Here is a 50,216-nt window from a genome sequence, read left to right as displayed (position 1 = left end):
ATGCACGAGGCGATCAGCCCCGAGGCGTTGATCGTCGACGACACCGGCTTTTTGAAGGACGGGGATGCTTCGGCGTGTGTGTCGCGGCAGTACACCGGCACCGCGGGCAAGGTCACCAACTGCCAGGTGGGCGTCTCGCTGCACCTGGCCCACGACCGTGCCTCCGCGGCCGTCAACTGGCGACGGTTCCTGCCGGCATCCTGGGATCCCGACGCGCCGGAGGCCGACCCGGTCAAGATTGCCCGCCGCGGCCGGTGCGGGATTCCCGCCCAGGTGGGGCATGTGGAGAAGTGGCAGCTGGCCCTGGACATGATCGACGAGACCCGGTCGTGGGGCATCGACGTCCCCCTGGTCGTCGCGGACGCCGGATACGGCGATGCCGCCGCCTTCCGGCTGGGCCTGGAGGAACGCAAGCTGCCCTATGCGGTGGGGATTTCTTCCCGACATACCGCCCAGCCCGCCGACGCCCAACCCGTGCAGCCCGCCTATGCGGGCACCGGCCGCCTGCCGAAAGCGCAGTACCCCGAGCCCGCGCAGACCATGAAAGACCTGGTCATCGCGGCCGGGAGGACGGCCGCGCGGCCGGTGTCGTGGCGGGAAGGCTCCCGGCCGGGCAAGAGCCGAAGCGGCTTCAAGCGCATGTATTCGCGGTTCGTCGCCCTCAGGGTCCGCCCGGCCGGCCGCGGCCTCCGCAAGGCAGGCGACGATCCTGAACTGCCCGAGCGGTGGCTGCTGGCGGAATGGCCCGCGACCGAGCCCGAGCCGGTCCAGTTCTGGCTCTCGAACCTGCCCTCCGGCATGCCACTGGCCACGCTGGTGCGGCTGGCCAAGCTCCGCTGGCGCATCGAGCACGACTACCGCGAGATGAAACAGGCCCTGGGACTGGCCCACTTCGAAGGCCGCACCTTCAACGGATGGCACCACCACGTCACCCTCGTCTCCGCCGCCCACGCCTTTTGCACCCTGCAACGACTGGCACCAGACCCAAAAGACACCGCGCAGGCCTGAGCCTCTACCAAGTGGTCCGCGAACTGCAGACCCTCCTCGCCACCTGGACCGGCGCCTGCCCCGCCTGCCACCGCGACATACCCACACCACTACGAAGATGACCAAGCCCTACTAGGGCAGGCCATCAGCCCGTCACCAGGCACTCGCATGCTCGACCTCGCCTGTGGCAAGGGCGAGATGCTGTGCACCTGGGCACGCGATCACGGTGTGACCGGCACCGGGGTGGACATCAGCACCGTCTTCCTCGACGCCGCCCGCGCGCGGGCCTCGGAACTGGACGTCGCCGACCAGGTCGACTTCGTGCACGCGGACGCATCAGGTTACGTCGCCGACGATCCGGTCGGCATCACCGCCTGTGTCGGCGCCACCTGGATCGGCCCCGGCGTGGCGGGCACCGTCGAACTCCTGCGGCGCAGTCTCCTTCCCGGCGGCATGATGCTGATCGGCGAACCGTACTGGCGCCACGAGCCCCAGAACCAGGCCACCGTCGAGGGCTGCCACATGGCTGGCAAGGACGACCTGCTCCCGCTGCCGGAACTGTTGGAACAGTTCGGCGCCCTGGGCTGTGACGTCGTCGAAATGGTCCTTGCCGACCAGGACAGTTGGGACCGGTATGCCGCGGCGCAGTGGCTCAACATCCGCCGCTGGCTGGATGCCAACCCCGACGACGAGCTAACCGATGAGATGCGTGCGGAACTCGTTGCGGCACCCGTCCAGCACGCTAGGTACCAGCGCGAATACCTCGGGTGGGGCGTCTTCGTACTGATGAATCGCTGACAAACCACTCCCAATGAGCCCCGGCGCGACCTGCCGGGGCTCACCTGCGCAATATCGCACCTCGACGCCCCGCGATGCCGACGGTCGAACGCGCGCCACGTCATCCACAAGTCTTGACAATTACTGAGCGCTTTCAGAGTGGCCACCGGTCGGGTGACGGGCTCGTCTTCCGCAACGCACGAGGCTCCTGTGCCGTTGAGAGAGGTGTTCGACGTCTCAACTCATCAGCGCAGAAGCCTCGTTGGTTCCCTGTCCTGCCGCACTCGACCTGCCTCGAGTGGGTAACCATGCTCTTCGTCACCCGTGAGGGTGACCGCCGCTGCAAGCTCCCGCCCCACCAGCGTGCTCTCGTCGGTCTGGTCTACCTTCGCCGGCACGACACCCTCGCGCAGATCGCCGCCGGTTTCGGCATATCCGTCGGCACCGCCAACGCCTACGTCAGCGCCGTCATCGGTCACCTGTCCCGACGAGCGCCCGGACTGCTACGTGTCCTACGGGAAACGGATCCCACGCACGTCCTGCTCGACGGCACTCTCGCCGAGTGCGACCGGGTCGGTGACAGCAGGGCCGACTTCTCCCAGAAGCACCGCCGCCACGGCGTGAACCTGCAGGTCATCGCCGACCCTGCGGGCAAGCTGCTGTGGATCTCGCCCGCACTGCCCGGACGCACCCACGACCACGCACGCGGCCCGCACCCGCCGCATCATCCGGATCTGCGAACGCCAAGGCGTTCCGGTCCTCGTCGGCCGTGCCTACATCGGGGCCGGCTCCTGGGTGACCACGCCGATCAGATGCCTTCCACACCAGGACCTCACCGCGACACAGCAGACGATCAACCGGGCCCTGTCAGCGGCACGAGGACCGGTTGAACGAAGCGTCTCGAGACTGAAGTCCTGGCGCATCTTCCGCCGGAGCCGCTGCAGCCCCAACCGCATGAGCGTCATCTCCGCTGCCGTCCTCACCCTGGAGCGTCAACGCTGGAAACGCTCACTGATCCGCCGGCACTCACGTGCCGAGGTGCGTAACGGCCAGCCTAGAGCGTCGGGTTCACGAATCCCCGGTTGCTCCTGCTGGAGCACGTCATGAGTCCCTGCGTCTGCCGCAGGGACCGTAGGCGCCTGATCCCGTTCGACTGCAAATTGGGCGCCGATCACTCAGGTGCCTCCTCCGGCAAGAGCTGCGGGAGCCGATTGAGCTGTGTGAGCGTCTATGCCCTTGACGAATCGAGGGGGACCAGTGGCGAGCCTCTGGTTGAAGGGATCGACGAACTCGCGGCGGGCCAGACGCCACACGATGGCCGGTATGGAGAGGCCAGCCACCTCTCCCCCGCACAGCCCCACGGCTTGTGAAACCGGCCATCGCTGCACGTCGCGCGGCGACGGCCGCCTTCAGGAGCCGCAGGGCCAGGAGTTGCCGTAGGCGTCGGCGCTGTGGGGGCCCCAGGTCGACGAAGCGCCCGTCGACGCGCATCTCGACGGGTCCGAGCAGGCGATGCTCCATCACGAAGCCATGTTCCTTGCTTCCTCACTCCAGCTTCCGACAGCGTTGTTCACATACTCCTTCGCCACCTCGCACTTGTCGACGAGCTCGGCGATCGTCTCGTCACACAAGACGCTGACCAGGCCTGACTCCTCGACGAGTGGTGTGATCTCCCCGGTGCGGGGTCGAACCGTGGGGAACGTGGAGCAGCCCGTCGGCCCGGTCTCGACCGCCGTACGGACGGCATCCACGGTGGAAACGCGGGCGACAGTGGGCCTCCCGTGCCAGCCTGTTGGTGACAGGCCGGACAACCGGAGCGTGGGATGCCTCCAGGCGTGCGGGTGGGCGCCCGAGGCGAGGAGACGTGGGAGAACAAGCTCGCCGCGCTCCAGTCTCTACCGGCGGGCCATATGGCTCCTTGCTCCGCATCAGGCCGCGGTGCAGGGCTAGCTCGAGCCGCCCGGGCGGGGTGTGCCGGAGTTCAGAGTCGTACCGCCACGGCCGCCCGGCGGGATGGCGGTGTTCAGCGCCGGGCTGTCACGGCTGCCGCGGCCGCGGCCAGGATGCGGTGCAGGACGGGGACCGGGATCGCCGGATTGGTGACCGCCGCGCATGCCGTGTCGCGGTCGTGCAGCAGTCCGGCAAGGACGCGGGCTGGCAGCCGCGGATTGCGCATCGCGGCCCCGCGGACGTGGGCTGCTGGGTCGCTCAGCAGCCGCACCGCGTCGGCCGGTGACAGCCGGGTGTCCTCGGCCGCGCGGCGGCGCACCTCGGCGTCTGGGTCGCGGGCGAGGCGTGCGACGTCGGCAGGTGTGGACTTCGGATCGTCCAGGGCCAGGCGGCGCATCCGCCCAGCGGGGTCGTCGGCGTAGCGCAGCAGGCGTGTACGGGGGAAGTTGGGGTGGCTGCGGGGGCGGTCGGGGTGGGTGAAGCTGCCGTCCCACCAGCGCCAGACTTGCAGCAGCATCTCGGCCGGCGCGTCATCGCACGATTCGGCGAGGAACAAGCGGACCGTACGGTCCTCGTCCCGAGCCAGGCGCTCCACGACGTCCGGTGGAAGATGCCGGGCACGGGCCACGCTTCGACGGATGAGCGGATGGGACGATACGGCGAGGCGGCGCATCGCGTCGGCGTCGCCGTGCAGGCCCTCGACCCAGGGCACAGTGCGCGACATCGACGTCGGGTCGAAGTCGTAGCGCACCACGGCACGCTGCTCTTCGGTGAGGTCGGGCCGCAGTGCCACCGCCGAGCGGATGTCGTCGTATGGGTCCTCCGCCAGGACGGCGACACTGTGGGCACTGAGCCGCGGGTTGGCGGCCAGCGCTCGGCGTACCTCCGCGTCCCCGCCCCGGACCAGCTCCGCCTCCAGCTCGGACGAGAGACGGCACTGTTCAAGCGCGCGCCGGGGCGCGGACAGCGCGGCAAAGACCTCGCGAGGCATGGGGACGCCGGTGTGGTGGGCGAGCAGCGCCGCCGTACGCACCGCGTCGTCGGTGTCGGCCAGCAGCCGCGCCCGCAGCGGCGCGGCGAGGTCTTCCCACCGGGCGCAGACACTCGCCCGCACCCGGGGATCGGCGTCGGCCGCGAGGCCGGGGAGGTGGTGTGCGAGCAGGCCCGGGAGTTCGGCGGCCTGAGCGCGGGACGGGCCGGCGAGGAGGTCGTCGTACAGGTCCCCGGGCAGCTCGACGCCCCAGGCGCAGGCCCGCTCGGCCCAGAGCACGCGCCGGCTCGGCGACGGTTCGGCGCGGACCAGGCGTACCCACTGATCAAACGTGAGCTTGGACCGGAAGGTGTCCGCGGGCCTCGAGCGCACCCGCGGATCGGGATGCGCCACGGCGGCGTCGAGCACGGCGGGCCGGTCGCAGCCGTGCAGGAAGCCCGCCTCCACATCCAGCAGCCGGATCAGCAAATCGTCCGGCGCGGCCGGATTGGACCCGATCCCCTCCGCCCAGTGCAAAGGCCATGCCGGCCGGCCAGGCACCGCCGCCCACACCTCGGCGCGCTCAACCTCCGTCTCGCGCCCCGCGGCCGCGGCGGCCTCCTCCAGCCGCTCCGGCAGTCGGTCGAGGGCCGTCACCCGAGGCCCGTCCCCGCCGGGCACCTCCGCCAGCAGCACCCGCCCGTCAAGGGAGAGCGCCACGAACCCGAGGTCACCTGTCAGCCCCGGCACACCGCCGCCGGCGGAGCGGACCCGGGTCCACCAGGAGTCGTTGCCGCCGATCCGATGTCCGAAGACGGCCACCAGAAACTCGCCGTCGGCACCTGCAAGGCGGCCCCACCACTCGGCGTCGAGCGCTTCCCGGACCGCGCCGTCCGGCGCCGCGATCCCCCGCGCAATCCGCCAGCCGGCCTCCGGCGGGAACAGACTGCCCGGGCGCACGTCCTCGACAACCGTGAGTCCGGCGCATGAGAGCAGTTCGTGGAGTCCCTCTCGGCGTTGCACGCGGTCATGATCCCCGCCGACTCGCTGTGGGACAAGGCCCTCACCCCAGGCGCAACCCGCCCTCACCCGCGTACACGTCATTGGCTGCGATGCCGTTCGGCCCCGCCCGGGCGGCTCGAGTTGGCCCCACTTAAGTCAGGAGGAGGATCGACGGTCATCCGGTACGTCGCTTACAGTCAGGCTGTTACGAATGATCAATCTCAGCTGCATCCCATCTCTAAGCGGCCGACGCCCATACCGACAAGGGGAACTCCGCTGGTGAGCACCGATCCGGAGCGCACGCTGCACCATGCCGCGGACGTCACGGCGGTCGACGCCTGGGCGATCATAGATTTTCTGATGCCGCGTCTGGAGTCACTGGAACGCGTCCACGATGACGGCACGGAGGAGCACCGAACGGCCGTAGCCCTCACTGAAGCTGTGTCCGCCCTCGTGCTGGCGATCGAGTCAGAAATCCGAGGCCCCCGCAAAGTGCGTCTCCGCACCCGCCCGGCCCGACCGCCCGCTCCGAGCCCTTCGCCGACCGAGGACGAGCGGATCGTTGAGAAGAAGCGACGGCTCACCATGATCGCGGAGTACTGGAACCAACTCTGCGGCATCGTGCGCCCCTGGCGTGAGAGCGAGGGTTACGACCGGGCCCGATGGAACCCAGTGACCTTCCTGGACATGGCTGCTGAGGCCGAGTACCACCGGCGCGTCACCGAAGCCGGCCTCCGGAACGCCGAATAGTCGCGAACTCCGTCACGGAACTGCGGAGCGAGCCCTGAAGACGGCCGGGGTTGCTCCACACCTCGCTTCGCCGTAGGTCGCGCTGACGGTGCGGGTGGAGGCGACGGGCTCGGTCCGTGCCGGCCCTCAATCGCAACAACAGGACCCGCCCATCCGCCACGGGTGAAGCGGACGAGCGGGGCCCTGAGGAGGCTAGGGGGTCACTCCACGGTCAGCGACCATGCTCCGCGCGAGAGGGTGAGCGTGCCGTCCGGGTCGATCCGAGCCCGCGCCCCGCACAGCGGCAAGCCGCCCTGGTGCACGGTGAGTGAGTCCAGGTAGCCGGTCGCCGTGGCACGAGCCCACGATCCGTCAGCGTGCAGCATCCAGACCGTTCGCCTCTCCCCGGCCTCCTCCCTGCCGGTAGTCAATCTCCGGGACGGACAGTGCCAGCATGGACGACACGTCCCATGCGTCCGGCGGATACAGCAGCGGATATCGTGGTGTGTGTGGAGCTCTGACCATCGGGACGCTCCCAATCGCCCACTTCCACCACCCCTCTGCACCGCAACTCCCCCGCGTACCAGCGGCGTTGTCCCCCTGATCAGGAGCAAGATCCCGACTGCATCATCGGGACGCTGCGAAAGCACGGTTGCGGCATTCTGCCCAGACTCCACAGGAGCCACGGCATGGCCGAACGCGCGGGCCACCGGCAGCAGCAACACCCGGCCACGGCCCCTTCATCCGCGTCGGCCGTCGCCTTACGATGCCGCGCCACGACACCGGCCTCCGTCAGCCGCACCAAGACCTTCCGCGCCCCGGCCGACGAGCAGGTCGACGGCGAACGAGATGATGCCGCCATGGCAGATGAATCAAGACGACCACTCAGCGAGCTCCGTGAAGGCGACACAGTCCAAGCCACCATCACGAGCCATCAGCCCTGGGGGCTCACGGCAGAGCTCAGCGGGTACGAACCTGTGGGCGCCTCACTGGACGTGATTCGCTGCGGCAGCGAACCCCGAGTGCAGCGCCCTGCCCAGGAGTTGCCTCATATTGGGGAGATTGTTGACCTCGTCATAGCCGGCGTGCGTACGTGGGAGCACAAGCCGTGGATATGGGTGGATCTCACTGCGAGCGGCCATAGCGAAGGCTGACCGTGACCCTGACCGACATTCCCTCGGGCGGGCCGAGCCATCCGGGTAGGCCCTCGGTGGCGGCCTGGCAGCTGGCCTGCACCCAGCTTGTCGCTGCTTTCTTCGGCTCTGCGGGTTCGTCGCGAACCTGCCACTGCCGATCAGGACCATCCATGTCGGTAGGTTCCGATACTCGGGCGTGCGGAATGGGGCAATGAGGTCCATGCCTCCAGCTCGACCGGGACACAGTGCCACAGGAAGCACAGGGGGCCGGAGCCTGCTGTCCCTGGGCTACTCGGTAGCGTCCTTCCGGTGAATCTCAATCTCTTCAACGATGTGCCCGACGGCCTGACTCTACGAGCTCGATCCTTCGTCTCAGTGCACGGAGTCAAAGTCGGCGTCAGGCACGTCGAGGACCACAGACAGTGGTGGCTTGAGCGAGACATCCCGGCGGCGGTCATCGACCGGATGGCGGCTTATGAGGAGCGCTGGGGCGGTCTGGTCCTACCACCCGCATCTCAGTACGACGGCGGCCCGAGGTACCTCGAAGCAGACTCCCCCGAAGGCTCTGAATCTGAAGGTTGGTGGTTCGAGGCTGGGATGCAGAGGAGCGCGGTCCCGTACGGGTTCTGGATCGGGCCTTCTGGCGAGTTCGGCATTCGCTCAGATCAGTGGGTGCCTCTCCATGCCACCGTCGAAGGCTGGGTGGAGTCGCTCGCACTGACCCACCACGCGTCCATGTGGGCAACGCAGATCATCAAGGTCACCGGCGACGATGTCGATGGCATCGTGCTGGACGGGTTCGAGCCGGTGCGCGAAGTGATGGGACTGGCCGACACCTGGTGGCGAGGAGCCGACTCGCTGGTGGCGGTTTATACAGGTGAGGCCGAGGCCCTCTCCTTTCCGCGGGACCGCACCGCGTTGATCTATTCCGGCTTGGATGAGTGGGGCCTGCGAGGAGGCGTCGAGGACAGCACCAGCTGAGGACGTCAGGAGCAATCCAGAGTCTCGCCGGAGTCTGATCGGCAGGCCACCTCGGCTGCGTAGGTGGTTCTGACGGCTCCGGCTGCCCATCGGTCGGCAGCGGCGGGGCTGTCGGCATCAAGCCATCACCCCCAGGAGTGCACGCCGAGGCGCAACATCGACGACCACCAACCGAGACACACGAGCGGACCCTCGAACGGACAGCGCCCGTCGACTTCTCCTCGGAAGCGAGACACCAAGGAAGGTGGACACGGCCTTCACCGCGATAACCCAGCGGTCCCCGACACTGTGCGCGACGAGCACAGCGGCGAAGACGGCAGCGGTGACGGCTGTGTCGAGCTGGCCCACGATGAGAGTACTCCCGTCCCTCGTGGATGGGGGTGACCCCGCGGGGCGGACCGCTCTTGCTTGGGCCTGCGGACCGGCCCGCTTCGCGGGGGCGGGGCTGCTACTGGTCGTCGCGGTCACCCTGCGGGGCCTCGCTGCGGGGCATGGAGCCGCCAAAGACGGCCCTTCGCGGCCTGCACCCGTCGAGGGCCCGGCCTCGTGATCGCCGCGAGGTGGTCCTGCGCCGTACTGCGCGAGACGTCCATGGCACGGCGGCGGCAGGAACGCACCCGTCAGTTGGTTTGGTCCGTCGCGATCGGAAGGCCAGCAAGGCCGCCACTGACGGCACGTCAGACCGACCTGAAGAAGTCCATCAGCTCGACCGAGCGCAGTGCAAGCGGGCCGTCCGTCTCCTTCCTGACGGCGCGGACCTGTGGGTGTATGCCTGGTACACCATCCGCGTCTTACGAGCCAGCGTCCACCTCCACCCGGTGCCGTGATACGCCACTTGGACCGCTGGATGCCCTGATCCGCTTCAGATCTGAGGGACGGAACTCGGCCAAGTGGGCGCCTCGCCTGGCGGGTGCCGCCGGTCACCCTGAGTCTGAGTTCAGTAGCCCGCGGCCGCAGAGACAGCCATGTCCTGTATTGCAGCCGTCGCCCACATCCCCCATGCGAGGAGAGCCATCATGCCCAGAGATGCTACGCCCAAGGTGGCGCAACCCGTCACGGACGACAGCATCAAGGTGCGCCAGCTCAGTCATTACCAGTTCACTTGGGTTGCCGGTGAGCCCGCTGCCCGGGGCACGCTCACCCTGCAGCTTGTGCTGGACGAAGGTGCCTGGGAGGAGGTGCTGACCGTAGACGTCGACGACGCCGACGTGCTGCAGGACCTCCTGCGCAGCACACCGACCGTGCACTATGACATCAGCCGCCGGACCCTGATGTTCGGTGTTACCGCCGTCGGCACATGAACAGCAAGCCGCGTAGCAGGTGCGCCTCGCTGACGAAGGGGGAGCGCGTGTCCCGGCAGCCATCCGGCAACCCTTCCGACACCCCCAGCGACGCCGCCGCGCACACGTAGAGGGCGCAGGGCGCAAAGCGGCGGGGGGATTGGCACCGTCTCGTCGTCCTGGTCCAGCACCGCGTGGGGCTGGGAACCGCCGGCTTTCATGACCGTCCCGTCGTGACAGGTGGCCCCTGGTCTTCCCCTCGGAAACCGGGGGCCGTCGACTTCCTGAGGTGCGGTGGCGACGGTCCAGATGAATGGCATTGCCTCCCGTACAGCCACAGGACGAAGTCCTCGCCGCCAAGGTCAGCCGAGGCGCTGGTCACCACCTACGTGGTCGCGGTCAGCCCCGGCTGCCTACGGCTGGCGGTCACTTCCATTGCCCCCAGCGAGGTCTACGACATCAGGTGGGCCGCGGAGCGGGCTCGCTCCCACATGCCGGGCAGTTGTTCACTCGGGCGCTGCTGTTCGCCGTGCAGGGCGTTGAGCACGACCAGGCACCCCGTCAGGGCCGGTACCGCCCATTGCGCGTTGGCCAGCTGCCGCCGCGCCTTGTCGAGGTCGATCGGATGCTTGGCCGCCTTCTCGGCGTCGTCGGGATCGGTGGAGGAGGCCAGCTCGACCTTCTTGCCCAGGAGGCGGGCGTAGGCGGTTGCCGCCAGAGCCGCTGCGGTGAGGACGGTCTTGGCCGCGGTGGAGGCGCCCATGCCCTGCTGGGTGGCGACACGGTGCGCGTTCATGGCGAGCAGCCCGCCACCGCCGAACAGGTGCGCCCCGATCGCGGCGGCGTTGACTGGCGTCCACTTCGCCCAGCCCGACGAGGAGATCCGGTCTCGGCTCAGCTCCGTGCCTCCTTCGTCCTGGGCCGCGCCGTTGAGGCCGACCGCTCCCATCAGCGAGCCCCCGAACCAGGCAGCTAGACCGAGATCGTGCAGGCTGCGGATGGCGGTGTTGCGTTCAGACATGGCGAAGCTCCCTCAAGGTCGGGCGGAAGGGCTTGGCCTGCATGGACGGGCGAAGCCCACTCCACCTTCGCCGGAGTGCGTTTGCCCTACCATCAGGGCAGGCCAGATGGGTGACAGCGAGGCAGAAGCTGTTTCCAAATCCGCCCTGCCTCTTGGCTGGAAGTCGCGCGCGACTTCCACGGCCTCGGACCCTTCCCGGCCGTACTCCGCGAGCAGAGGGCCCACCACCGCTCTCTTTCGTGCCGCCGCCGGCAGTGCGGCCGGGTGGTTGTGATGTCAGTTCTCGGCGGGTACGACGCGGGTGACTGTGCCTTTGAGGTCGGCGTCGAGGTACCCGGAGGCGTAGTCGTCAGAGAGGTAAACGCCCAGGCCCAGTGGGGTGTGGAAGGTTTCGTCAGCAGCGCGCACGGTGACATAACGCAGGGTTGTACGCGCCACGTTGAGGTTCTTCTCGGCACGCTTCAGCAGAGCGGGAACGACGTCCCAGTCGAAGTCGTGGAAGTGGCTTTGCCCGGGGCCAGGTCTCCTTCACCCACCCGGCCACCGCCGCCTCGTCCCGCTCGATGGCCCGCCGGGCAGGCTGCTGCCACGACCAGCCATGCCTCCGCAACAACTCCCACACGCCGCGGACCGACAACGACACTCCAGCTCATCTGCGATCAGCAGCCAGACCCGCGCAAGCGTCCACCGCTCATCCGCCCAGCCCTGAGCCATCGCGCCGGCCAGCAACAACGGCTTGAGAACGGCGAATTGGGTATCGCCGATCTTCGGTCGCTTGGCCGGGCCCGACGGGTGCAGGGCCTGTCGGCTTCCCTCACGCCAGGCCCGGCGCCACCGTTCCACCGACCGGACGCTGACCCGCAGTTCCTTCGCGATCACCGTGTTCTTCTCACCCTGCGCCAAAGCCATCGGCGGCCAGCATGCGCACGTGGTCCCGCGCGGCCTGGCCCTGCGGCGTGAGACCACCACCCTGCGCATATCTCATGGATCCGGCGTGCCGGAGGGATCTACGCAAGTCAGCCCCGACAACCGAACGGAAACGTCAGTGGGACCTCTAACAGTCGTCTCAGGTTCGCTCGGTAGGAAGTAGGCATCCAGATAAGCGATGCAACCCGTATGTAGGAGGCTAGTGATGGCAGTCAACGCAGCGCCGTCCGGGGAAGCGCCGGCCGGTCGGTTGGCAGGCCGGTGGGTGCCATGGTTGGTGATTGGCTTGTGGCTGGTGCTGGCGGCGGGCATGGTGCCGCTGAGCGGCAAGTTGAGTTCGGTCACCACCGACAGCGCCGTAGACACCCTGCCGGCCAGTGCCGAGTCCACCAAGGTGGCGGTGCTGGACGACAGTCTCCCCGGCGGTGACAACAACACGTTCGTCTTCGTGTACCACCGCGCCGACGGCATGTCCGACGCCGACCGCGCGACGGTCGAGCGCCACTACAACACCCTTGCCAAGCGGTACCCGCCGAAGGCGACGGCGGCGGCCGGCGAGGACGACGAGGGCTCACCGACAAGACCCTCCACCGACCGCAAGGCGATGATGTTCACCCTCGAGGTGAGCACGGCCTACGGCGCACCGGAGGACATCGTCGGCCCGCTACGTGACGCCGCGAAGGACCGCCCCTCCGGCCTGGAACTCGACGTGACCGGCCCGGGCGCGATCGACGGCGACATGGATGCCGTCTTCGACGGCATCGACGTGCAGGTCCTCCTCACCACCATCATCGTCGTCACGCTCCTGCTCATCCTCACCTACCGCAGCCCGGTGTTGTGGATCATCCCGCTGGTGGCCGTTGGCGCGGCCGCACTGACCTCGATGGGAACCGTCTACCTGCTCGTCAAGGGCTTCGGCATCGTGGTCAACGACCAGAACTCGGCACTGCTGACGATCCTGGTATTCGGCGTCGGCACGGACTACGCGCTGTTGCTCATCGCTCGATATCGGGAGGCACTGCACCACCATGAGAACGTCCGGGTCGCGATGGTCCACGCACTACGCGGCGCGGCGCCGGCCATCGTCGCGTCCGCGGCCACCGTGGTCGCCGGCCTGCTCTGTCTGCTCGTCGCGGACCTGAACAGCACCAGCGGGTTGGGCCCGATCGGTGCGGCCGGCATCCTGTGCGCGCTGGTGGCCATGCTGACGCTGTTCCCGGCGGTGCTCGTGGTGCTCGGCAGGCGGATCTTCTGGCCGGCCATCCCGCGGTTCAGCACGGCCGTGGAGGAGAAGCTGGGGCTGTGGGGACGGCTCGGCACCGCCATCAGCCGCCGCCGGTGGGTGGCGACGCTCGGCTCGCTCGGAGTCCTCGGCGTGCTCGCCCTCGGGCTGGCGGGCAACACCGGCGCCCTGCGGGAGCAGGACCAGTTCCTGTCCGCGCCGGAGTCGGTCACCGGCTTCACCGTTCTCCGCCAGCACTTTCCCGAGCTCGGCGGCCAGCCGATGACGATCTTCACGCGGCCGGCGCACCAGGAGCGGGTGCTCGACATCGTCAAGGACACTCGCGGCGTGGCCCTGGCCATCCCGGAGCAGACCAGCGGGGGCTGGGCCAACATCTCCGTGTTCCCGAAGGACGCGCCGGACACCGTCGCAGAGTACGACACGATCAAGCGGGTGCGCACCGCCGTGCACGCGGTGAGCGGGGCGGAGGCGATCGTCGGCGGGCCGAGTGCAGAGAACCTCGACACCGAGGTGACCACCAAGCGCGACGAGAAGCTGGTGATCCCGCTGGTGCTCGCCGTCGTCCTGATCGTCCTCGGGCTGCTGCTGCGCGCGATCCTGGCCCCGCTGGTCCTGATGGCCACCGTGATCGTCTCATTCGCCGCAGCCTTCGGCGGCAGCGTGTTCGTCTTCGACACGATCCTCGGGTTCAAGGGCATCGACTATTCGGTGCCGCTGCTGGCGTTCCTGTTCCTGGTGGCGCTCGGCGTCGACTACAACATCTTCCTGGCCAGCCGGGCCCGGGAGGAGACCGTGCGTCTCGGCACCAGAGAGGGCATGCTCAAAGCCCTCTCGGCCACCGGTGGCGTCATCACCTCGGCAGGCCTGGTCCTGGCGGCCACGTTCGCGGTCCTCGCCACACTTCCGCTGGTGATGCTGATCGAGGTCGGCTTCCTGGTCGCTTTCGGCGTGCTGCTCGACGCCCTGCTGGTGCGGTCGGTCCTGGTGCCCGCCCTCACCTTGCTGATCGGCCGACGGATCTGGTGGCCGAGCCGGCTGTCCCGTCCAGCGGCGGAGCTGCCGGACGGCCAGCAGCCGCTCGCCGACGAGGAGCCCGCGCTGCAACGGTGAGCGCGGCGGACGGACGAGATCCGGGACGGGGAGCCCGGCCCGTCCCGGACTTTCTTTCATGGGCCCGGCGGTCGCCGCCCTTGAACGTGCGCCGTCCGGCCGGGACTGGGGTCGGCGCACCGCGGTGTCCTGCCCCGACGGTGAGCCGCGCGGGGCCATGCCCGAGGGCCGCCGTCCCTTGTCCTGCGCCGCGCCGCCGGGGCGGGTCAGCGCACCGAGGTGTCCTGACCGGCGGTGAGCCGCGCGATCGGGGCGGGCGGGGCCGCGGCCGGGAGGCCGACCCGAAGCAGCGCGCCACCGCGTGCGGAGCGGGCGACGGTGGCCCGGCCGCCGTGGGCGTCGACGACCCGCTGCACGATCGACAGCCCCAGACCGGATCCCGGCAACGCCCGGGCGCTGTCGGCACGGTAGAACCGGTCGAACACCCGCGGTACGTCGGCGTCGTCGATGCCCGGCCCTGCGTCGTCGACCTCGAGCACCGCCGACGCGCCCTCGGCACGGAGCCGGACCTGGACCGGCTGGTCCGCGGGGGACCATTTGCCGGCGTTGTCGATGAGGTTGAGCACCGCCCGCTCGAGCGCAGCGGGACGCCCGCTCACCCACACTGAGGTCACGTCGAGCGCGACCTCGATGTCGGGCAGGCGGGAACCCGCCCGGGTCGCGGCGGCCACCACCACGTCGGCGAGGTCGAGCACCTCGGTGCTCTCGTCGCTGACGTCACCGCGCGCAAGGTCGGTCAGCTCGGCGGCAAGGGTACTCAACTCGGCCACCTGGGCGCCGAGATCGTTGAGCAGCCGGGTCCGGCTCTCCGCCGGCAGTGCGCTGTCCAGGGTGCCGCGCCGATCGAGCCGGATCAGCAGCTCGACGTTGAGGCGCAGACTGGTGAGCGGGGTCTTGAGCTCGTGGGCGGCGTCCTCGGCGAGCAGCCGCTGGGCCCGCCGGGAGTCCCGGAGCGCGGCGAGCATGTCGTTGATCGACTGGATCAGCCGCCGGATCTCCCCACCTCCCTCATCCGGGATGTCGGCGTCGAGATCCCGGGTGTGCGCGACACGTACCGCGGCGGCGGTCAGCCGGTCGATCGGTGCCAGCCCGGTCCGCGCCACGGTCCGCCCGACAAGGGCGCCGCCGACCACGCAGAGCAGCCCGATCAGCAGCATGCCGAACCCGAACCGGTTGATCGGGCTGTCGTCGACGGCGCGGGCCACCTGGACCGCGCCGTCACCCGCCCGCAGCGTGTAGATGATGTAGCCGTCGTCGTCGCTGTCGTTCGACTCCATCAGGTCGGCCGACGCGCCCTGCGCCACGCGCCCGGCGTGCTCGCTGACCGGGGGCAGCGCGGGTTGGTCGGCCGGCGTCCGGATCGAGCCGTCGGGCAGGATGACCCGCACCAGCCGACCGGATCCGGGATACGGCGGTAGCTGGACCTGCGCCAGACCGGCGCGCTCCGCGTTCGTCGCCAGGACGCGGGAGTCGGCGCGCAGCTGATTCTCGGCTGTGTCCCGCAGCTCCCAGTCCAGTAGCTCGCTGGCCACCTGGAAGGCCACGAACACGCTGACCGCGATGGCCGTCGCCGCGATCACCGTCAGCCTGGTCCGCAGGGACCGCCGGCGCCACCATCGGGTCAGCTGCCGGAGCGGTTCCCGGCCGGCGGGCCTGCTCACGGAGGAGTCTCCCGCAACGTGTATCCCAGGCCGCGCAGCGTGTAGATCAATCGCGGCTCACCCTCGGCCTCCATCTTGCGGCGCAGGTAGCTCACGTATACCTGGAGGTTGTTGGCGGTGGAGCTCATGCCGAAGCCCCAGATCGCCTCGAACAACGCGTCGCGGGTCAAGACCCGGGTGGCATTGCACACGAGGACTTGCAGGAGGGAGAACTCAGTCCGCGTCAGGCGCAGCGGCCGCCCGCCCCGCCACGCCTCGAACCTGTCGGGATCGAGCCGGACGTCGGCGAACGACAGGATCTGCGACTCCTCCTCGGTCGGCGTGCGCCGGCGCAGCAGGGCCCGCACCCGGGCCAGCAACTCCTCGGTGGCGAACGGCTTGGGCAGGTAGTCGTCGGCGCCCGCGTCCAGCCCCGCGACCCGGTCGGAGACCTGGTCACGGGCGGTCAGCATCAGCACCGGCATATCCCGGCCCGCGGCCCGCAACCGCCGGCAGGTCTCCAACCCGCCGAGGCGGGGCATCATCACGTCGAGGAGCAGCAGATCCGGCGCGCCGCCACCGACCCCGTCGAGCACGGCGAAACCGTCGGCGACGGTGCTGGTGTCGTAACCCTCGACCTGGAGCACCCGCTCCAGCGACTCACGGATGGCCGCCTCGTCATCCGCGATCATGATCCGCACGCCGGCCCGCCCCCCTCCAGTCGATACTTTTGCCGCTCATTGTCCCCGATCAACCTGAGACCAGGATTAGAGCGTCTCCGCTGTGGTGCCCGCGGGCCGTGCTCCTACGGATGCTTAACATCGTGTCCTACGCGGTGAGGCGGACGAGGTGCATGTAGCAGCAGAGGGCGGCGGCAAGTCCGAAAAAGGCCAGGTAGTTGTGGGGCTGGCGCTCGTAGCGGGGACTGAGTCTGCGGTAACCGGACAGCCATGACATCGTGCTCTCGATCACCCACCTCCGACGCCCTAATCGCTCGCTGGATTCGATGCCGTTCCGGGCGACGAAAACTCCGATACGTTCCATCGGAGCCATCTGCGCAGGTCGACGCGGTCGTAGGCTTTGTCTGCGTGTAGGCGCTGGGGCTTGAAGTACCGGCCACGGCGAGGGTCGTGTCTCCTTGCGTTGTTCCTGGGGCTGATTCCGGTCACTCGTAGGATCGCAAGGCCCAGGGATGCTGGTTGTGACTGCGTGTCTCAGGCCACCCTGCACGTCGACGAGGATCGTCTGCCGACTCCGTGACCAGTCCACCTGGCTAACGAAGGAGCAAGCCCTCGGCAGTGCTTCTTCAATGATCTCAACCAGCCAGTCGAAGGCAGTCGGGCCACGTCCAGCACGAGCTTCCGCCAGCCTGGCGGCCATGCGGCCATTGTTCGTCGGATGACAGCGGGCGAGCCACACCTCGAGCTCACGGGCAGCCTCGTGGTGTCCAAGGTTCCGGCGGGAGATCTCGTGGTCGCGCCACTCGATCACGAAGTCGCCGTCGTCCGGAGTCCCGAAGCCGCCGCAGCCGATGCTCTCGCCAGCGACCTCCCAGAAGTCCTCCAGCGTCCAGCTCGCGTCGATCCGGCTTCGCAGCCGAGGCAACCTTCGCGCTGCGCTTCACGGACGTCGTCAGGCTGTACTGCGCGTCGCCGACGGGGGACCTTGAACTTGTCCTCGCCGAACAGCGGATCGTCGTTCGAGCCGACCTCGGTGTTGTTGCGGTGAAGCGTTGTCTTGACGGAGCTGAAGTGCGACGAACCGTCGTCGCCCTGCCCGTCGGCGAACAGCGGCAGTGTCCCGTACAGCGTGTTGCCATCACGGAAGAGGCCGGAGCCTGCCTGCAGGCATGGGCCGAAGACGGCCGTGTTGCAGGTCTTGGCGTAGGTCTTGCCCGCCCTGAACTTCTGTGGCCCGTCAAGGCTGTAGATCGCCTACAGACCTACGTCCACGCCCTGCTGCTCGAACTCCTCCCGCACCGGCAGGCAGCGTGCCCAAAGCGGTGACCGCGCCCTGCTTGTCCTTCGCCGAGGCACCCAAACGAGCCTTCACCGTGGCGAAGTCGGCCTGCCGGTAACGGCGTTCGTAGCCGGTGGCGATCCGCTCGACGACGACGCCGGCGAGGGTGTCGTACTGCTCCTTGCCGCCCTTGGTCCAGTGACCGTCCCACCTCTGGTACAGCGAACCATCGGTGATTCTCGGGCCGAGGTGCTTGGTGCGGAAGTTGTCGTAGTTGGCCAGCCACCAACCGATGGCGTGTGGCCGTGTCCGGGGACGGGCCCTGACCCCGTCAGGCCGGAGTACGCCCGTCCCCGGACGTCATCTCGCAGGGAGACGACGAGGGTCGGTCAGACGCCCGCGACGCTCTGGATCCAGGAGCGGTACGCCGTCACGTTCGTGTAGGCGGTGGTGGTCTGGCGGTCGCTGGTGGAGGCGACACCGACCTGCGCACCGTTGGCCATCATGGGTCCGCCCGAGTCACCGCCGGCCGTGATGCCGTCGCCACGGCGGGCGCAGATGGCCGAGCCGTTGTACGCGTCGCGGCAGGCGCCGGTCACCACGACGTTGGCGACCTTCAGGTACTGCGACTGGCAGTTGGCTTCCGCACCGCACTGGGACGTCGCTCCCCAGCCGTACACCTGGACGGTCTGGTTCACCGACACCGAACCCGACTGGCCCAGGCGTGCGTAGGTGGCCGCGACGGAGCGGTCGAGCTTGACCAGCGACAGGTCGGAGGACGCGTGGTTGTGAACGCTCACACCGTTGGCCACCGTGCCGCCGGAGGTCTGGTCGAGGCTGCCGATGCGGAACGACAGGCCGCCGCCGGAGACGCAGTGCTTGGCCGTGAGAATCCAGGTCGGAGCGATGATCGAGGCGCTGCAGGTCTGCCGCCCGTTGGAGAACAGGCGGGCGGCCCAGGGGGCGTTGTTCGCGTAGCCTCCGCCGATGATCGGCTGAACCGCGGTGGTGGGCTCGGCCGCGGGCTGGCCGGCAGGCGCCGACGTCTGTGCCGCGGCGGGGCTGAGGCCGAGAACGGAGAGGGTCGCGACCGCAAGGGCGGGGGCCCATCTGGTGATTCGCATGTTCGTCTCCATTGTGTGGGGTTGGAGCGTCCTTGCGAGGACGGTGCCGCGCAGATGTGCGGCAGTGGCAGTACCGCGTCGCATGGGTATGGCGCGTGCATGCCATGTGGCTGGGGTGAATGTGGCAGAGGAGCCGTCAGTCACGCAAGAGATTGAAAAGAGAATCTTGCTCACAGGGACCGGTCATCCGCCGACCGCGTGGGGGGGGGTGGACGTCGGCGGGACATGGCGCGGAGCGCGCCGCCGGGACGAGCCATCCGTGCGTGAAACAGCACACAAGGTGCCTCCGCACATGGGAGGCGATGGCCGAAAAGCGACCCCTTGTGGGTCGTTGAGTCCGCTGGTAGGGACGCCTCCTCCGACTGTGAAAAGGCTTCGGGGCCGATGCCGGGGAGCCGCACTCAGGGAGTGGCAACGCGTACGGCCGCGAGGGTGGGTGGAGGCGTACCTCCGGCCGCCCGCCATCGCGGCCGCCGGCCTTCGTCGACTTCGCCGAGTCCACCGCCGCCGCGGGTGGTCGGCGGACCTGACTGCCTCCCCGCGAACCCGCACACGACGAGCGAGACCGGAGCCGACGGGTGCCGCCCCCGCGACAGCCGCCGAACGGGCAATGCCGAGGCGACAGGCGTCAACGATCCCAAGCTCCGCGGCCCGCTGCTCATGTCTGAACCACGGTGAGGTGAACCCCTCCAAGAACTTCGTCAACTGCCCGGCCGGTTCGATGCTGGAGTCGTACCTCGACTTCCCGACTTCTGCCTGCGCGGCCTGAACAGCACCTGGCGGCTGAGCGCCGACCACAGCGGCCAGACCATGTGTCCTCGGCCTGCCCGCGGGCAAGCTCGGCGGCCGTACGCCGCTGTGACTCCTCGATGCGGGCCTTCTCCTCGGACAAGCTCCTGCACGCGCGCAATCGCAGGACCTCGGCGAAAGCGTCGGCGTTGCCCCGGCACAACACGGCGTCAGGCACGTCCACCTGGGCGAGTTTGGATGGTTCAGCGGCGTGGCCGGTGAGTTGCATGGTCGAGCTGGCTGCACGCAGCCAGTGGTTGGCCACGTCCGCGATGGCCGGTCCGAAGCGGAAGGACTGTGTGAGTTCCATCCGCTGGCCGGGGAAAGCGCTCATGATGTCTTTGCCATGGCGCCACTCAGCAGGCAAGGCTCTCCCCGACCCGGCTGACGCGCACCCACGGCCGCCCCACCGTCCAGTCACACCGGCAGCGCGGCGCTGGAACCCTGCGCACTACGTCTACGTCCAACACTGTTCCAGGCTGTGCTGTCCAACGGGGCCCTCACATAGGCGCGTTGCGTTCCGCACTTCGCCGATAGACGTCATGTACCGCCTGGGTGATGAACCCCACGACGAAAGAGACCGGGCCGCCATAAAGCAGAGGAGGACCCACATCGGAAATCCAGTCCCCGATGGCGAGACAAGCGACAACGTCGAGGTAGCAGAACAGAAACAGTGCCCCTGCGCCGAGCTTCGTCATCGCCCATCCCCCTGGTGGTCACCGCTCTTTCGGGTATGGCATGCCCGGTCCGCCACGGTCCGACACTGCGGAGGGCGGCCCGCACCACCTTGCCCAGCACCGTGCCGATCTAGACGGCTGAAGAGGCGGCCGAGCTGCAGAAGGAGATCTACGCGCAGAAGCTCGCGGACCTCAAGACCGTCACGCCCCTGGCCACGCTCCTGGAGCTTTCAGTCCCATATCGACGAATACCACCCGATCGCCACCGATCAGGCCGACCGATCGTTCCGGTCCTCGCAACGGGCCATGGGACTGGGCCTCCTGGTGATGGTGCGCTCCTTCGCCGCCGGCCTGTACTTCGGCAACGGCCAGACAAAGGTGTTCGTCGCCGCCATCGCGGGCGTCGCCGCGGCGCTCTCAGCCTTCTCAACCGCACCTACCTGCAGATGTACGGGCAGACGCTGAGCCAGCTCAACCAGTGCTTCGAGCAACCGGTCCTGACCGGCTACTACCTGACCACGGAGCGCCTGGTGGCACACCTGTCGCGGAGCCCAGCGAAACGCCCGCCGTCCACCCGTCCCCGTCGAGGGGCTGGACGGTGGCCTCGGACGGCGCCTGCGGCACCCCGCCGACGCCCGGCGCTGGGACTGCCGCAGCCCCGCGTCCCTCTTTCCGCCGTTCACGCTCCCGATCGCGTCGAGCATTGCCAATCACCTACTCCGCGGACCGGATCGCGGCCCTTCACCGCGAAGGACACCGGACCGCCTGCCCTCCCGAGGATTCGCCCGCATCCCTATGGTCACCAGAGCCGACCGAAACCTCCTGCGTCCGGACCAGACGTTCAGCGCTCTGCGTTCGACCGCGTTCGCTTGCGACACCCGAACAACCAGAACTGCTTGGCAGCCGCAGGAACCTCCGGTAGGGCGGTTCGTTCACAGCTTCGAAGGAGGCGCGCCCTCACTGGCACAGAGTCGCCATGTCGCACCTACCTCGCCAACGGCAACGCCTGCGGCGACCGGACCGTCTCGCGTTTCCTGGCCACCGGCACCCGGCCTTCCTCCGGCCTCTACTGCGGGTGAGGAATGCGGCGGCCCGCCGCCCCGTACCGGCGCGCCACCGCGCGGAATGCCTCCTTCGGCTCCCAGTGCCAGCCGGAGGCAGGGTCGTCCGGACGGTCCTTGACGACCTTGGTGAGGGCGTACGACGCCATGTCGAGGTCGAACCGGGGCGCGTCCGGGCGGTGCGGGGCGTCCGCGCTGATGAACTCGAAGGTCATCGCCGCGTACAGACCCATCGACTCGAAGACGTCCAGCAACTCGCCCACGTAGTCCGCCTGGACGCGCTCGCTACGGACCGGGTTCCCCTTGATCTCCGGCGGGTCCCTGTCGTAGTCGACGATGTCCCAGCCCATGCCGCCGGTTGCGGGTGCACCGACGTAGGCGCAGGTGCCGAACTCGGTGATGGCGAGCGGCTTGCCCCACTGCAGGTACTGCTTCAGCTCGCGGACATGGTCGGACCGCTTGTCGAAGTGCGAGTAGTAGTCGATGCCGACGATGTCGAAGAGGTTCCAGTCCGGGTTGTCGATGGACTGGGCCGCGGCATAGGCGAGGTCGCCGCGGAAGACGGAGCGGCCGACCTTCGCGGCCCTGGCCGTGAACTCCGCGAGACGCCGCTGTGCGCGCGGCCAGTCGACCGTACCGTTCTGGAGGTTCGCAATGCGCTCCAGCACCGTCTCGCCCGGCAGGATGCCCGGGACGAACAGCCAGAACTCGCAGCCGACGCTGAAGTCGACGCTCGCACCGTGGCGTCGCAGCCGCTCGGCGAACCGCCCGGTCTCGGCGATGTGCTCAAGGATGTCCCGCTGCGGGACATCGCCCAGGGTCGGCTGCAGCCAGACGTGCAGCCCCCGCTCGGCCGCTTCGGCGGCGGTTTGCGTGAGGCGTTCGACGCCGTCCCCCGTCACGTCCACGGTGTCGGCGTGCAACTGGTCCTTGATGGCCCGGATGTCTTGGCGCATCCGGCGCACGCTCCACGCAGTCCCCGGCGTCTCCCCCGCCCCGACCGTGTAGACGACGCCCCGTCGGCGCAGTCCGCGGCTGTGCCGGCCTTCCGCCGCCCGGGCCTGCCCGGCTGGCCCCAACGCCCCCGCGACCCCCACCGCTGCCGCCCCGGCCAGGAAACGTGCCCGGCTGATCCTCTTCGTCTGCTTGATCCCCTGGGTCTCATCCATGCCGCACACTGTGCCGAGCGGGGCCCTCGGTCCGCAGTCGTCCGTCGGTCTACGGCGAGCAGACCAAGGTATGAGGTGCCGGGCCGAAGGAAGGGCTCAGGCCTCGCCGAACCGGCGCACGTAACGCCGCTGCCGGGGCGTCTGGCACGGGGTGACTCCGCAGGCGACGGTCAGCGGCCGTCGCTCGGGACGCCTGTCCGTGGCCGGGCTGATCGCCATGCGGCCCGGCTCCCGAACCCGGCTGTGCCACCGCCTGCGCACCCACCGAGCGGGCAAGAGCACGCACCGCAGCATGGGCGAGCGGGACTTCATCGCGCTGATCGACGGCGTCCACCAGCTCATCAAGGCGCCGATCGTGCTGGTACGGGACCGCCTGAATACCCACGTCTCCGACGCCATGGCAGGGAGTTGCGCGCCCGTCTCCAGCCCTTCCAGTACTGCTACGAGCAGGCCGTGCGCGAGGGCGACACGGTCCGGCTCATCGGGATCTGTCCGGGCAAGCACGGCCGTTGGGGACGGATCTGTGTCCTGGACGACGGACACGAGACCTCGACGGTGGAACCACACTGGGGCCACAACAGCGAGGGGCAGCCGATGGCATGGGTAGGCAGGGCGGCCGACGACTGGTGAGTGCGCCAGGTCGCGCCGCCGTCCCCGGGCTGAAGTCGGCGGCGGGGTAAAGCTGGTGGGCAGGACCCCGGGCGCGCTGTGCCGCCCGCGGGTCTTTCGCTTGATGCCCGTTTCTGAACCCATCACGAGATCAGGAAAGATCCATGCCTCCCGGCGCTGCTGGTCGGTCATCCCTACTGGAGAGGACCCCTGACGTCGCAAGCTGTCAACAACCGCTGTAGAGGACTACGCTGTTGGGCGAGGCCCCAGTCCCCGGCAGCGATGTCGTTACTCCGCCCCGGGAGGCTCACCGTGATCGCCCTGCTTCTCTTCCTGCCCGCAGGATGGCCGTAGCGGTGCTGGTGTTCGCCGCCACCCGTTCCAGGTGTGATCGTGGCAGCGGCTGGGATTACCACAACGATGGGGCACGCCGTGACCGGCAGGACTTGCTGGGAGCGCCTCTGCAAGCGTCCACTCCAGGCGCGCTGGATGCGCGTGGATGCGCGAGAACCGATACAGGACCGCATCTGACCCATGGAGCAGCGCTGACACCCAGAGGTTCCGGGACAGCTTCGGCACGACCGGACGCACTCAGCACGTCGAGAGGTACCGCCATGTCACATACCAGCTCACGCACCGTGCTCCCGGCGGGCTACTGGGACCTGAAGGCCGAAGCCACCTGGAGCAACACACCTCCCAGGCGGGAGGTTGCCGCACTGCGCGCCGAGAACGATCAGCTACGGCGCGCGCTGGCCAGCCGTGCGGTCATCGACCAGGCCCGCGGGATCGTGATGGCCCTGACTCCCTGCCACCGTGGGCCGGCCAGGAACCTCCTGCTGGACGTCTCCCGCCGGTGCAACGTCACACTCCAGGTGACGGCCGCAGCAGTGGTCGCCGCCTGGGAAGGCAAGCCCCTCCCGCGAGGGATGCAGCAGGCGATGCTGCGCGCGCTCCAGCACCTTCACGCCGACAACCCGTCATTCGCCCCAGGAAGGTCAAACAAATCGGCGGCCGGAACGCGAAAGCGGTGAGGTACGCAGGCTGCAGACGGCTGTGCCCCGCCCGCGACCAGACCCGGGTCGGCTTCCCGCACGAGGTACCCGTCCTCGCCGCACCACTGCAACACCCATCCCACCCTGGCTGACGCCCACCCCGTGCCACCGCCGCACCCATTCACAATCCCTCCGCATAGACCGCCTGGTGGTCCCTGTTGCGAGGCACATGACCCCGTCACCATCCGTTTCGTTACCCGATGAACAAAACGGCACGGCATGTGATCAACCACCTGCACTGCATGGCAATCTGCGGACCAGCAGGATGACTTGGAGATGGAGGTAGACCGCTCGTGGCGGCGAACAGCAACCCCACCGTCAGGAGACGCCGTCTGGGAGCCGAGCTTCGCCGGCTCCGCCTGGCCAGTGGGCTGAAGAGCACGGAAGTGGCCGAGCGGCTCATGGTCTCCCAGCCCAAGATCAGCCACATGGAGAACGGCAATCGCGCCATCAGCCCCCGCGACGTTCCGACGTCCAGCACTACAGCATGCTGCTTGACCACCTCCAGGCCCAAGCCCTCAGCCCCGACAGCAGCCGCGACTTCATCACCGACGCCACGAAACGTACATCGACGCGGCAAGCCACCTCTGGCTGAGCTGCACCTTTGACCTCAACCTTGGTTCAGGTACAACACTCGGTGCATGAAGACCACAAACAACAGCAGCATTCTCTTCCGCAACACCATGCGCATCACCGACGGCCACCTCGATGGCTTCCGGCACGCCATCGCGCAGGCGGTGGCATTCGCTCAAGAGCACGGCCCCCAGCTCATGGTGGAGGTCTTCATCGACGAGGAGCGGATGCTGGCGCACAGCTTCCAGTTCTACCGTGACTCCGATGCCATCCGCGTTCACTGGCGGCTGTCGGATCCGTACATCCGCGAGGTGATGGAGCACTGCACCGTGCAGCACTTCGAGATATTCGGTGCACCGGACCACGACATCGTGGCGGCCCTCAAGACCCCCGACGGCGAATCCTTCCCCTTCACCATCTCGCCCCGCCTCGCTGGCTTCAACCGTCTACAGACGCCTGGCCGGAGCGGATCGCCCTCTTGAGAGGGCAGCTCCATGGCAGACGGTCAGGCGGCGCGGCCGACTCGGGATCAGCCGCGGCACCCGCCCACACGCCCGGAACACCACCGGAGGATGGATCCCGCCCAGGACGCGCGTATGCCCGCCTGCCCGGCCAGGCCCACCACAGGCGCAGCCAACCGGGTGATCACCAGGCATGAGCGGACAGGCGCAGGGCTCGCTGCGCCGAGACCTGCCGCGATCGGGGTGCGCGGGCTCATGGTCGGGCCTGTGGTCGGGCTCGGATCCACGTCACAAGATCATGGGCGTTGCCGGAAACGAGCGCCTCGCCAGGTATCAGTCCAGGATCCCCAGCTCGCTGTCCGGACGGCAGTGCGGACAAGGATCGACCCGATCCGCAAGCGCCCGCAGCGCCTCCGCGCGCGGCACACCTTTCGAGCAGGCGGACCGCTGGCGGCAGTCGGCGGCGCGGGCCGGACAGCGGCTGGTCGCGGATAGGGGGAGTTTGCGGTGAAGTGGAATCTGCGCTGGGCGGCCGCGAAGCGCGACATCTGGCGGCCAGTCGACCTGCAGGCGGCGTTCGCGAAAGTGGGGTTCACGCCGTCGCTGAGCAAGGTCGCCGCCCTGTGGGGCGGCACTCCGGTGACGGTGCGGCTGGAGGACCTGGACAAGATCTGCGCGGCGCTGGGGTGCACGGTGGCCGACCTGATGGAGGCCGAGCCGGTGGCTGCCGCCGGGGGCCAGGAGGAGCAGGAGCGGGCGGTCGGCGGCGAGGCGGGGCCGGTGCGGCCGGTGCCGCGCCGGGACGGCCCGCGCCGGCTGCGGCCGCCGAACTGACGGTGAGGGCTGCAGTGGTGGTGCGGCAGTGTGGGCTCTGCCTGGACTGGGGCGTGTCGCGTCTGTGGGACGGGCTGTGCTGGAGCTGTCGTGGCTGGCTGGAGAACCGGGGACGGCGCGGTGTCCGCGGTGCTGCCGGGTCGGGGCTGTGGACGGTGACGGACTGTGCCGTCCGTGCGTGATCGCGGTGCGAGAGGAGATCCGGGCCGGCATCGAGGCCGTCTTCCCGGGCCGACCCAGCTGCACGTCTACGTGCTGGGTCTGGGCCAGCAGGGCGCCCGGAACCTGCCGCGTCCCCGAGGCGCGGCAGCTGGTCGACGACCCGAGGATCTGTCCCGCGGTGATGCGCGGGCAACTGACGTTGTTTCCGGTCCGGCGGCGCCTGGAGCGGAGCGATGCCCGGCGGATCAGCGGCCGTACGTGGCCGGAGGAGGAGGTTCTGCAGGCGCTCGCCGGGCAGCGGGCGGCGAGCGCGGGGATGACCGGGACGTGGCCGCAGATGGTGCTGCGGCTGATCAGGTGTGCGCTGGCGATCCGGGATGCCGAGGGGGAGGCACTGGTCGCGCAGGAGATGCTCGATCAGGTGCGGTTGCCGTTGAAAACTGCTGCTGCTGAACTGCTCGCTCAGGCAGGGATGTTGAGGCCGCGCACGGCTCCGCCGCCTGCGGCTTGGCCGGTGCCGTCCTGCGCGGACTGTGCGTGCTGGGGCGTTACGGCAGCCCGGTGCCGCGGCTGTCGCGAATGGCGGGAAAACCGTGAGCGCTACCGGGTGGGCCGGTGTCCGAGATGCCGGCGGGACGATCTGCCGCTGCACACGGAGGAGGGCATGTGCCGCGCCTGCCTGGCCTACGTGCGCGAGGTCGGCGCCGAGTCGGCGGCGGTATCCTTCACGCAACTCGCCTTTGCCGGACCGCTCGCGCACCAGCTCAAGCGGCGGGCCGGGGAGCTGGGCTTCGTCGTGCACAACCGGTCTGGCCCGGCCTCTCGTTCACGTGCCCGGCCCCGCACGACGCCCTCCCCGGAGGGACAGACGGTGGCGATGCCGGTAGGCCCGGGGCAGCTTTCGCTGTTCTCGATGCCGCGGACCTGGCAGCGCAAGCAGCGCGCCCGCGTCCTCGCGTTGCCACCGTTGTCCCCGCTGCCAGTTCCGGCGCAGGACCTGCTGGATACCTTCACCGCCGCCTACCCGCGGTCCTGGCTCGCCGACAAACGCAACGTGCCGGGCGGTGGGGCCGTGGTCTTGCATGCTCTGCCGGCCCGGCTGGGGCCGCACGTGCCGATCCCCGAGCGGGACGTACGTTCCCTGGCCGGGACCGTTGCGGCCGGCACCGCCGCCACGCGCCGTGCGATCTCCTTCCTCCACGCGCACGCACTGCTGGAGGCAGACGAACTCTTTGAGACACCCGCGCAGCTGCTCACCGACGTCCAGCACCAAGCACCCGTGCATGTACCGGACTTGAGTCAGGAACGGCGCGACCGGTACGACGAGAAGGCCCTGCACACGCGGATCGCTCAGCTTCCCGCTCCGATGTCCGACCAGCTGAGCGCCTGGGTGCGGGTGCTTCGCGGCTGCGGCCGGTACCGGCACGCCCCGGCCGGCTTCCGGCGCATCCGTCGCTACTTGCGCATCGCCTGGCCGACCCTGACCGCGTGGACGGCGGCCGGGCTGGACCTGCGGCAGGTCACCGCCGATCACATTACGAGCGAACTCGCCCGCCATCAGGGCAACGTGGCCCGCGGGCTGCTCAGCGTGCTGCGCAGCATTTTCCGGGCCCTGAAGCAGGAGCGGCTGATCTTCCTCAACCCCACGGCCGGGCTGCAGTTGCCCGCTGGGGTACACCTGCCGCGGCCCTTGTCCAGCGATCGACTGGCCGGGGCCCTGGACCGGCTGGATGGTCCCGCCGCGCGCCTCGTCGTCGGTCTGGTCGCCATCCACGCCGTACGCGCCGTGGAGGTCGCCCGGCTCGCCCTGGCGACCCCGACTTCGCCCGCCGGACACTGGCGGTGCGCCGGGGTGAAAGCATCCACCTCGTCTACCTCGACGACCTGAGCACCGATCTGGCGGCCGACTGGCTGCGCGAGCGCCGCCGCCGCTGGCCCCAGGCCACCAACCCGCACCTGCTCATCACCTCCCAGACCTACCGGCACCCGGCCTCACCGCAGATCAGCTACTGCGCGATGCGGGCCGCGTTCGACCAGATTGGGCTGCTGCCACGGCAGGTACGGGCCGACCGCATCCTGGACGAGGCCCGACAGACCGCCGATCCGGTCCATCTCGTCCGCCTCTTCGGCATCCATCCCGGCATCGCCGTGAAGTACGTACACGCCGCGCACCCGGACAAGGCCCTGCCCCGGATCCGCTGACCGGGCGACACCGCCCAGCACCCACGCCGCGTGGTCGAAGACGTCCACCACGCCTTCGACCTGGTCCCTGCCGGATCCGATGCTCGCCGCAGCCACCTCCGATCCCGCCCTTCCTGCGGATCATGCGGCGGAGCCCAAGCGGGACGGGTACCGGGCACCTCTTGCGCAATGCCCTGTCCGGGGGAGCCGCCTGTGCGGCGGTCACTCAATCGGGTGGTGCGCAGAGCCCGCTGGCCCACGGGCTGGCCGATGCCGGTGTGTTGCGGCATGCGCGCGGGGTCATAGGACTCCTAGGGTCCCCGGCATGAGCATCCCCACAGCACTGATGGGCAGCATCCCCCGACCTCAGTACCTGATCGACGGCATGGCCGACCACGCCGCCGGCCGACTCAGCCTCGCCGACCTGACACAACTTCAAAATCGGGCCGTGAGCGAGACCATCAGCCGGCTGGAGGCCACGGGCAGCCCCGTCGTCACGGACGGCGATCAGTGCAAGCCCAGCGCGTACACCTATCCGCTGACCGGGCTGCGCAACCTGGCTCCGGACGGTGTCACCATCTCCTACGCCGACGGACACACCCGGCAGCTTCCCCGGCTGGTCTCCGGGCCGTTCCGGTACAGCACCTTCGCGCAGACCTACCTGCGCGCCGCAGTCACGGCCGCGCACCGCCCGGTCGAGCAGACAGTCGTGGCGCCCTCCTTCCTCAGCCTCCTCTACCCCGCCAGTGCCATCTCCGGCTACACCCGCGAAGCCTTCCTGAGCGACCTCGCCAACGAGAGCGAGAAGGAGATCCGCGGCTGCCTGGAGGCGGGCGCCGCCTCCGTCCAGCTCGACTACGGCCATGGGCGGCTGTCACTCAAGCTGTCCCCGAGCAAGGAACTGCTCCGCGACTTCATCGCGCTCGACAACGAGGTCCTCAGCCGGTTCAGTGCGACCGACCGAGCCCGGATCGGGGTGCACACCTATCCGGGGGCCGACCAGGACTCCGCCCACAGCCTGGACGTCGACTACTCGGAACTGCTGCCCGAGTTCTTCCGGCTGAAGGCAGGCAACTTCTACCTTCAGATGGCGAGCGAGTCCGAGCCGGAGCGGGCCCTCAAGGTGGCCCGCGACTGCTCATCCGATGACCAGCGGCTGTTCATCGGCGTGACCGATCCGATCGACCCCCGTGTGGAGACCGCGGAGGAGGTGGCGGAGCGGGTGTTGGAAGCGGCCTCGTACATCCCCGTTCAGCGGCTCGGCACCTGTGACGACGCCGGGTTCTCGCCGTACGCAGACGACACCTCCACCTCCCGCGAGATCGCCTTCGCCAAGATCGAAGCACGCGTCAGGGGAACCCGCATGGCCGCCGAGCAGCTCGGCCTGTGACGTCGTCGTCCACGTCCTCGTCCCAGCCGCACCCCTGGATGACCATGCCGGTGGTGAAGCCCATCCGGTCGGCGAAGGTGTCCTACTCTTCCGTCGTTGTCATTGCTGACGCCGTCGGGAACGGTCCCCAGGGAGGGGCGGAGACGCACCGCCCCGACGGGGAGGCCGACCTCCCGGCCGCGCGGGCCACCAGGCTGATTGGAGGCGATCGCTGAGCCCACCAGCCTGCTGGCCCCGGGCAACAACCGCCGCTGAACGCATACGAGGGTCGACCGTTGCGGCGAGACCGTCATTCGGGGGCGCGCGTCCCGCGTTCGAGCCGCTCACGGCGGGCCGGTGTGACCGGATCGGGGCCGCGCGCTCCCGCACATACCGTGCCGCCGTGTCGATCCCTCGCAGGTGGGACCGCGCATCCGGCCAATGTGTCCACAGCCGGTCGGCCCTTTCCTCAAGCGGGATGGGATGGATCAGCGCCAAACATCCATTTCCAGATCATTTTGTTTGATCAATCCCAGTATGGGGATATTTGGCGGTCCTAGTCTCGTGCCGAGTGCTTGAAAAAGCTCGGCACGAGCGAGGGGAACAAGGTCGACATGGCTCATTGGAAGAAGATCGCGGGCGGTCTGACGGGGATCTCGGCGGGATCGCGGTCCAACGTCTGGGGCGTCAACTCGGAAGGCAAGATCTACCGGTTCACCAACGACGACGCCACGCCGTGGCACAACATCCCCGGCGGTCTCACCGACATCAGCGCGGCAGCCGACGGCACCGTCTGGGGCGTCAACGCCAACGCCGAGATCTACCGCTACATCGGCGACCAGCCCTGAGCCGAGCCAGCCTCCGCCTCCGTGCCCCGTCACCGAACCGCGGTGACGGGGCACAGCGTCTTCGCCCCGAACCCGGCGTCTACCTGGTCGGCATGAAGTCTTACGGCCGCGCTCATTGCACCGTGGACAGACATCGGCGTCGTACGCCGCCGATCCCCCCTAGCTCTGACAATCGCCGCATCCCCTGCAGCACAGACGAATCCGCCCTAGTTTCGTCTCCAATCCGGTGAGGACGCGCAGGTTCAGCGGTTGAGCCCTCCAGGAATCCGCGAACTCGCGCGCTTCGGCGTTCGACGTCCTCGCCCTGACCTGCGTCCGCGCCCGTACTCGGAGCGCCGCCAGGTCCTCCTGGACGTGCTCGCCGACGTCGGGCCGCCGATCGAGCCGGTGTGGTCGACCACCGACCGCAGCGAGGCCCTGCTCTGGTACGCGGAGCTCGAAGGGACGGGCGTGGAGGGGATCGTGGCGAAGCCACTCAGGTCGGCGTATACGGTGGGCCGGATCTGGTCGAAGGTCCGGCACGCCGACCGTCGACGTCGCCGTGGCCGGCTTCACCGGCACGGCGCGGCATCCGAAGGCGCTCGCCGTACGGCTGCCCGACGGACGCGTCGCGCTGTCGCAGAGGCTGACCACGGCGCTCGCCTCCATCATCGGCCCGCGCCTGGTCCCCCAGGCCGGGCGGGCGTTCACGAAGGCCGGCGACTCCTACACGCCCGCCACCGGCGATGTGACGGTGGAGGTCATGGCGGGCACGAACCGACACGCGGTCGTCACCGTGGTCCGGCTGCGCTGAGGGCCTGTGTCTGAGCCGCTCATGCCAGTTGGTGGGCAGGCTGGTGCTTCGGGTTGGCAGGCTCGTTGAGCGGTGCCGCGGCTACTTGGGGTCCTGGCGGCTGTCTCCGGGTCAGACATTCGGCTGGGGGCGGAACCGCTTTCCTCCCGTGATCATCGGGCTCAGAATGATCTGCATGACGATGACACGGGTGATCACACAGCAGGCCATCGGCGGCTCCGACGTGCTGGAACTCGCCGAGATACCCCTGCCCTCGCCGGGCCCCGGCGAGGTCCTGATCCGGGTACGGGCCACTGGCATGAACCCCGCGGACTGGAAGGTCCGCATCGGCAAGGTGGACTTCTTCGGCCCGCCGCCGTTCGTGCTCGGCCACGAGTTCAGCGGCACGGTGGAGGCCGTCGGCGAGGCCGTCACCCGCTTCGCGGCGGGCGAGGAAGTCTACGGCTGGACCGTCCCGCCACACGGCAGTCACGCCGACCACGTGGTGGTCCCCGAGGATCGAATCGCGCCCAAGCCACGCACCCTCGACCACGTCGCCGCCGCCGCCCTGCCGATCTCCGGCTTCACCGCCTACCAGGCCCTGGTCACCCTCTCCGACGTACAGCCCGGCCAGCGAGTACTGATCCACGGCGCGGCCGGCGGGGTCGGCCACCTCGGCGTACAGATCGCCAAGGCCCGGGGCGCGTACGTCATCGGCACGGCCCGAGCCGCCAAGCACGACTACCTGCGCGGACTCGGCGCCGACGAGCTGATCGACTATACGGTGGAAGACTTCTCGGCCCTGCGCGGCATCGACGCGGTGCTGGACACCATCAGCAACGATTACGGCCCGCGCTCGCTGCCCACCCTGAAGCCAGGCGGCATTCTGGTCGACGTCGTCGGCGTCGGCGTGGACCGCACCGAGGTGACGGCACGCGCAGCCGAACTCGGCATACGGTTCGTGGAGTTCTTCCTGGATCCGACCCCCGCCGTGCTGACCAGCTTCGCCGAACTCGTCGACACCCACGGCGTACGCCCCACGATCTCCGAGACTTTCCCGCTCACCGAGTGCGCGAAGGCCCACGAGCTCAGCGAAACCGGCCGGGTACAGGGCAAGATCGTCCTCGTGCCCTAGCACCGCATCAAGCAGCGTTCGCCCTGGCGAAAGCCTCACGCCGCAGTGGAGTGCAGGAGATCACCGGGTTGTCCGCGCCGCAGATTTCCACGGCCTCGACTACCTGCGCAAGCATTTTGAGCAGGAAAGGCCAGGCGTGCGGGGCTCGCCGGGGCGCGGGTCGTACAGGACGCGGCCGCCGGGCCACCGGGACAGCTCGGTGGGCAGGGCGACGCCGTCGTCGACTTCCGCGGTGCGCCATCCATGGATGTCCAGCAGCAGGCCGTCCAGCGGCCCGCCAACCAGTTCCGCGCAGGTCCGGTGTGGGAGCGGGCCGGGGTTGGGGGCGTCGTGCTCCGCGCCGTAGACCCGGCCGTTCAGCAACTGCTCATCTGCGTTCATCCGACCAAGGCTTGCAGCCGTCACCGACAACTCGGACTTGCCCAGGACCGCCTCGGGTCGAGGCACATGACACCGTCACCGTCCGTTTCGTTACCCGATGAACAAAACGGCATGGCGCGTGATCAACAACGGGTGCTGCATGGCAATCTGCGGACCAGCAGGATCACTTGGAGCCGGAGGTACACCGCTCGTGGCGGCGAACAGCAACCCCACCGTCAGGAGACGCCGTCTGGGAGCCGAACTTCGCCGGCTCCGCCTGGCCAGTGGGCTGAAGAGCACAGAAGTAGCCGAGCGGCTCATGGTCTCCCAGCCCAAGATCAGCCACATGGAAAACGGCAACCGCGCCATCAGCCCCCGCGACGTACGCGACCTGTGCGCGATCTACGACATCACCGACCAGCACGTCATCGACTCACTGATCGAGATGGCCAAGGAATCCGGACAGCAGGGCTGGTGGCACGCCTACGGCGACATCCCCCACAGCGTCTACATCGCCCTGGAAACCGACGCCGCCTCCCTCCACCTCCACGCACCCTCAACGATCCCCGCCCTGCTGCAGACCCCCGCCTACGCCCACGCAGTCATCGGGGAAACGATCCCCCTGCTCACCGTCGAAGAGACCGACACCCGCCTGAAGGTGTGGATGCGCCGCCAGCACCGGATCTACGACCTGGCCCGACCGCTACGGCTGTGGGTCGTCCTGGACGAATCAGTTCTACGACGCGTCATCGGCAGCCCCGACGTCATGCGCGAACAGTTGGAACACCTCAACGCACTCGGCACCGAACCGCACATCACCGTGCAGGTACTCCCCTATACCGCGGGCGCTCACCCGGGCCTGTCAGGACAGTTCACCATCCTGCGGTTCGCCGACAGCTCCGCGCGGCCGGTGGTGCATCTGGAGCGGTTCACCAGCGACCTCTACCTGGAAAAACCATCCGACGTACAGCACTACAGCATGCTGCTTGACCACCTCCAAGCCCAAGCCCTCAGCCCCGACAGCAGCCGCGACTTCATCACCGACGCCACCAAGACGCACATCGACGCAGCAAGCCACCTCTGAAAGGCCGGCTTCTTCGTGCCGCGTTGGGGGGGCATGCCGGGGTCGGCGTGGCGCCCCACACCGTGTCAGGCGCCGACCCTCTTCGCGCAGGCGGTCAGCGCGTCGTGCAGGACCCCGTCGGGCGTACGCAGCATGCTCAGCAGTTCACGGATCACCTCCGCCTTGGACACGGGGCGGCGCGCGCGGCCCCGCCGTCGCGCGGCACCTTGCGGGACGGACTCGACGCCTCCCGGCTGCCAACGGGCCTGCGCGCCGACAGCCCCCTGCCCGGCGCCTTGGACGTCCGCCTCGACAGCCAGGCAACCCCAACTCCGACCAAGCACCGCGCTGCGAGGTGTTCGGCAGTTCTGCAGGGCGCTGGCGCTGGCCCAGCCCGTCGGCTTCACAAGGGAGCGGCCAGGCCCTCATGGGACCTGGCCGCTGTGCTGTGCAGGGGCGGCAGGATTTGAACCTGCGGCCTGCGGGTTTGGAGTCCGCTGCTCTGGCCGGGCTGAGCTACACCCCTCCGGTGGAGGGAGCCTGACACGGATGAAGATCGCCACGGTGTACCCCACGCCGCTGAACAGCGTGAATCCGATTCGCATCCCGATGCCGGCGTCACCGAGGGCGTCGGTTCCCCACAGAGCCAGAGAGAGTCCGGGACTGCACGCTCGACCATCAGTGCACTGCCTGGGGTCACGGAAGCTTCGCGGCCGGGGTGATGCGGCTGTAGATGCGAAACCGTGCGGTCGTGTCGCTGCAGGAAGGGATCAGATCGACGGCCACCGGGCCGGCGAAGGTGTAGCCCTGCTCGGCGGCATGACGGCGCACCTCGTTAGCCAGGACCGGTCCCACCGGCAATGGGCTGGCCAGGATCTGCCGGTGGATTGCCGGGAGCAGTTCCATGACGAAGTCGTTGGGCACGACAACACGCTGCCGACCGACGATCACGGTGTTGTCGTCGCACTGCCGAAGCAGGTCGGACACCGCCTCACCCCGCTCCGGCTTGGCGGGTAGCAGCAAACCCCACAAGCTCGTGGTCCATCGCTCCATGACACGTTCGCTGGCTCGGAGAAGTCTCATCGCCCGCACCTGCCCAGTCCCTGGCCGGCCAGGCTCACCCATTGGGGTCCGAATCTGCTCGTCACGCGTACGGGCGCACCGAGCAGCCCACGGAGATGCGCTGTGACTCCGTTCGGAGGTGTTGCGTATTGGCGAGACTTTCCGGGGGCACCCGCCATGGAAGGGCTGCACAGAAGCGGCCCCGCCCCCCACAGGAGGCTTGTGATCGTGCCGTCCCAGGAAGAACACCAGCCCCCCGAAGGGGTCCGTCCGCAGACCGCGCAGCGGGCGAGAGACATGACACGCGCCTTCTTCTCCGCCATCGCGGCACACGGCAGGGACGAGATGGACGCGGCGCTCCTCGTCGTATCGGAACTGGTCACCAACGCGATTCAACATGCCGGCGGCGTCACCGCGTTCCGCCTGTCCGCAAGTCAGGACACGGTGACCGTCTCGGTGCAAGACGCCAGTCGCGCCGCCCCGCAATCCCGGGCCAGCAACCCCGGCACGCCAGGCGGCTTCGGCTGGCCCCTGATCCAGGCGCTGGCTGCGGACGTGCGCATCCGCATCGGGCCGGGAGGCAAAGCAGTCTCCGCAGTCCTGCCACTGCCCCACTGACACGACCAGGCCATCCCGGATGCTCCACGTCTGCTGCCCTAGCGCTGGCCGGGTAGCCAGCAACGCCATGCCGACCGGTCGCGGCGGCCGCGAACGTTTCCAACCCGCTAACGTCCCATGGACAGTGCGAGGTACCTGACGCTAACGAAGTCCTCTGTCGCCGAGCTGACCAGTCCATACGTGTGCTGGAACGGATCGGGCGCTGACGACAAGGGCAAGGGTTGCCGGGAGCCCCTGCCTTCACAGCGGTCGTGACCTGCGGCTATTGTTTCGCCGCTGTCGTGCGGACGAACGTGAAGCCGTCCATTCGCCTTGGGGGAGGGGATCGATAGCCATCCATTCACTCTGGGGGCACATTGAACCTGCGTACGCGCCGCAGATCCGCGGCGCTCATCACTGCCGCCGCGTTCGCGGCGGGCCTCATCGCCGCGCTTCCCGGGTCGGTCGCCGCCGTTCCCGGCAACTGGCCTGCCAGTGAAGGGAAGTTGCTCTACACGGACGTCGGCGGTCAGATGGCGTTCGTCCGTCCCGACGGGTCATCGTGGTCCCAGTTCCACCCGACCGGAGACCAGGGCGCCTGGTCCGCCGACGGCAGCCAGGTCGCCTTCGTGAACCACTACGACGATCACATCCGCACGGCATGGGCCGATTCCGAGGACATCGGCGTCGACATCGCCATGCCGTCGGGCAGTGGCTGGCATCCTGCCGATCCGACCTTCTGGTACGGCGGCGGCGACATCGTCTTCACGGCCGGCGGCCGGTTGCGGCTGACCGCGGCCGACGGGACCCGCACACCGAAGGCCTTGTTCGGCACCGATGTCGACGGCTGCGACTCCGAGCCCAGCGGCGCGGTGAACGGCATGCTGGCCTTCGTACGCACGGGCACGAGCTGCGGGACCGCGGGCGCCCCGGCCGTCTGGGTCTACAACGGCCGCTCCGGGGCGTTCACCAAGCTGGCCAATGACGCGAAGGACCCGAGTATCTCCCCGGACGGCCGGTCGGTGGCCTTCACACGGTCGGTCGACGGGCACCGGCAGCTCTTCAAGGTCAACACCGACGGCACCGGGCTCACCCAGCTGACCACGGACGCCCTGGACCACAACCGGCCCGCCTGGTCGCCGCAGGGCAACCGGATCGCGTACGACGTTTTCGTCTCCGGGGACCCCGACGTCCCCAGCGGACCCCATGTGCGGATCCACGACCTCGGCACGGGCACGCAGACGCAGGTGCCCCAGGGCACCGGCACGGACGTGGCCTGGCAGCCGCTCAGGGACAACGCGATCTCCCGCGTGTACGGCTCCGACACCTACGACACCAACATCGCGTCGTCCAAGTGGGCCTGGAACACGGTCGGCGCCGGCGCAACCAGCCTGCCGAACGCGAACGCGGCCGTGCTCATCAGCAAGTCCGACGCAGCCTACGCCACCACCGCAACATCGCTGGCCGGCAAGAAGCGGGGGCCAGTGCTGATGACCTCCGGGACGGGCCTGGACTCCTCGGTGCAGACGGAGCTCAAGCGCATGCTGCCCAAGGGCAGGACGGTGTACCTGGTCGGCGGAACCAAGATCCTCAGCAGCGCGGTGGCGTCCAAGGTGACTTCGCTCGGGTACGTGGCCAAGCGGCTTTCCGACGTCTCGCGTTACTCGACCTCGGTGGCTGTGGCCAAGACCATCACCAGCACGCCTAAGTACGTCTTCCTCGCCACCGGCACCGACTACCACAACGCCCTCGCGGCGAGTTCCGCCGCCGGTTCCATGGGCTCCGCCGGTACCGCGACCGTCCTGCTGACCGACGGTTCCACCATGACCGCGTCGGTCTACGGGTACCTCAACAAGTACAGTCCCGGCACGACGAAGATCATCACTGTGGGGACCGACGCCGAGGCAGCGCTGACCAAGGCGTACAAGGCCGGGAAGATGCCGAACTGGCCCACCTCGTACAGCTACTACCGGGTCGCCGGCTCTTCGCCGCAGTCGAACGCCATGCGGCTCGCCGACCTGTGGTGGTCGCTGCCGTCGAACGCCGCCGTGGCCTCCGTGGGGAGCTGGCGGGGCGGTGTCTCCGCATCCTCGGCGATGACCACCTACGGCCCGCTGCTGTGGAGCGACGTCACCTCGCTGTCGTACGACACCAAGCGGTACCTGATGCGGATGTCGTCGAGCATGTACCACGTGGCCGTCTTCGGCGGCTCGGGATCGGTCGACGCCTCCGTCATCCCCAAGATCGGTGCGGCGATCGGCGTGGGCACCCACTACGTCCTCACGCCGTACTACAAGGGCGTGGCGCCGCAGGCCACGACCGCGCAGCCGCTGTCCGGCGGCACCGGGTCCGCGCCGAGCCCGGATCTCGCGCCACTGCGGGTGACGGCCTCGAGGTAGCCCTCGGGGACTGCAGGGCCCCGACCGGACAGCCGGATGCTGTTGGTAAATCCGCCCCGCTGGATCTCATCCAGCGGGGCGGAGTGCTGCGAAGGGTGAGACGCGGGTGCGGGCGAGGGACTTGCCGGTGAGCCAGGCATCGATGCGGGCGAGGTTGATGGCGGCGCCGGTGAAGTGGTGTTGCAGCCGGGTCTTCGCGAGGCCGCGGTAGCGGGATCTGCGCAGGCCGAATGCCTGCACACCTGCACAACCCCAACGGGGTCATACAGGCCGTCGTCACGCAGGCCCCTGGATTTACCAACAGCATCCGGACAGCCGGTCGGGGCCTTCATCGCGGCCGCTCGGATGATGCTGCGGGGACCGCGTCTGGATCCAGTGGCCCCTCGACCCTGCGCCTGTGCTTCGTGACGGAGACACCGGAACGGATCAGGGAGGGGCTGCGGCGGCTGGGCCGAGGGCTGCGGGACTAGGACCGAAGTCCCGGCGTAGTTGCGGCTGAGGTCCGCCGACGGGGGCGGGAACGGCTGCCTAGGGTGAAGTCATGTCCGACACAGTGGAGTTCGACCTCGACGCGTATCTCGGCCGCATCGGATGGAACGGGGAGCGCAGGGCCGACCTGGCCACGCTGCGGGGTGTGCATCTGGCGCACTCCTGGGCCGTTCCGTTCGAGAACCTGGACCCCGTCAGCGGGCGGGCGCCCTCGCTGGAGCTCGGCGACCTGATGGCCAAGCTGGTCCACGGCCGCCGCGGCGGTTACTGCTACGAGCACAACACCCTCTTCCGGCACGCCCTGGAGGCCCTCGGCTTCCGGGTGACCACGCTGGCGGCCCGGGTCGTCCTCGGCGCGGACCGGCCCGCGAGCCGGCCCCGCACCCACATGACACTGCTCGTCCACGTCCCCGGTGAGCCGCAGCCTTACCTCGCCGACGTGGGCTTCGGCGCCATCGGCGCGCTGCTGGAGCCGGTGCCGCTGCAAACCGACACCGAGTACCGCGGCGCGGGCCGCCGGCACCGGCTCGTGCACGTCCCGCACCACGGGCCGTTGGAGCTGTGGATGCTTCAGACGCACGACGGAAAGGGCTGGGAGCAGCAGTACGCCTTCACCCTGGACCCCTTCGAGGAGCCCGACTACGAGGTGTTCAACTGGCACGTCGGGACGAACCCGCGCTCCCCGTTCACCCAGAGCCGCTACGTCCAGCGCGTCACCGCCGACCGCCACCTCCTGCTCCACGGCAACCTCCTCACCGAGACCCTCGCCGACGGCACGGTCGGCGAACGCCAGGTCGCGGACGAGGACGTCGAGCGACTGCTGACGGAGGAGTTCGGGATCGCGGTCTAGCCGACGCGGGCGTGGGCGAGTTCTTCGTCGCTGGTGTTGTCGAGGCTGCCGGTGCGGCGGAGGGAGCCGTTGGGGGCCGCGCTGTTCTTCGCCGTGACGGCTGCCGGTGGGCTTGTCGAGACCTTGAGCACACCAGGAGGCCCTACCGACGGCATCCCGGCACCTCCACCGCAGAGACAACACAACACCTCGTCCCGCCGCCGAAACACCGACCCTATGCCTGACCAGCGCAAACGAACCCGCCACTCTCGGAAGGACAGCGCCTTCCAACCGGCCCGGACGGAAATCGTGTCAGAAGTCTGGTCTAGGTTTGGCCTGTGAACCACAGCAGCTCCAGGGCCGGGGCTCCCCGCGAGCCTGACTTGCCGCCCTATCAGGTAGTCCTAGCGGAGACTGATTGGGGTTCGCTCCAGACGGCTTTCGGGAACGGTGAGTGCCTTCCCAAAGTCCTGGCACGGCTGCTGGAGCCTGATCCCAAGCTGCAGATCACCGCTTTGTCGGAACTGAGTGACCTGGTCCGCCACCAGAACAGCATCTACGAAGCCACCGCCCCCGTCGCCATGTATGTCGCCGGCATCCTCACCCACCCGGCGGCCATGACCCTCCGGCCGTATCGCAACGTCCCCATCCGCGCGACATTGTTGAACTGGTTGGCGTCCACGGCCGACGACGCCTCCGACGAGATTGTCGACCGCACCGAGCAGTACTTCCCTGGCTTCCTCACCCACGACACCACGCTGGCGGCCTTCCGGGACCTGCGCCCGATGCTTTATCGAGCCGTCGCGCCCTTCCTGCAGGACAATCACGAGGACGTGCGCGAAGCCGCCGGCCTCGCCGCGCTCATCCTCGCCGAACACCCCGCGCTCGCCCAGCACCGCGATCACCTCGCCGTGCACGCACGCCGCATCCTAGACACCAGCAGTGACGCCCCTAACCGGCGCGTTGCCTGGCAGGCCCTCGAAGCATGGGGCCACGACGTCACCGACATTGAGCCTCTCCAGGAGGAGCCCTGGGACTGCGGGCCACATAGCGATGGCCGCGGCGATCTCGAACCTCCCTTCTGACTGATAGGCGCACGGAGCGCACGACTGCGCGCTGGCGAACGACTCGCCGGAGCATCACCGGCCGGGCCGCCGGCACTGGCGCGTCCGGCCAACCGCCCGCCACCGCGGCAGGGTTGAGTCCGTACGCGGCCTGCACGGCTGCGATCGCCTGCTCACCCGTGTCGCCTGCGGATGTACGGACAGATCCCGCGAGTGAGCGGCTGTCGGTGGGGTCGCCGGCGGGGTTGTCGGCCTGGCCGTGCGCTTAACCAGCACCCGGGGGCAGACGGGATAGCCGGCAGACGGTCGGGCGCCGCGGCCGACTCGGGATCAGCCGCGGCACCCGCCCACACGCCCGGAACACCACCGGAGGATGGATCGCGCCCAGGACGCGCGTATGCCCGCCTGCCCGGCCAGGCCCACCACAGGCGCGGCCAACCGGGTGATCACCAGGCATGAGCGGACAGGCGCAGGGCTCGCTGCGTCGCAACATGCTGACCTAATTCGTGGTCGGGTCTGTGGTCGAGGCAAACGGAGCCATGGTCGGGCTGTGGTCAGGTTGTGTCGTCGAAGTATCTGAACAGCCGCAGCACCGGACCTCTTCGACAAGGCAAGACCACGAAGCCCTTGTCCCCACACGCCGCGGTGGCCTGGGAGAGTTCCGCTGCTGCGGTGGCTTCACTCAACCGGGTGGCGGGCCTCGAAGGGCTGTCGCCGCCGTGGCGAGCGGACCGGATCCGCTGACCTGCCGTCGTCGGCCGTGTGGTCGGGGCACCCGGTGCCGTGGTCGGGCCTGTCGTCAGGGTGTATCGCCGGAGCAGGAGAAGCGGCAGCTGACGCCGGGCCCGTGTGTGCGGGTTCGCCGGTGCGCGGGTCGTACAGAGCGCGGCCGCCAGGCCGCCTGGCTGGCGGGTGACGTCGTCTGGCACCTTCATGAGCCACTGCCTCGGCTGGACCAACGCCAGCCGGATCTCACCAATGGGCGTCGGGGACGAGGACGACTTTGCCTGTTGTCGCCCTCGCCTCCAAAGCGGCGTGAGCCGCAGCGGCCTGCGACAGGGAGAAGGTCTGGAAGGCGGGTACCAGACTCCCGTCGGCGGCCGCCGCGAGCGCGCGGGCCTGATCGGCGGGCGCGTCTTGGTTCTCCAACAGCAGGGCCAGTGCGTCGGTGAAGTTCACGCCGCGCTCCTTCAGCTCCGCCTCATCGGGGCGGAACTCCTCCCGTGAGGCCGCGCCGATGGTGATGTAGCGCCCGCCCTCGGCCAGCAGCCCGAAGGCGGCCCGCCCCTTGTCGCCCTCGACACCGTCCAGAACGACCGTGACGCCCTGCCCGCCCAAGGCATCGCGGACGGTGCCCGTCCAGTCCGGCAGGTTGTAGTCGACAGCGATGTCGGCTCCCAGCTCTCGCACGGCCGCCGTCTTGGCCGGTCCGCCCGCCGCGCCGATAATCGTGGCGCCGAGGCGGCGGGCGAACTGGACAACCAGACGGCCGATGCCACCGGCCGCGGAGGTGACCAGGACCACGTCGCCGGAGGTGAGCTCTGCGATGTCGAGCAGGCCGATGGTGGTGGTGCCGGTGACGACCATAGTGACGGCGGCCTCGTACCCCAGTCCGGCCGGAATCCGGTGCAGGGACGAGACGTCGGCGACGGCGAGCTCGGCGTAGCCCCCCGGCCTGCCGTGCGCGGTCACCGCCTTGGCGCCAATCCAGGCCTCGTCCACGTCTGGCCCGACCGACTCGACGACGCCGGCCACCTCTCCCCCGAAGATCGCCGGAAGTCCGGGAAGGGGCGGACCGATCTCCAGCCCTTCCCGCATCGCCGTCTCGATCTGGTGGACCCCCGCGGCCCTCACCAAGACGCGGACCTCGCCCGGTCCCGGTACGGGATCGGGCACAGTCTCATAACGGAGGTTCTCAGCGGATCCGAACTCGTGCAGCACGACGGCGCGCATGACCGTTCCTTCCGGTAGATCTGCAGGAGAACACCCACTCTGCGACCTCTACTTGACTTGAGGTCAAGCCTCTCGCGACGGGCACCTCCCGCCGGTAACACACCCGCCGACCTCACTCTGGGGAACTTGATCGCCCACGCGCATGAACAGGAATTTCTCCGCCCGCAGATTCGTGCGGCCGTACGGGCAGTGGAGGGGCACATCCGACGGCACCCCCCGGCCCGCGCGGCGCCGGTGGTCTTCAGCACGCAATCGGCGAGCTGGGCCGCCCACGAGTCGAACAAGTACGCTGGTGCCTCCGTCCGGCGGGAGCTTTCCGCCTCAACCCTTAACGGGGGTTCAGCGCCCGATGGACAGCAGCGGAGATGATGACTTCTGTCCCGTCCCGGCCGCCGGGCCGACAACGGGTGCTACACGGCGCCCGGGACGGGTGCAACGCGGTTTGCCCCAATTAGGGTGCAGGCCGAGGCTGTCGCTGGCCAAGGCTGGGCTGACCTGAATGGACCGAACACCACCGTGTCCCAGAACACGGGCCTCTGCGGCCATCAGCAGCCGTCGTTGCCGCTCATCCAGATGCGGAAACAACACCTCGAACCTCATGGCAAGTTGGGCACGGATCTCGTCCGGGATGCATACACCACACCAACGAGCCTTGGGACGCCAAGCAACACCTTGATGATCTGCAAGCCCTTAGGCGAGTCTCGGGTCATGTTCGGAACGAGATGATGACGGCCGTAGGGTGAAGCCAGACAGATATAGACGCGGCGCTATGGATGCAGAACCCCCACGCCTTCCACGCGCACGCCCGTCGCGTCCCCCGGCCGGACCCCGAGTGGCCCCGCGACCCGGATGTCGACCGGCGCGTCATGGCCCTCGACGGCCACGGTCACCATGGCGTCGTGTCCGTAGTAACGGACGTCGGTGACCTTGCCCGTGACCGCGCCCTCGGTGTCGGGGCCGGTGAGGCGGAGTTGTTCCGGGCGGAGCAGGACCGTGCCGGTGCGCAGGCCGTCGGTGGCGCCCGTGAGGGGGACGAGGCCGAGGGGGGTGCGGGCGCGGCCGTCGTGGTGGACGGTGGCGGGGAGCAGGACGGCGTCGCCCACGAAGCCGGCGATCCAGAGGTCGGCGGGCCTGCGGTAGAGCTCCTGTGGGGTGTCGCACTGGGCGACCCGGCCGTCCCGGACGACGGCGACGAGGTCGGCGGTGGACAGCGCCTCTTGCTGGTCGTGAGTGACAAGAATCGCTGTCGCTCCGGCCGCCCGCAGCGCGGCCCGTACATCGGAGCGCACTCCCGTCCGCAGGGCGCTGTCTAGGGCGTTGAACGGCTCGTCCAGCAGCACGAGCCGGGGCCTTGCGGCTAGCGCGCGGGCCAGGGCGACGCGCTGCTGCTGGCCGCCCGACAGCTCATGGGGCATACGGTCGCCGTATCCGGCGAGGCCGACCAGTTCCAGCAGCTCCTCGGTGCGGCGCCGTCGTTCGGCCCGGTCGAGGCCGTGCAGCCCGAAGGCGACGTTGCGGCCGACGCTCAAGTGCGGGAAGAGAGCTCCCTCTTGCGGCACGATGCCGATCCTGCGGCGCTCCGGCGGCAGGTTCAGGCCGGGGCCGGTGATCAGCCGGTCGCCGAGCCGGACGGTGCCCGCGTCGGCGTGCAGGAAGCCCGCGACGATCCGCAGCATGGTGGTCTTGCCGCAGCCGGAAGGCCCGAGTACGGCGGCCAACGCCCCTGCCGGCACGGTGAGTTCCAGCCCTCGCAGGACCGGCTCCGAGGCTCCGTAGGTCTTGGTGAGCCCTTCGATGTGCAGTTCGTTCATGTCCGGTGCCTGCCTAGGAGGTACGAAGGGACGGCGGCCAGCAGGATGAGCGCGGCGGCGTAGGGGGCGGCCGCCGCGAAGGAGCCGGCGCCGGTCTCCGTCCACAGCCGGGTGGCCAGGGTGTCCATGCCGGTGGGCCGCAGCAGGAGGGTCGCGGGGAGTTCCTTCATGCAGACCACGAAGGTCAGCGCGGCTCCGGCGGCCACTCCGGGGGCGGCCAACGGGACGGTGATCTCGCGCAGCACCTGCCATGGCCGACGCCCGAGCGAGCGGGCCACGTCCTCGAGGGCGGGCGGCGCCTGGAGCACGGCCGCGCGGGTGGCGGCCACCGCGACAGGGAGAAAGAGGACCGCGTACGCACAGACCAGGAGGGGAAGTTGCTGGTAGAGGGGGTAGGCATAACGCACGGCGAAGAAGACCAGGGCGAGGGCGACCGTGATGCCGGGCAGCGCGTGGCCGGCGTAGGCGGCCTGCTCCAGCAGGCGGGCGCCGCGCCCCCGGTGCCGGGCGGCGATCACCCCGACGGGCAGCGCGAGGACGGTGGTAAGTGCCGCGCCTGCCGCGGCGACGCCGAAGGTGGTCCAGGCGATTTCCGCGAGTGCGCCCAGGTCCCAGGTGGCGGAGCTGCCGACGGTCAGCCAGTAGCCGAGAGTGCCCAGCGGGAAGGCTACGGCGACGGCGACGATCGTCCCGCACCACAGCAGAGCGAGCGGCCGCCAACGGCCCAGGGTCGCTGGTACGTGCGGGCGGGCCGTCCCGGTGCCGGTGCGGGTGTGTCCGGCCCGGCCGCGGGTGCGGGCCTCGGCGGCGACCAGCGCGACGGTGAGCACGACCAGGACGACGCTGAGCGCGGCGGCGGGGGTGCGGTCGAAGGAGGCGCGGTAGGAGGTGTGGATGGCGCGGGTGAAGGTGTCGTACCGCATCAGCGAGACCGCGCCGAAGTCGGAGAGCACGTAGAGCGCGACGAGCAGGGCGCCGCCGGCGGCCGCGGGGCGCAGTTGGGGCAGGGTCACCTTGAGGAAGGTCCGCAGGGGCCCGTGGCCGAGGGAGCGCGCGGCCTCCTCCTGCGCCGGGTCGATGCCGCGCAGTGTGGCGGCAACCGGCAGGTGGACGTACGGGAAGCTGACCAGGGTCAGGGAGAGGGCGGCGCCCCCGAATCCGGCGAGTTCGGGTTCGGCCGACAGCCAGGCGAAGGCGGCCACATAGCTCGGCACCGCCAGCGGCAGCGTGGCCAGCACCGACCAGCCGCGGGCGCCGGGCAGGTCGGTGCGCACGGTGAGCCAGGCCAGCGACACCCCGAGGACCAGGCAGGCGGCGACGACCACGGCGGTCAGGCTGAGGCTGCGGCCGAGGAGATCGAGGGTGCGCTCGTCGGAGACGACGTCCCAGGCGAAGGCGGGGCCGCGTTCGAAGGCGCGTACGGCGAGGTAGCCGAGCGGCAGCAGTGCGAAGAGGGCGGCAACGCCGGCGGGGACCAGCAGGACCAGGGGCGGTCTGCGGCCCGGCACCCGCAGCGGTCGGGGCGCGCGGCCGGGTGCGGCCTCGCGACCGGCCGGCGCTCCGGCGGGTCGCGAGGTGGACGGGGATGCGGGCACGACGGTCAGACCAGGCCGACGTCCTGGAGCATGGCCAGAGTCTCCTGGAGCGACTCCAGCCTGCCGAGGTCGATGTCGGGGGACTCCAGGGAGTCGAAGCCGGGCAGCCCCTCGACGGTGCTGGTGACGCCCGCGGCCAGCGGGTACTCCTTGGTCTCGTCCGCGAAGTAGGTCTGAGCCTCCTTCGACAGCAGGTAGTCCACCGCCTTCTGGGCGGTCTTGCCCTGCTCGCTGTCCTTGAGGATGCCCGCGCCAGCCACGTTGATCAGCGCGCCGGGGTCCCCGCCGGGCAGGAAGTGCAGCTTGGAGTTGACGTTGTCCTCGCCCTTCTCGGCGACCCTTTCGTACCAGTAGTAGTGGTTGACCAGGCCCAGGGAGACCTCGCCGGCCTCCACGCCGTCCAGCGTGGCGAGGTTGTGGGCGTAGGTCTTGGCGCCGTTCGCCTTGAGGTCCTCGAGCCACTTGCGGGTGACGTCGTCGCCCTTGAGGACGCGCATGCCGGTGACGAATGCCTGGAAGGAGGCGTTGGTGGGCGCGAAGCCGACCTTGCCCTTCCACTCGGGCTTGACGACGTCGAACACGCTGTCGGGGACCTTGTCGGCGGGGACCTGGTCCGGGTTGTACGCGATGACGCGTACGCGTCCCGAGAGGCCGACCCAGTCGCCGCCGGAGCCCCGGTAGACCTCGTCGACCTTGTCGAGTGTGGCCTGGGGCAGCTTCTTCAGCATGCCCTCCTTGGACAGGGCACCCAGCGCGCCGGCGTCCTGGGAGAAGAAGATCCCGGCCTTGGTGCGGTCGCCCTCCTCCAGGATCTGGGCGGCCAGCTCGGCGCTCTCGCCGTAGCGCACCTCGACCTTGGCGCCGACGGCCTTTTCCAGCTTGTCCAGCAGCGGGTCGACCAGCTTCTCGTTGCGCCCGGAGTAGATGACGAGGGCGGAGTCGCCGGCCTCGCCGTCCTTGTCCTCGGAGCCGCACGCCGCGAGCGCGGGGAGCAGCAGTCCGGCCGCCGTGAGGGCGGTGATCCGGCGGACGAAGGGGCGTCGCATGAGGGGGCCTCCCGCTGTGCTCGCTTGATGCCCCCGGTCCGTATGAAGCGGGGGCGATGCGAGTCTGTGGTTTCTCTGTGGCTTGATTATGACCACGCCATGAATAAGGTATGGCTTACCTAAACGTCAAGGGTTCTGTACTAACAAGCGGACAATGCCGCGGAAAGGGCCCGCCCCGTGAGCCGAATATCCGGTTCGTCCCCGTCACTTGCCGCCCCCCAGTCACCCCCGCAAGAGTGGCCAAAAACAGTCACGTTCGCACGCGACCTCGCCGCCCAGGGCGACCGCCCCGCACTCATCACGGCGGACGGCGAACTGTCGTACCGCGAACTGGCCGAACGGGTGACCGCGACGGCCGAGCGCCTCGGACCGGTACGGCGGCTGGTCATGCTCGCCGGGTCCAACACCGCCGACGCCCTGGTCATACACCTGGCCGCCCTGTCCGCCGGCCACCCCGTGCTGCTCACGCCCGGCGACAGCGAGGGCACCATCCGAGCGCTGACCGAGGCGTACGCCCCCGACGTGGTGGCCCGCCCCTACAGCGACGGGACCTGGACCCTCGACGAACGGCACCCGGCAAGCGCGCACACCCTGCACCCGGACCTCGCGCTGCTGCTGAGCACCTCCGGCTCGACCGGCTCGCCGAAACTAGTGCGCCTGTCGCACGACAACCTCCAGTCCAACGCCGAGGCCATAGCCTCCTACCTGGGCATCGACGACACCGACCGGGCCGCCACCACACTGCCCATGCACTACTGCTACGGACTGTCCGTCATCCACAGCCATCTCGCACGCGGCGCCGCCCTGATCCTCACCGAACGGTCAGTGTCCGAGACGGCGTTCTGGGAGGAGTTCCGCGCCGCCCGAGGCACCTCGCTCGCCGGCGTGCCGTACACGTTCGACCTGCTGGACCGCGTCGGCTTCGAGCACATGGACCTGCCGCACCTGCGCCGCCTCACCCAGGCCGGGGGTCGGCTCGCACCCCAGCGGGTGGCGCACTACGCCGCACTGGGCCGCCGCGCAGGGTGGGAGTTGTACGTCATGTACGGCCAGACCGAGGCCACGGCTCGCATGGCCTACTTGCCGCCGCACCTGGCCGCCGAGCGCCCCGAGGCCATCGGCGTACCGATCCCCGGCGGCTGCTTCCGGCTGAACCCGGTCGACTGCCACGACCCCGATGTGGGCGAACTGGTCTATTCGGGATCGAACGTGATGCTCGGTTACGCCCAGAGTCCCGCCGATCTCGCCCTCGGCCGGACCGTCCAGGAGCTGCACACCGGCGACCTCGCCCGGCGCGCTCCCGACGGGCTGTACGAGATCGTGGGCCGCCGCAGCCGTTTCCTGAAGATCCTCGGGCTGCGCATCGATCCGCAGCAGGTGGAGACGCTGCTCGACCGCCACGGAGTCACGGCGTATTGCACGGGGGACGGGGAAGCCCTGGCGGTGGCCGCGCTCGGGGGCGCCGGCGCGGAAGCCAGCATCCGACGGCTGGTCGCCCGCGAGTGCGGGCTCCCCGCCCGCGCGATACGGGTGCGGACCCTCGCCGAACTCCCCCGTCTGACCTCTGGTAAGCCCGACTACGAAGCCGTACGACGGCTCGCGAACCCGGAACAGGAGGAGGCGCCCGGCGCCACTGCGGACCTCCGCCTTCTCTACGCGGAGATCCTCGACCACCCCGACGTGAGCGAGGACAGCAGCTTCGTCGGCCTGGGGGGCGACTCCCTCTGCTACGTCGAGATATCCCTGCGCCTCGAGGAAACGCTCGGACAACTGCCCGTCGACTGGCACACGATGACCATCCGCGACCTACGGGCCCTGGCAGCGGCCACGACCGAAGACCGTCGCCAACCGGATGCACCGAGAACACCCCGTGATCGGCGGATACCGCGGGCTTTGCGCTCCTGGACGGGCCCCCGGTCCTGGAGGAGTCGCCGCACCCTGGAGACGGGCATCGCCCTGCGCGCCGTCGGGATCGTCCTCATAGTCGGCTCACACGTCCAGGTCTTCAGCATCAAGGGCTTCGCCCACATCCTCATCGCCGTCGCGGGGTACAACTTCGCCCGCTTCCAGCTGACCGAAGCCGCACGCCGCGAACGCCTACGTCGCCTGTGGCGCAGCATCGCCCGCATCGCGGTACCCAGCATGGTGTGGATCACCGGCGCGGTGCTCCTGACCGACCACTACGATCCGGCGAACGCCCTACTGCTGAACAGCCTGCTCTCTCAGGGGAACGACCGCTTCGACTGGGCCTACTGGTTCGTGGAAGCCTTGGTCTACTACCTCGTCGTCCTCACTGCCCTCATGGCCATACCTCTGCTGGACCGGCTGGAGCGGCGATACCCCTTCGAAGTGCCCCTTGGGCTGGCAATCATCGCACTGGCAGGCCGCTACGACCTGTTCGGCCTGGCCTCCGCGCGCCCCCAGCTGAGCCCTTCGGTGGTCTTCTGGCTGTTCGCACTCGGGTGGGCAGCCGCACGAGCGGGCACAGTGCGCCAACGGGCACTGCTGACTGCTGTGCTGCTGTTCACCGTGCCCGGCCTGTTCCAGGACCAGCCCCTGCGCACGGCCCTCGTGATCACCGGGCTGGGACTGCTGATCTGGGTCCCGACCCTGCCCAGCATCGGCCCGGTCAACACACTGGTCGGCGTCCTGGCCAGCAGCTCCCTCTACATCTACCTGACGCACTACCAGGTCTACCCCCATCTTCAAGAGGACTTCCCGCTCACCGCCCTGTTCGCGTCCCTCGCGGTCGGCGTCGGCTACGCGGCGGTCGTGACCCGGACAGCGAGCTCGGTGCGGCGCCGTCGCCCATCGAGCACGATTGCTTGAGCAGCGACGGCCCATCAGGCCCCTCAGGCATGTCCCAGTTCCGGCCGGTCGAAAGTCGTGGCGCACGTCCGTGCTCCTCGGCTTGCCGGACGCCTTGGGAAGCAGCCCGTGGGGACGCTGTCGAAGGTAGCGGTGCCACGCAGCTCGACGAGGCGGCGCAGTACAGCGCGTACAGCGCGCACCAGGCAGTACAGGCGAGCATCCGCTCCGTCCAGCCCTGCCAAGTGTCTTCGCTGCCCAGCGCCTCCGGTCCCGGCCGAAATTTCTCGTGGGCGGCGCGGAGGCGGCGCCCCTGAGAAATAGCCGCAGGGGGCCCGATCCCCGCCAGGCCCACCTCTGCCCCAGCCTCGCCCACTCTCTTCTTCCTGATCGTGTGAGCTGAGGGAGGCTCCAGGAGATGCCAGGCCGCCCCGACCGCACTCGAAGCGGCATGTTGCCCAGCGGCAATGCACCACGCCCGGAGGGGGTTGGCCGACGCGCTCAGGGCTCGCGGTCAATGCCCTCTCCCCGCCGAATGCGGGCAGGCCAACGGTGAGAGAGCCAGCCACGGTGAAGAGTGGCTCAGACGGCGACGCTTCCGGCGCGGCGGTT

At 69.2% G+C, this 50,216-nt stretch carries 44 protein-coding genes, 1 tRNA gene and 5 pseudogenes; 25 read left to right on the top strand and 25 right to left on the bottom strand.

Annotation, left to right across the window (positions count from 1 at the left end):
• The 3 genes and pseudogenes from M8H82_RS32810 to M8H82_RS32800 form a co-directional block, all read left to right on the top strand.
• Nucleotides 1-1,008: IS701 family transposase (locus tag M8H82_RS32810; protein ID WP_250078749.1), on the top strand; the 1,008-nt coding region annotated here is incomplete at its 5' end.
• A gap of 105 nt (nucleotides 1,009-1,113) precedes the next feature.
• Nucleotides 1,114-1,785: pseudogene (locus M8H82_RS32805) on the top strand (cyclopropane-fatty-acyl-phospholipid synthase family protein); the annotation flags it as partial.
• A gap of 241 nt (nucleotides 1,786-2,026) precedes the next feature.
• A pseudogene (locus M8H82_RS32800) lies at nucleotides 2,027-2,763 on the top strand (transposase family protein); the annotation flags it as partial.
• 1,024 nt (nucleotides 2,764-3,787) lie between these two features.
• On the opposite strand, the gene M8H82_RS32795 reads toward M8H82_RS32800, so the two are convergent.
• Complete coding sequence (locus M8H82_RS32795; RefSeq protein WP_250078748.1) at nucleotides 3,788-5,707, bottom strand: hypothetical protein; 1,920 nt, start codon at nucleotides 5,705-5,707, stop codon at nucleotides 3,788-3,790.
• 258 nt (nucleotides 5,708-5,965) lie between these two features.
• Between M8H82_RS32795 and M8H82_RS32790 the strand changes: the two genes are divergently transcribed.
• Nucleotides 5,966-6,436 (top strand): hypothetical protein, encoded by a 471-nt coding sequence (locus M8H82_RS32790; protein WP_250078747.1) that lies wholly within the window; start codon nucleotides 5,966-5,968, stop codon nucleotides 6,434-6,436.
• A 200-nt stretch (nucleotides 6,437-6,636) separates the two neighbouring features.
• Here M8H82_RS32790 and M8H82_RS32785 read toward each other — a convergent pair whose 3' ends face one another.
• The gene (locus M8H82_RS32785; protein WP_250078746.1) at nucleotides 6,637-6,801 is read right to left on the bottom strand and encodes a hypothetical protein; all 165 of its coding nucleotides are present in this window, start codon (nucleotides 6,799-6,801) and stop codon (nucleotides 6,637-6,639) included.
• 303 nt (nucleotides 6,802-7,104) lie between these two features.
• Between M8H82_RS32785 and M8H82_RS32780 the strand changes: the two genes are divergently transcribed.
• The 3 genes from M8H82_RS32780 to M8H82_RS32770 all read left to right on the top strand — a co-directional run bounded on the left by M8H82_RS32780 (nucleotide 7,105) and on the right by M8H82_RS32770 (nucleotide 9,833).
• Nucleotides 7,105-7,569 carry a hypothetical protein gene (locus M8H82_RS32780; RefSeq protein WP_250078745.1) on the top strand — a complete coding sequence of 155 codons (465 nt, stop codon included), beginning with the start codon at nucleotides 7,105-7,107 and terminating at the stop codon, nucleotides 7,567-7,569.
• A 291-nt stretch (nucleotides 7,570-7,860) separates the two neighbouring features.
• Nucleotides 7,861-8,532: a hypothetical protein gene (locus M8H82_RS32775; protein WP_250078744.1), complete on the top strand. Its 672-nt coding sequence runs from the start codon at nucleotides 7,861-7,863 to the stop codon at nucleotides 8,530-8,532.
• Nucleotides 8,533-9,548: 1,016 nt separating this feature from the next.
• On the top strand, nucleotides 9,549-9,833 hold the full coding sequence (locus M8H82_RS32770; RefSeq protein ID WP_250078743.1) for a hypothetical protein: 285 nt from the start codon (nucleotides 9,549-9,551) through the stop codon (nucleotides 9,831-9,833).
• Nucleotides 9,834-10,263: 430 nt separating this feature from the next.
• On the opposite strand, the gene M8H82_RS32765 is transcribed toward M8H82_RS32770, so the two are convergent.
• The 4 genes from M8H82_RS32765 to M8H82_RS32750 all read right to left on the bottom strand — a co-directional run bounded on the left by M8H82_RS32765 (nucleotide 10,264) and on the right by M8H82_RS32750 (nucleotide 11,742).
• A complete protein-coding gene (locus M8H82_RS32765) occupies nucleotides 10,264-10,833 on the bottom strand; it encodes a hypothetical protein (RefSeq protein ID WP_250078742.1) in 570 nt (189 codons plus the stop codon).
• Between the two features lie 276 nt (nucleotides 10,834-11,109).
• Nucleotides 11,110-11,271 carry a hypothetical protein gene (locus M8H82_RS32760; RefSeq protein WP_250078752.1) on the bottom strand — a complete coding sequence of 54 codons (162 nt, stop codon included), beginning with the start codon at nucleotides 11,269-11,271 and terminating at the stop codon, nucleotides 11,110-11,112.
• Nucleotides 11,228-11,455, bottom strand: coding sequence for a winged helix-turn-helix domain-containing protein (locus tag M8H82_RS32755; protein WP_250078741.1), 228 nt, complete (start codon nucleotides 11,453-11,455; stop codon nucleotides 11,228-11,230). The genes M8H82_RS32760 and M8H82_RS32755 overlap by 44 nt, the downstream gene beginning before the upstream one ends.
• Nucleotides 11,362-11,742: a helix-turn-helix domain-containing protein gene (locus tag M8H82_RS32750; protein ID WP_250078740.1), complete on the bottom strand. Its 381-nt coding sequence runs from the start codon at nucleotides 11,740-11,742 to the stop codon at nucleotides 11,362-11,364. The genes M8H82_RS32755 and M8H82_RS32750 overlap by 94 nt, the downstream gene beginning before the upstream one ends.
• 223 nt (nucleotides 11,743-11,965) lie before the next feature.
• Here M8H82_RS32750 and M8H82_RS32745 point away from each other — a divergent pair, with 223 nt between their 5' ends.
• Nucleotides 11,966-14,113, top strand: coding sequence for an MMPL family transporter (locus M8H82_RS32745; protein ID WP_250078739.1), 2,148 nt, complete (start codon nucleotides 11,966-11,968; stop codon nucleotides 14,111-14,113).
• Nucleotides 14,114-14,319: 206 nt separating this feature from the next.
• On the opposite strand, the gene M8H82_RS32740 is transcribed toward M8H82_RS32745, so the two are convergent.
• The 8 genes and pseudogenes from M8H82_RS32740 to M8H82_RS36565 all read right to left on the bottom strand — a co-directional run bounded on the left by M8H82_RS32740 (nucleotide 14,320) and on the right by M8H82_RS36565 (nucleotide 22,751).
• Nucleotides 14,320-15,774 (bottom strand): HAMP domain-containing sensor histidine kinase, encoded by a 1,455-nt coding sequence (locus M8H82_RS32740; RefSeq protein WP_250078738.1) that lies wholly within the window; start codon nucleotides 15,772-15,774, stop codon nucleotides 14,320-14,322.
• Nucleotides 15,771-16,454 (bottom strand): response regulator transcription factor, encoded by a 684-nt coding sequence (locus M8H82_RS32735; protein ID WP_308293296.1) that lies wholly within the window; start codon nucleotides 16,452-16,454, stop codon nucleotides 15,771-15,773. Before M8H82_RS32735 ends, M8H82_RS32740 begins: the two co-directional genes overlap by 4 nt.
• 127 nt (nucleotides 16,455-16,581) lie before the next feature.
• A pseudogene (locus tag M8H82_RS32730) lies at nucleotides 16,582-16,889 on the bottom strand (transposase); the annotation flags it as partial.
• A 157-nt stretch (nucleotides 16,890-17,046) separates the two neighbouring features.
• Nucleotides 17,047-17,358 (bottom strand): annotated as a pseudogene (locus tag M8H82_RS32725) (hypothetical protein); the annotation flags it as partial.
• Between the two features lie 743 nt (nucleotides 17,359-18,101).
• Entirely contained in the window at nucleotides 18,102-18,836 is a 735-nt protein-coding gene (locus M8H82_RS32720; RefSeq protein WP_250078737.1) for a trypsin-like serine protease, read from the bottom strand.
• A 1,289-nt stretch (nucleotides 18,837-20,125) separates the two neighbouring features.
• The gene (locus tag M8H82_RS32715) at nucleotides 20,126-20,323 is read right to left on the bottom strand and encodes a hypothetical protein (RefSeq protein WP_250078736.1); all 198 of its coding nucleotides are present in this window, start codon (nucleotides 20,321-20,323) and stop codon (nucleotides 20,126-20,128) included.
• A gap of 1,045 nt (nucleotides 20,324-21,368) precedes the next feature.
• Nucleotides 21,369-22,532 carry an abortive phage infection protein gene (locus M8H82_RS32705; protein WP_250078735.1) on the bottom strand — a complete coding sequence of 388 codons (1,164 nt, stop codon included), beginning with the start codon at nucleotides 22,530-22,532 and terminating at the stop codon, nucleotides 21,369-21,371.
• A gap of 96 nt (nucleotides 22,533-22,628) precedes the next feature.
• Nucleotides 22,629-22,751 carry a hypothetical protein gene (locus tag M8H82_RS36565; protein WP_284049630.1) on the bottom strand — a complete coding sequence of 41 codons (123 nt, stop codon included), beginning with the start codon at nucleotides 22,749-22,751 and terminating at the stop codon, nucleotides 22,629-22,631.
• Between the two features lie 189 nt (nucleotides 22,752-22,940).
• Here M8H82_RS36565 and M8H82_RS32700 point away from each other — a divergent pair, with 189 nt between their 5' ends.
• The 4 genes and pseudogenes from M8H82_RS32700 to M8H82_RS32685 all read left to right on the top strand — a co-directional run bounded on the left by M8H82_RS32700 (nucleotide 22,941) and on the right by M8H82_RS32685 (nucleotide 25,248).
• On the top strand, nucleotides 22,941-23,162 hold the full coding sequence (locus tag M8H82_RS32700) for a hypothetical protein (RefSeq protein ID WP_250078734.1): 222 nt from the start codon (nucleotides 22,941-22,943) through the stop codon (nucleotides 23,160-23,162).
• Between the two features lie 593 nt (nucleotides 23,163-23,755).
• Nucleotides 23,756-24,172, top strand: a complete 417-nt coding sequence (locus M8H82_RS32695) for an ANTAR domain-containing protein (RefSeq protein WP_250078733.1) — start codon at nucleotides 23,756-23,758, stop codon at nucleotides 24,170-24,172.
• 314 nt (nucleotides 24,173-24,486) lie between these two features.
• Nucleotides 24,487-24,660, top strand: a pseudogene (locus M8H82_RS32690) (helix-turn-helix domain-containing protein); the annotation flags it as partial.
• A gap of 174 nt (nucleotides 24,661-24,834) precedes the next feature.
• Complete coding sequence (locus M8H82_RS32685) at nucleotides 24,835-25,248, top strand: hypothetical protein (RefSeq protein WP_250078732.1); 414 nt, start codon at nucleotides 24,835-24,837, stop codon at nucleotides 25,246-25,248.
• A 312-nt stretch (nucleotides 25,249-25,560) separates the two neighbouring features.
• On the opposite strand, the gene M8H82_RS36560 is transcribed toward M8H82_RS32685, so the two are convergent.
• On the bottom strand, nucleotides 25,561-25,746 hold the full coding sequence (locus tag M8H82_RS36560; protein ID WP_308293297.1) for a DUF6233 domain-containing protein: 186 nt from the start codon (nucleotides 25,744-25,746) through the stop codon (nucleotides 25,561-25,563).
• Here M8H82_RS36560 and M8H82_RS32675 point away from each other — a divergent pair.
• From M8H82_RS32675 to M8H82_RS32660, 4 genes are all read left to right on the top strand, one after another.
• A complete protein-coding gene (locus M8H82_RS32675; RefSeq protein ID WP_250078730.1) occupies nucleotides 25,735-26,061 on the top strand; it encodes a helix-turn-helix transcriptional regulator in 327 nt (108 codons plus the stop codon). The genes M8H82_RS36560 and M8H82_RS32675 overlap by 12 nt on opposite strands.
• A 178-nt stretch (nucleotides 26,062-26,239) precedes the next feature.
• Entirely contained in the window at nucleotides 26,240-28,111 is a 1,872-nt protein-coding gene (locus M8H82_RS32670) for a hypothetical protein (protein ID WP_250078729.1), read from the top strand.
• The gene (locus M8H82_RS32665) at nucleotides 28,066-28,425 is read left to right on the top strand and encodes a hypothetical protein (RefSeq protein WP_250078728.1); all 360 of its coding nucleotides are present in this window, start codon (nucleotides 28,066-28,068) and stop codon (nucleotides 28,423-28,425) included. Before M8H82_RS32670 ends, M8H82_RS32665 begins: the two co-directional genes overlap by 46 nt.
• A 304-nt stretch (nucleotides 28,426-28,729) precedes the next feature.
• Nucleotides 28,730-29,794, top strand: a complete 1,065-nt coding sequence (locus M8H82_RS32660; RefSeq protein WP_250078727.1) for a 5-methyltetrahydropteroyltriglutamate--homocysteine methyltransferase — start codon at nucleotides 28,730-28,732, stop codon at nucleotides 29,792-29,794.
• Here M8H82_RS32660 and M8H82_RS36855 read toward each other — a convergent pair.
• Nucleotides 29,754-29,840: a hypothetical protein gene (locus M8H82_RS36855; RefSeq protein ID WP_374211729.1), complete on the bottom strand. Its 87-nt coding sequence runs from the start codon at nucleotides 29,838-29,840 to the stop codon at nucleotides 29,754-29,756. The genes M8H82_RS32660 and M8H82_RS36855 overlap by 41 nt on opposite strands.
• A gap of 547 nt (nucleotides 29,841-30,387) precedes the next feature.
• On the opposite strand from M8H82_RS36855, the gene M8H82_RS32655 reads away from it, so the two are divergent.
• From M8H82_RS32655 to M8H82_RS32645, 3 genes are all read left to right on the top strand, one after another.
• The gene (locus M8H82_RS32655; protein WP_250078726.1) at nucleotides 30,388-30,621 is read left to right on the top strand and encodes a tectonin domain-containing protein; all 234 of its coding nucleotides are present in this window, start codon (nucleotides 30,388-30,390) and stop codon (nucleotides 30,619-30,621) included.
• 541 nt (nucleotides 30,622-31,162) lie between these two features.
• Nucleotides 31,163-31,414 (top strand): hypothetical protein, encoded by a 252-nt coding sequence (locus tag M8H82_RS32650; protein ID WP_250078725.1) that lies wholly within the window; start codon nucleotides 31,163-31,165, stop codon nucleotides 31,412-31,414.
• Between the two features lie 175 nt (nucleotides 31,415-31,589).
• A complete protein-coding gene (locus tag M8H82_RS32645; protein WP_250078724.1) occupies nucleotides 31,590-32,528 on the top strand; it encodes an NADP-dependent oxidoreductase in 939 nt (312 codons plus the stop codon).
• 99 nt (nucleotides 32,529-32,627) lie between these two features.
• Here M8H82_RS32645 and M8H82_RS32640 read toward each other — a convergent pair whose 3' ends face one another.
• Nucleotides 32,628-32,909, bottom strand: coding sequence for a hypothetical protein (locus M8H82_RS32640; RefSeq protein WP_250078723.1), 282 nt, complete (start codon nucleotides 32,907-32,909; stop codon nucleotides 32,628-32,630).
• 190 nt (nucleotides 32,910-33,099) lie between these two features.
• On the opposite strand from M8H82_RS32640, the gene M8H82_RS32635 reads away from it, so the two are divergent.
• Entirely contained in the window at nucleotides 33,100-33,972 is an 873-nt protein-coding gene (locus tag M8H82_RS32635) for a helix-turn-helix transcriptional regulator (protein ID WP_250078722.1), read from the top strand.
• Between the two features lie 430 nt (nucleotides 33,973-34,402).
• Here the strand turns inward: M8H82_RS32635 and M8H82_RS32625 are convergent.
• Nucleotides 34,403-34,477, bottom strand: a tRNA-Trp gene (locus M8H82_RS32625).
• Between the two features lie 170 nt (nucleotides 34,478-34,647).
• Complete coding sequence (locus M8H82_RS32620; protein ID WP_250078721.1) at nucleotides 34,648-35,004, bottom strand: FhaA domain-containing protein; 357 nt, start codon at nucleotides 35,002-35,004, stop codon at nucleotides 34,648-34,650.
• A gap of 231 nt (nucleotides 35,005-35,235) precedes the next feature.
• Between M8H82_RS32620 and M8H82_RS32615 the strand changes: the two genes are divergently transcribed.
• Both M8H82_RS32615 and M8H82_RS32610 read left to right on the top strand, forming a co-directional pair.
• A complete protein-coding gene (locus tag M8H82_RS32615; protein ID WP_250078720.1) occupies nucleotides 35,236-35,631 on the top strand; it encodes an ATP-binding protein in 396 nt (131 codons plus the stop codon).
• 356 nt (nucleotides 35,632-35,987) lie between these two features.
• Entirely contained in the window at nucleotides 35,988-38,009 is a 2,022-nt protein-coding gene (locus M8H82_RS32610; RefSeq protein ID WP_250078719.1) for a cell wall-binding repeat-containing protein, read from the top strand.
• 66 nt (nucleotides 38,010-38,075) lie between these two features.
• Here the strand turns inward: M8H82_RS32610 and M8H82_RS32605 are convergent, their stop codons facing one another.
• Complete coding sequence (locus tag M8H82_RS32605) at nucleotides 38,076-38,249, bottom strand: hypothetical protein (RefSeq protein ID WP_374211730.1); 174 nt, start codon at nucleotides 38,247-38,249, stop codon at nucleotides 38,076-38,078.
• A gap of 301 nt (nucleotides 38,250-38,550) precedes the next feature.
• Between M8H82_RS32605 and M8H82_RS32600 the strand changes: the two genes are divergently transcribed.
• Nucleotides 38,551-39,348, top strand: coding sequence for an arylamine N-acetyltransferase (locus M8H82_RS32600; RefSeq protein WP_250078718.1), 798 nt, complete (start codon nucleotides 38,551-38,553; stop codon nucleotides 39,346-39,348).
• Here the strand turns inward: M8H82_RS32600 and M8H82_RS32595 are convergent.
• A complete protein-coding gene (locus M8H82_RS32595) occupies nucleotides 39,345-39,503 on the bottom strand; it encodes a hypothetical protein (RefSeq protein WP_250078717.1) in 159 nt (52 codons plus the stop codon). The genes M8H82_RS32600 and M8H82_RS32595 overlap by 4 nt on opposite strands.
• 162 nt (nucleotides 39,504-39,665) lie before the next feature.
• On the opposite strand from M8H82_RS32595, the gene M8H82_RS32590 reads away from it, so the two are divergent.
• Entirely contained in the window at nucleotides 39,666-40,412 is a 747-nt protein-coding gene (locus M8H82_RS32590; protein WP_250078716.1) for a hypothetical protein, read from the top strand.
• A 951-nt stretch (nucleotides 40,413-41,363) separates the two neighbouring features.
• Here the strand turns inward: M8H82_RS32590 and M8H82_RS32585 are convergent.
• The 4 genes from M8H82_RS32585 to M8H82_RS32570 form a co-directional block, all read right to left on the bottom strand.
• The gene (locus M8H82_RS32585) at nucleotides 41,364-42,344 is read right to left on the bottom strand and encodes a zinc-binding dehydrogenase (protein WP_250078715.1); all 981 of its coding nucleotides are present in this window, start codon (nucleotides 42,342-42,344) and stop codon (nucleotides 41,364-41,366) included.
• A 767-nt stretch (nucleotides 42,345-43,111) separates the two neighbouring features.
• The gene (locus M8H82_RS32580; RefSeq protein ID WP_250078714.1) at nucleotides 43,112-44,155 is read right to left on the bottom strand and encodes an ABC transporter ATP-binding protein; all 1,044 of its coding nucleotides are present in this window, start codon (nucleotides 44,153-44,155) and stop codon (nucleotides 43,112-43,114) included.
• Complete coding sequence (locus M8H82_RS32575) at nucleotides 44,152-45,750, bottom strand: ABC transporter permease (protein WP_374211728.1); 1,599 nt, start codon at nucleotides 45,748-45,750, stop codon at nucleotides 44,152-44,154. The genes M8H82_RS32580 and M8H82_RS32575 overlap by 4 nt, the downstream gene beginning before the upstream one ends.
• A gap of 5 nt (nucleotides 45,751-45,755) precedes the next feature.
• Nucleotides 45,756-46,796 carry an iron ABC transporter substrate-binding protein gene (locus M8H82_RS32570; RefSeq protein WP_250078713.1) on the bottom strand — a complete coding sequence of 347 codons (1,041 nt, stop codon included), beginning with the start codon at nucleotides 46,794-46,796 and terminating at the stop codon, nucleotides 45,756-45,758.
• Nucleotides 46,797-46,973: 177 nt separating this feature from the next.
• Between M8H82_RS32570 and M8H82_RS36675 the strand changes: the two genes are divergently transcribed.
• Nucleotides 46,974-49,625, top strand: coding sequence for an AMP-binding protein (locus tag M8H82_RS36675; RefSeq protein ID WP_250078712.1), 2,652 nt, complete (start codon nucleotides 46,974-46,976; stop codon nucleotides 49,623-49,625).
• Nucleotides 49,626-50,216 lie beyond the last annotated feature (591 nt).

Origin of the sequence: Streptomyces sp. YS415, assembly GCF_023544665.1 — a bacterium.
In the GTDB taxonomy this organism is placed as follows: Bacteria; Actinomycetota; Actinomycetes; order Streptomycetales; family Streptomycetaceae; genus Streptomyces.
This window is presented reverse-complemented; position numbering and strand designations above follow the sequence as displayed.

Coding starts and splice junctions, on each gene's coding strand:
- M8H82_RS32785 (WP_250078746.1), bottom strand. CDS start 6,801: ATGCTGCACGCTGACGGATCGTGGGCTCGTGCCACGGCGACCGGCTAC.
- M8H82_RS32780 (WP_250078745.1), top strand. CDS start 7,105: ATGGCCGAACGCGCGGGCCACCGGCAGCAGCAACACCCGGCCACGGCC.
- M8H82_RS32770 (WP_250078743.1), top strand. CDS start 9,549: ATGCCCAGAGATGCTACGCCCAAGGTGGCGCAACCCGTCACGGACGAC.
- M8H82_RS32765 (WP_250078742.1), bottom strand. CDS start 10,833: ATGTCTGAACGCAACACCGCCATCCGCAGCCTGCACGATCTCGGTCTA.
- M8H82_RS32750 (WP_250078740.1), bottom strand. CDS start 11,742: ATGGCTTTGGCGCAGGGTGAGAAGAACACGGTGATCGCGAAGGAACTG.
- M8H82_RS32745 (WP_250078739.1), top strand. CDS start 11,966: ATGGCAGTCAACGCAGCGCCGTCCGGGGAAGCGCCGGCCGGTCGGTTG.
- M8H82_RS32720 (WP_250078737.1), bottom strand. CDS start 18,836: ATGCGAATCACCAGATGGGCCCCCGCCCTTGCGGTCGCGACCCTCTCC.
- M8H82_RS32715 (WP_250078736.1), bottom strand. CDS start 20,323: ATGACGAAGCTCGGCGCAGGGGCACTGTTTCTGTTCTGCTACCTCGAC.
- M8H82_RS32705 (WP_250078735.1), bottom strand. CDS start 22,532: ATGGATGAGACCCAGGGGATCAAGCAGACGAAGAGGATCAGCCGGGCA.
- M8H82_RS36565 (WP_284049630.1), bottom strand. CDS start 22,751: ATGGCGATCAGCCCGGCCACGGACAGGCGTCCCGAGCGACGGCCGCTG.
- M8H82_RS32695 (WP_250078733.1), top strand. CDS start 23,756: ATGTCACATACCAGCTCACGCACCGTGCTCCCGGCGGGCTACTGGGAC.
- M8H82_RS32685 (WP_250078732.1), top strand. CDS start 24,835: ATGAAGACCACAAACAACAGCAGCATTCTCTTCCGCAACACCATGCGC.
- M8H82_RS32660 (WP_250078727.1), top strand. CDS start 28,730: ATGAGCATCCCCACAGCACTGATGGGCAGCATCCCCCGACCTCAGTAC.
- M8H82_RS36855 (WP_374211729.1), bottom strand. CDS start 29,840: ATGGTCATCCAGGGGTGCGGCTGGGACGAGGACGTGGACGACGACGTC.
- M8H82_RS32655 (WP_250078726.1), top strand. CDS start 30,388: ATGGCTCATTGGAAGAAGATCGCGGGCGGTCTGACGGGGATCTCGGCG.
- M8H82_RS32645 (WP_250078724.1), top strand. CDS start 31,590: ATGACGATGACACGGGTGATCACACAGCAGGCCATCGGCGGCTCCGAC.
- M8H82_RS32640 (WP_250078723.1), bottom strand. CDS start 32,909: ATGAACGCAGATGAGCAGTTGCTGAACGGCCGGGTCTACGGCGCGGAG.
- M8H82_RS32620 (WP_250078721.1), bottom strand. CDS start 35,004: ATGGAGCGATGGACCACGAGCTTGTGGGGTTTGCTGCTACCCGCCAAG.
- M8H82_RS32600 (WP_250078718.1), top strand. CDS start 38,551: ATGTCCGACACAGTGGAGTTCGACCTCGACGCGTATCTCGGCCGCATC.
- M8H82_RS32595 (WP_250078717.1), bottom strand. CDS start 39,503: ATGCCGTCGGTAGGGCCTCCTGGTGTGCTCAAGGTCTCGACAAGCCCA.
- M8H82_RS32585 (WP_250078715.1), bottom strand. CDS start 42,344: ATGCGCGCCGTCGTGCTGCACGAGTTCGGATCCGCTGAGAACCTCCGT.
- M8H82_RS32580 (WP_250078714.1), bottom strand. CDS start 44,155: ATGAACGAACTGCACATCGAAGGGCTCACCAAGACCTACGGAGCCTCG.
- M8H82_RS32570 (WP_250078713.1), bottom strand. CDS start 46,796: ATGCGACGCCCCTTCGTCCGCCGGATCACCGCCCTCACGGCGGCCGGA.